General features: G+C 75.6%; 48 protein-coding genes and 1 pseudogene (2 of these 49 cut by a window edge). 22 read left to right on the top strand and 27 right to left on the bottom strand.

Features of this window, described 5'->3' with window-relative positions:
• On the bottom strand, positions 1 to 2533 hold the 5' portion of the coding sequence (locus ACFY4B_RS12285) for a S8 family serine peptidase (RefSeq protein WP_387967550.1). It extends 959 nt beyond the left edge of the window; only the first 2533 of its 3492 coding nucleotides appear in the window; the start codon lies at positions 2531 to 2533; the stop codon falls past the left edge of the window.
• 289 nt (positions 2534 to 2822) lie between these two features.
• Entirely contained in the window at positions 2823 to 3674 is an 852-nt protein-coding gene (locus tag ACFY4B_RS12280) for a siderophore-interacting protein (RefSeq protein ID WP_074003703.1), read from the bottom strand.
• An 81-nt stretch (positions 3675 to 3755) separates the two neighbouring features.
• Between ACFY4B_RS12280 and ACFY4B_RS12275 the strand changes: the two genes are divergently transcribed.
• On the top strand, positions 3756 to 4571 hold the full coding sequence (locus ACFY4B_RS12275) for a TetR/AcrR family transcriptional regulator (RefSeq protein WP_387967549.1): 816 nt from the start codon (positions 3756 to 3758) through the stop codon (positions 4569 to 4571).
• 36 nt (positions 4572 to 4607) lie between these two features.
• On the opposite strand, the gene ACFY4B_RS12270 is transcribed toward ACFY4B_RS12275, so the two are convergent.
• Positions 4608 to 4805, bottom strand: a complete 198-nt coding sequence (locus ACFY4B_RS12270; protein WP_049660802.1) for a hypothetical protein — start codon at positions 4803 to 4805, stop codon at positions 4608 to 4610.
• A gap of 203 nt (positions 4806 to 5008) precedes the next feature.
• Here ACFY4B_RS12270 and ACFY4B_RS12265 point away from each other — a divergent pair, with 203 nt between their 5' ends.
• Genes ACFY4B_RS12265 through ACFY4B_RS12255 form a run of 3 tightly spaced genes read left to right on the top strand, consistent with a single transcriptional unit; the run spans position 5009 to position 7657 of the window.
• A complete protein-coding gene (locus ACFY4B_RS12265; protein WP_387967547.1) occupies positions 5009 to 6385 on the top strand; it encodes a D-alanyl-D-alanine carboxypeptidase family protein in 1377 nt (458 codons plus the stop codon).
• 19 nt (positions 6386 to 6404) lie between these two features.
• The gene (locus ACFY4B_RS12260) at positions 6405 to 7190 is read left to right on the top strand and encodes a DUF4239 domain-containing protein (protein ID WP_387967546.1); all 786 of its coding nucleotides are present in this window, start codon (positions 6405 to 6407) and stop codon (positions 7188 to 7190) included.
• Positions 7191 to 7243: 53 nt separating this feature from the next.
• Complete coding sequence (locus ACFY4B_RS12255) at positions 7244 to 7657, top strand: PPOX class F420-dependent oxidoreductase (protein ID WP_387967544.1); 414 nt, start codon at positions 7244 to 7246, stop codon at positions 7655 to 7657.
• Between the two features lie 31 nt (positions 7658 to 7688).
• Here ACFY4B_RS12255 and ACFY4B_RS12250 read toward each other — a convergent pair whose 3' ends face one another.
• Positions 7689 to 8468, bottom strand: a complete 780-nt coding sequence (locus ACFY4B_RS12250) for an MBL fold metallo-hydrolase (protein WP_375873666.1) — start codon at positions 8466 to 8468, stop codon at positions 7689 to 7691.
• Between the two features lie 142 nt (positions 8469 to 8610).
• Between ACFY4B_RS12250 and ACFY4B_RS12245 the strand changes: the two genes are divergently transcribed.
• The gene (locus ACFY4B_RS12245; protein WP_074003708.1) at positions 8611 to 9012 is read left to right on the top strand and encodes an NTP pyrophosphohydrolase; all 402 of its coding nucleotides are present in this window, start codon (positions 8611 to 8613) and stop codon (positions 9010 to 9012) included.
• Positions 9013 to 9025: 13 nt separating this feature from the next.
• On the opposite strand, the gene ACFY4B_RS12240 is transcribed toward ACFY4B_RS12245, so the two are convergent.
• Complete coding sequence (locus ACFY4B_RS12240) at positions 9026 to 9481, bottom strand: hypothetical protein (RefSeq protein WP_387967541.1); 456 nt, start codon at positions 9479 to 9481, stop codon at positions 9026 to 9028.
• 231 nt (positions 9482 to 9712) lie between these two features.
• Here ACFY4B_RS12240 and ACFY4B_RS12235 point away from each other — a divergent pair, with 231 nt between their 5' ends.
• From ACFY4B_RS12235 to ACFY4B_RS12225, 3 genes are read left to right on the top strand one after another with little or no spacing between them, the layout of a single operon-like run.
• Positions 9713 to 9874 carry a hypothetical protein gene (locus ACFY4B_RS12235; RefSeq protein ID WP_380781129.1) on the top strand — a complete coding sequence of 54 codons (162 nt, stop codon included), beginning with the start codon at positions 9713 to 9715 and terminating at the stop codon, positions 9872 to 9874.
• Positions 9871 to 12138 (top strand): heavy metal translocating P-type ATPase, encoded by a 2268-nt coding sequence (locus ACFY4B_RS12230; protein WP_387967539.1) that lies wholly within the window; start codon positions 9871 to 9873, stop codon positions 12136 to 12138. Before ACFY4B_RS12235 ends, ACFY4B_RS12230 begins: the two co-directional genes overlap by 4 nt.
• Positions 12135 to 12620, top strand: a complete 486-nt coding sequence (locus ACFY4B_RS12225; protein ID WP_380781124.1) for a copper chaperone PCu(A)C — start codon at positions 12135 to 12137, stop codon at positions 12618 to 12620. The genes ACFY4B_RS12230 and ACFY4B_RS12225 overlap by 4 nt, the downstream gene beginning before the upstream one ends.
• A gap of 88 nt (positions 12621 to 12708) precedes the next feature.
• Here the strand turns inward: ACFY4B_RS12225 and ACFY4B_RS12220 are convergent, their stop codons facing one another.
• Together ACFY4B_RS12220 and ACFY4B_RS12215 are read right to left on the bottom strand one after the other, a co-directional pair.
• On the bottom strand, positions 12709 to 13719 hold the full coding sequence (locus ACFY4B_RS12220) for an Acg family FMN-binding oxidoreductase (protein WP_380739589.1): 1011 nt from the start codon (positions 13717 to 13719) through the stop codon (positions 12709 to 12711).
• A 210-nt stretch (positions 13720 to 13929) separates the two neighbouring features.
• Positions 13930 to 14790: a universal stress protein gene (locus ACFY4B_RS12215; protein ID WP_375873659.1), complete on the bottom strand. Its 861-nt coding sequence runs from the start codon at positions 14788 to 14790 to the stop codon at positions 13930 to 13932.
• A 389-nt stretch (positions 14791 to 15179) separates the two neighbouring features.
• On the opposite strand from ACFY4B_RS12215, the gene ACFY4B_RS12210 reads away from it, so the two are divergent.
• Positions 15180 to 16877: a GAF domain-containing protein gene (locus tag ACFY4B_RS12210; RefSeq protein WP_074003842.1), complete on the top strand. Its 1698-nt coding sequence runs from the start codon at positions 15180 to 15182 to the stop codon at positions 16875 to 16877.
• A gap of 102 nt (positions 16878 to 16979) precedes the next feature.
• Here the strand turns inward: ACFY4B_RS12210 and ACFY4B_RS12205 are convergent, their stop codons facing one another.
• On the bottom strand, positions 16980 to 17819 hold the full coding sequence (locus tag ACFY4B_RS12205) for an alpha/beta fold hydrolase (RefSeq protein WP_117486647.1): 840 nt from the start codon (positions 17817 to 17819) through the stop codon (positions 16980 to 16982).
• A gap of 39 nt (positions 17820 to 17858) precedes the next feature.
• Here ACFY4B_RS12205 and ACFY4B_RS12200 point away from each other — a divergent pair, with 39 nt between their 5' ends.
• Both ACFY4B_RS12200 and ACFY4B_RS12195 read left to right on the top strand, forming a co-directional pair.
• A complete protein-coding gene (locus ACFY4B_RS12200; protein WP_387967536.1) occupies positions 17859 to 19004 on the top strand; it encodes a saccharopine dehydrogenase in 1146 nt (381 codons plus the stop codon).
• Complete coding sequence (locus ACFY4B_RS12195) at positions 19001 to 19582, top strand: TetR/AcrR family transcriptional regulator (protein WP_049659243.1); 582 nt, start codon at positions 19001 to 19003, stop codon at positions 19580 to 19582. The genes ACFY4B_RS12200 and ACFY4B_RS12195 overlap by 4 nt, the downstream gene beginning before the upstream one ends.
• 6 nt (positions 19583 to 19588) lie before the next feature.
• Here ACFY4B_RS12195 and ACFY4B_RS12190 read toward each other — a convergent pair whose 3' ends face one another.
• The 4 genes from ACFY4B_RS12190 to ctaD all read right to left on the bottom strand — a co-directional run bounded on the left by ACFY4B_RS12190 (position 19589) and on the right by ctaD (position 23559).
• Positions 19589 to 20053 carry a pyridoxamine 5'-phosphate oxidase family protein gene (locus tag ACFY4B_RS12190; protein ID WP_082346202.1) on the bottom strand — a complete coding sequence of 155 codons (465 nt, stop codon included), beginning with the start codon at positions 20051 to 20053 and terminating at the stop codon, positions 19589 to 19591.
• Positions 20054 to 20210: 157 nt separating this feature from the next.
• Positions 20211 to 20930 (bottom strand): response regulator transcription factor, encoded by a 720-nt coding sequence (locus ACFY4B_RS12185; RefSeq protein WP_074003716.1) that lies wholly within the window; start codon positions 20928 to 20930, stop codon positions 20211 to 20213.
• A gap of 168 nt (positions 20931 to 21098) precedes the next feature.
• On the bottom strand, positions 21099 to 21632 hold the full coding sequence (locus ACFY4B_RS12180) for a hypothetical protein (RefSeq protein WP_074003717.1): 534 nt from the start codon (positions 21630 to 21632) through the stop codon (positions 21099 to 21101).
• 121 nt (positions 21633 to 21753) lie between these two features.
• Entirely contained in the window at positions 21754 to 23559 is a 1806-nt protein-coding gene (gene ctaD / locus ACFY4B_RS12175; protein WP_387967533.1) for a cytochrome c oxidase subunit I, read from the bottom strand.
• A 597-nt stretch (positions 23560 to 24156) separates the two neighbouring features.
• On the opposite strand from ctaD, the gene ACFY4B_RS12170 reads away from it, so the two are divergent.
• A complete protein-coding gene (locus ACFY4B_RS12170; RefSeq protein ID WP_387967531.1) occupies positions 24157 to 26100 on the top strand; it encodes a BTAD domain-containing putative transcriptional regulator in 1944 nt (647 codons plus the stop codon).
• 16 nt (positions 26101 to 26116) lie between these two features.
• Here ACFY4B_RS12170 and lanKC read toward each other — a convergent pair whose 3' ends face one another.
• The 3 genes from lanKC to ACFY4B_RS12155 all read right to left on the bottom strand — a co-directional run bounded on the left by lanKC (position 26117) and on the right by ACFY4B_RS12155 (position 30414).
• Positions 26117 to 28663, bottom strand: a complete 2547-nt coding sequence (gene lanKC, locus ACFY4B_RS12165) for a class III lanthionine synthetase LanKC (protein WP_387967529.1) — start codon at positions 28661 to 28663, stop codon at positions 26117 to 26119.
• Between the two features lie 136 nt (positions 28664 to 28799).
• Entirely contained in the window at positions 28800 to 30020 is a 1221-nt protein-coding gene (locus ACFY4B_RS12160; protein WP_117486653.1) for an MFS transporter, read from the bottom strand.
• Between the two features lie 217 nt (positions 30021 to 30237).
• Positions 30238 to 30414 carry a hypothetical protein gene (locus ACFY4B_RS12155; RefSeq protein WP_158077737.1) on the bottom strand — a complete coding sequence of 59 codons (177 nt, stop codon included), beginning with the start codon at positions 30412 to 30414 and terminating at the stop codon, positions 30238 to 30240.
• Positions 30415 to 30835: 421 nt separating this feature from the next.
• Between ACFY4B_RS12155 and ACFY4B_RS12150 the strand changes: the two genes are divergently transcribed.
• Genes ACFY4B_RS12150 through ACFY4B_RS12140 form a run of 3 tightly spaced genes read left to right on the top strand, consistent with a single transcriptional unit; the run spans position 30836 to position 35347 of the window.
• On the top strand, positions 30836 to 33952 hold the full coding sequence (locus ACFY4B_RS12150) for an adenylate/guanylate cyclase domain-containing protein (RefSeq protein ID WP_387967526.1): 3117 nt from the start codon (positions 30836 to 30838) through the stop codon (positions 33950 to 33952).
• Entirely contained in the window at positions 33949 to 34806 is an 858-nt protein-coding gene (locus tag ACFY4B_RS12145) for a S8 family serine peptidase (protein WP_387967524.1), read from the top strand. The genes ACFY4B_RS12150 and ACFY4B_RS12145 overlap by 4 nt, the downstream gene beginning before the upstream one ends.
• The gene (locus ACFY4B_RS12140) at positions 34790 to 35347 is read left to right on the top strand and encodes a GAF domain-containing protein (protein WP_049661076.1); all 558 of its coding nucleotides are present in this window, start codon (positions 34790 to 34792) and stop codon (positions 35345 to 35347) included. Before ACFY4B_RS12145 ends, ACFY4B_RS12140 begins: the two co-directional genes overlap by 17 nt.
• Here ACFY4B_RS12140 and ACFY4B_RS12135 read toward each other — a convergent pair.
• The 6 genes from ACFY4B_RS12135 to ACFY4B_RS12110 form a co-directional block, all read right to left on the bottom strand.
• On the bottom strand, positions 35338 to 36240 hold the full coding sequence (locus ACFY4B_RS12135; protein WP_387967660.1) for a virginiamycin B lyase: 903 nt from the start codon (positions 36238 to 36240) through the stop codon (positions 35338 to 35340). The genes ACFY4B_RS12140 and ACFY4B_RS12135 overlap by 10 nt on opposite strands.
• Positions 36241 to 36284: 44 nt before the next feature.
• Positions 36285 to 37391 carry an AI-2E family transporter gene (locus ACFY4B_RS12130; RefSeq protein ID WP_234348675.1) on the bottom strand — a complete coding sequence of 369 codons (1107 nt, stop codon included), beginning with the start codon at positions 37389 to 37391 and terminating at the stop codon, positions 36285 to 36287.
• 135 nt (positions 37392 to 37526) lie between these two features.
• Entirely contained in the window at positions 37527 to 38261 is a 735-nt protein-coding gene (locus tag ACFY4B_RS12125) for a glycerophosphodiester phosphodiesterase (RefSeq protein ID WP_387967522.1), read from the bottom strand.
• Entirely contained in the window at positions 38258 to 38722 is a 465-nt protein-coding gene (locus ACFY4B_RS12120; protein WP_387967520.1) for a hypothetical protein, read from the bottom strand. Before ACFY4B_RS12120 ends, ACFY4B_RS12125 begins: the two co-directional genes overlap by 4 nt.
• 86 nt (positions 38723 to 38808) lie before the next feature.
• Positions 38809 to 39225: a molybdopterin-binding protein gene (locus ACFY4B_RS12115; protein ID WP_181970475.1), complete on the bottom strand. Its 417-nt coding sequence runs from the start codon at positions 39223 to 39225 to the stop codon at positions 38809 to 38811.
• A 105-nt stretch (positions 39226 to 39330) separates the two neighbouring features.
• Complete coding sequence (locus ACFY4B_RS12110; RefSeq protein ID WP_387967517.1) at positions 39331 to 40515, bottom strand: ROK family transcriptional regulator; 1185 nt, start codon at positions 40513 to 40515, stop codon at positions 39331 to 39333.
• 109 nt (positions 40516 to 40624) lie between these two features.
• Here ACFY4B_RS12110 and ACFY4B_RS12105 point away from each other — a divergent pair, with 109 nt between their 5' ends.
• The 7 genes and pseudogenes from ACFY4B_RS12105 (at position 40625) to ACFY4B_RS12075 (ending at position 47293) form a co-directional block, all read left to right on the top strand.
• Positions 40625 to 41875 (top strand): MFS transporter, encoded by a 1251-nt coding sequence (locus tag ACFY4B_RS12105; RefSeq protein ID WP_387967516.1) that lies wholly within the window; start codon positions 40625 to 40627, stop codon positions 41873 to 41875.
• A 92-nt stretch (positions 41876 to 41967) separates the two neighbouring features.
• A complete protein-coding gene (locus ACFY4B_RS12100; protein ID WP_387967514.1) occupies positions 41968 to 42738 on the top strand; it encodes a dienelactone hydrolase family protein in 771 nt (256 codons plus the stop codon).
• Positions 42739 to 42824: 86 nt separating this feature from the next.
• Positions 42825 to 43541, top strand: coding sequence for a TVP38/TMEM64 family protein (locus ACFY4B_RS12095; RefSeq protein ID WP_259316442.1), 717 nt, complete (start codon positions 42825 to 42827; stop codon positions 43539 to 43541).
• Between the two features lie 71 nt (positions 43542 to 43612).
• Positions 43613 to 44137 (top strand): DinB family protein, encoded by a 525-nt coding sequence (locus tag ACFY4B_RS12090; protein WP_380739564.1) that lies wholly within the window; start codon positions 43613 to 43615, stop codon positions 44135 to 44137.
• A gap of 294 nt (positions 44138 to 44431) precedes the next feature.
• A complete protein-coding gene (locus tag ACFY4B_RS12085) occupies positions 44432 to 44824 on the top strand; it encodes a cell division protein SepF (protein WP_053112231.1) in 393 nt (130 codons plus the stop codon).
• 164 nt (positions 44825 to 44988) lie between these two features.
• Positions 44989 to 45525, top strand: a pseudogene (locus tag ACFY4B_RS12080) (TetR/AcrR family transcriptional regulator); the annotation flags it as partial.
• 184 nt (positions 45526 to 45709) lie between these two features.
• Entirely contained in the window at positions 45710 to 47293 is a 1584-nt protein-coding gene (locus ACFY4B_RS12075) for an MFS transporter (RefSeq protein WP_387967511.1), read from the top strand.
• 75 nt (positions 47294 to 47368) lie between these two features.
• Here ACFY4B_RS12075 and ACFY4B_RS12070 read toward each other — a convergent pair whose 3' ends face one another.
• From ACFY4B_RS12070 to ACFY4B_RS12045, 6 genes are all read right to left on the bottom strand, one after another.
• A complete protein-coding gene (locus ACFY4B_RS12070; protein ID WP_074003730.1) occupies positions 47369 to 49846 on the bottom strand; it encodes a SpoIIE family protein phosphatase in 2478 nt (825 codons plus the stop codon).
• Positions 49847 to 49995: 149 nt separating this feature from the next.
• Positions 49996 to 50616 carry a TetR/AcrR family transcriptional regulator gene (locus tag ACFY4B_RS12065; RefSeq protein ID WP_049655195.1) on the bottom strand — a complete coding sequence of 207 codons (621 nt, stop codon included), beginning with the start codon at positions 50614 to 50616 and terminating at the stop codon, positions 49996 to 49998.
• Between the two features lie 113 nt (positions 50617 to 50729).
• Complete coding sequence (locus tag ACFY4B_RS12060; protein WP_049659698.1) at positions 50730 to 52328, bottom strand: 4-coumarate--CoA ligase family protein; 1599 nt, start codon at positions 52326 to 52328, stop codon at positions 50730 to 50732.
• 393 nt (positions 52329 to 52721) lie between these two features.
• Positions 52722 to 53891 carry an acyl-CoA dehydrogenase family protein gene (locus ACFY4B_RS12055; protein WP_049659699.1) on the bottom strand — a complete coding sequence of 390 codons (1170 nt, stop codon included), beginning with the start codon at positions 53889 to 53891 and terminating at the stop codon, positions 52722 to 52724.
• Between the two features lie 13 nt (positions 53892 to 53904).
• Positions 53905 to 55845, bottom strand: a complete 1941-nt coding sequence (locus ACFY4B_RS12050; RefSeq protein WP_387967509.1) for an acetyl/propionyl/methylcrotonyl-CoA carboxylase subunit alpha — start codon at positions 55843 to 55845, stop codon at positions 53905 to 53907.
• Positions 55846 to 55858: 13 nt separating this feature from the next.
• On the bottom strand, positions 55859 to 56289 hold the final stretch of the coding sequence (locus ACFY4B_RS12045; protein ID WP_380778345.1) for an acyl-CoA carboxylase subunit beta. The gene runs 1168 nt beyond the window's last position; the window shows 431 of its 1599 coding nt (coding positions 1169-1599); its start codon lies beyond the right edge, outside the window; its stop codon occupies positions 55859 to 55861.

Raw genomic sequence — 56289 nt, 5'->3', positions numbered from 1 at the left:
CGTTCGGGCTGATCAGCGCGCCCTGCATGAGCAGCTTCGGGTCCTTGCCGACGGTCAGGCCGACCCGCAGGTCCTTCTGGCCCTTCGGGACGTCGAAGGCGTACGAGAAGCTCTGCGTCGGCGAGGCGCTGCGGCCGTTGCCGCCGGTGATGGTGCCGGTGAAGGTGCCCTTGCCCTGGTTGACCGGGACGAGGCTGCGCAGCACGACCGGGACGCTGGTGGTGTTGCCGTTGGAGCCGGAGACCAGGACGGCCTCGCTGGAGTCGCCGCTGGTGGCCGGGGTGGTGAGCTGGACCTTGAGGGTCTTGGTCTGGCCCGGCTTCAGGTCGGTGGTGCCGGGGCTCACGGCGCCGGCCGGCACCGCGCGCTGGGTGGCGGTGCCGAGCTGGACGGCGCCGTTGTAGCCGGCCTGGCCGGCCGGGGTGTAGAGGACGGCGGTCCACTCGCCGGCCACCGGGTGCGGGACGTCCACCAGGCCGAAGTTCGCCGGGGTGGCGCCGCCCTGCGGACGGGTGTTGGTCTCGAAGCGGCCCGAGGGGTCGAGCAGCGTCATCCGGACCACCGGCCCGTTGGTGACCGGGTTGGGCGCGCCCTGCCAGGCGATCGAGGCCGCGAGGCGGTCGGCGCCGGCCGGGACGGTGAACTTGACCTGCTTCTGCACCCAGTCCGCGCCGTTGGTCGCGTACTTGAAGGTGTCCTTCGAGGACGGGTCCAGCTGGACGGTCTGCCGGTTGCTCGACTGCGGCGCGAAGCTGCGCGTCGTGGCGCTCACCGTCTGGGTGCTGTCACTGGTGTTGGTGACGGACACGTCGGCGGTGTGGGTCGAGCCGGGGGCGCCGGCGATGTCGACCTGGCCGGTGTTGACCACGACGGTCTTCGCACCGTCGGTGCCGTCCCCGTCGTCGTAGCCGCGGGCGGCCTCGACGGCGGCGCGGACGTTCAGCAGGCCGGCGCCCTGCTCCTCGGCCGGCACGCCGAGGTCGGTGGCGGTGCCGGTGAGGAACTTCTTCACCAGCGCCGGGGCGGGCGAGTCGCCGCCGTGGGTGTCGCGGTAGGCCTGGATGACCAGGGCCGCGGCGCCGGTGACGAACGGGGCCGACTGGCTGGTGCCGCCGAACGGCTGGATCGGCGAGGGCTGCCCGTTGTAGCCCGTGCAGTCCGTGTACTTGCTGGTGTCGGGCGTGCACAGCGCCCAGTCCGACTCGCCCGGCGCGACCAGGTCGACGGTCCGGCCGGCCTGGGTGAAGCCGCCCGAGGAGAGCGCGGAGATGCGGCTGTTGCTCCAGGTCTTGTTGGAGAACTGGGAGGCCGCGTAACCGGTCTGCTGGTAGTTCTGGTTGTCCGTCGAGGCGCCGACCGCGATCACGGACGGGTCGGTGGCCGGGGTGCCGATCGTGCCGCTGAGGCCGGCGTCACCGGTGGAGACCGCCACGGTGACACCGGCCTTGACGGCCTGCTCGTTGAAGAGCGAGATGGTGTCGTGCGCGCCGCTGTCCGGGGTGACGTTTCCGCCGAAGGACTCGTTCAGCACGTCCACGTGGGCGACCCGCACCGCGTAGTCGATCGACTGGAGGATCGACGAGTTGGACATCATCTCGCCGCCGGCCTTCAGCGCGACCAGGTCGGCGTCCGGGGCGAGGCCGCGGATGCGGATGTTGCAGCCGGCCGGCAGCGGGTGCGAGGAGTTGACGAACTTGGAGACGTCGTAGACCTGGCGGCCCTGGGCGATGACCGCCGAGGCGTCGCCGAAGGCCTCGGCCGCGCCGGTCGGCGCGTCCCAGCCGTCGCCCGCGAAGTCCTGGTAGTCGACCACGGCGTGCGAGCCGTCGGCCCGGATGAAGTCCGGGTTGTTCGGGTCGAGGCCGTCCGCGATGTAGGCGACCTTGACGCCCTTGCCGGTGGCGAGGTCCTCAACGCCGGGCTTGCCGTTGCCGGTGACGGCCCGGGTCGAGTAGAGGCCCTCGGGCTCCAGCAGCGGCTTGGCCGGGTCGGCGGGGCAGACCGTGTTGGTCGCGTTCTCCTCCGCCCCCTGGCCGTTACTGCCCGAAACGGCCTGCGGAGCGGCGTCGGCCTTGGGCGCCTTGGCGGCGGCGGTGTCCTTGGCCGCCTTCGCCTTGGCGGCGGCCGGCGGGGCGACCTGGACCTGGGCGTCCGCCACCACGGAGGAGACGGCCGGGTCGGCCTGGAGCTGGGCCCGCAGGGCGGGGCTGACCGTGGCCGAGAAGGCGTTGCCGACCACGAAACTCTTGATATCGGTGCCGCCGCCGGCCTTGACCTTGTTCAGCAGCGGCGCCTGTGCGTCGGCGGTCTTCTGCTGCCGGGCGCCGAGGTGGCCGTGGTCGGCCGGGGCGTCCGCGATCTGGTCCTTCATGATGACGATCACCGGCACCGGGGACCCGTCCGTGGACGCCGCCTGGGCGTTCTGCGGTTCGGGGGCCGGGGCCGCGGTCGCGATGGTCCCGAGGCTCAGGACCATGGACGCGGCGGTCACCGTGACGGCGGCCGCTAGCTGGGTTTTCCGCCAGCCGATCATATAAATCCTCTCGTCAGATGGACAGCTGACGCATTCCAACGCACCTGAGAGGATCACGACAAGGGGGTAAATCCCCATCAGAAAGTAAAGTTGACCATCAATCAGTAAAATTCGGAGAGGAAATCGGGTCGAATCCGCATCTTTCAGCCGATCGGCCCTTGCCGGATCCGGACGGCCGGCACGGGAGAGCCCCGGCGGACTCCCTTCCCACGCCGCCGCCCGGCGAAACGGCCGCCACGGCGCCCGGACGTCCCGCGGCGGGAGCCGCGGCGGGACGCCCGGCCCGGTCTCAGGTGCCGGCCAGGCGCTCCTGAGCGTCCGCCAGGTCGTCGGCGGTGGGCGCGTCGTCCTGGGTCAGCCGGTGGCGCCAGTAGCCGGTGAAGTCGATGTCCTCCTTCGGCACCCCCTGCTCCTCGATCAGGAGCCGGCGGACCTCCCGGACCGCCCCCGCCTCCCCGGCCAGCCAGACGAAGGGCTCACCCCCGGGCAGCACGCCGTCCCGGAACGCCTCGGTCAGCACGGTGCCCGGGGCCGCGCCGTCGCGGTACAGCCACTCCACCTCCAGCTCGGCGCGGCTCTCCAGCTCCTGGCGTTCCGCCTGGTCCGCGACCTCGATCCACACGTACGCCCGGACCCCCTCGGGCAGCACCCCGAGCAGCGTCGCGAGCGCCGGCAGCGCGGTCTCGTCGCCCGCCAGCAGCACCCAGTCGGCCTCCGTGGCGGCCTCGACGAAGGGGACCCGCGGGGCGTACAGCGCGGAGGGGCCGACCATCCCGAGCCGGTCCCCCGGCGCGGCCCGCTCCGCCCAGGCGGCGGCCGGGCCGGAGTCCCCGTGCAGCACGAAGTCGATCTCGACCAGCCGGGTGCCGGGCCGCCGGCCGCGCAGGGTGAAGCTGCGCAGCAGCGGGCGCTCGGCCTCGGGGATCGCCAGGTAGGCCTGGTACCAGCCCATCGGGTCGTCCTGCCGGGCGGGCAGCACCGGCTCGCGCTGCCCGGGGCGCGGGAAGCAGAGCTTCAGCTGCTGGTCCGGGGCGGTCCCGACGGCGTCGGGGAGTTCCTCGGCGGCGAAGGTGATCCGGGCGGTGCGCGGTGTGATCCGGCGGACCTCGACGACCTCGACGAAGGTGACGGGCAATGTCATCGCGAAACCCCTTCGGTTGGTAACCTTACGGCATAAAGAGTTGCCGTCGGAGCGATACTTTACGCCATAAGGAGATGTCGGATGACCGTCTACGCCGGACAGGGCGACGCCCACCGCGCGCTCGCCCTGCTCTGGGGCGCGCCCGAGGAGCCGCGCGCCGGGCGCAGCGGCCCCAAGCCGGGTCTGAGCGTCGACGCGATCGTGTCCGCCGGAATCGCGGTGGCCGACGCCGAGGGCATGGCCGCGCTGTCGATGCGCGCCGTGGGCGAACGGCTCGGCCGCACCGCGATGGCGCTCTACACCTATGTGCCCGGCAAGGCCGAACTGCTCGACCTGATGCACGACCGGGCGCTCGCCGAACTCGCCACCGAACCCCCCTCGGGAGTTCCCGCCGAATTCCCCGGCGGACTCCCGGTGGCCGACGGCTGGCGGGAAGCCGTCACCGCCTGGGCCAAAGCCCTGTACGCCTGCTACCTGCGCCACCCCTGGGTGCTCCAGGTCTCGCAGGCCCGCCCGGTCCTCGGCCCCGCCGAACTCGCCGCGATGGAGGCGCTGTTGCGCGCACTGCGGCCGGTCGGCCTGGCGCCGGCGCGGCTGCGCGGGGCGGTCGCCGCGCTCTGGCAGTTCGTCCGCGGCCTGGCCGCCACCACCGCCGACGCGCGCGGCGCGGCCGCCGCCACCGGGATCGCCGACGAGGACTGGTGGGCCACCCGCTCCGCCCGACTCGCCGAGCTGGCACCGGACTTCGCGGAGCGCTTCCCCCTGCTCGTCGCCCTGCAGAGCACCGGCGGCGGCGCCCCCGAGGACGGCCACCGGGAGGCCTTCCGCGCCGGGCTCGCCGTCCTGCTCGACGGCATCGCGGCGGGGGCGCCCTCAGACGATCCGGGCGTGCGCTGACCGTGCCGGGCGCGTTCCAGCCCTGCCGCGCATCCCCTAACCGTGCCGGGCGGCGGGGAGCGCCAGCAGGACACCCAGCACCACCAGGGTGGAGTACCCGGCGATCTCGTGGCCGGCCGGCACCAGGACCCGGACGAAGCCGAACAGCCGGAAGCCCTCGATCCAGGTGGACAGCAGGCCGGAGGCGCCGCCGACGATCAACACGGAGCCGAGGTAGCCGAGCAGGGTCTTCATGCTCCCGAGCCTAGGAATCCGGCCCTCCGCCGGACATCCGACTTTCGGTGCGGGCCGGCGCCACCAAAGTCGTCCCTTCCACGCGGCTCCGACCCGGCTCCTCACCACCCGGCCCGACTCCGGACGGCTCCGGACGGCTCAGCCCGGCTCCGGACGGAGCAGCAGGCCCGGCGGCCCGGCGGCGGCGCGGGTACGTTCGCCGTGTGTTCCCCACCCGCACACCCCTGAAGTCGCCCTCCGCCGCCGTGACCGCGGCCGGAGCCGCCGCCTGCGCCGTCCTGGTCCTCGCCGTCACCGCCCCGGCCTCCCTCGCCCAGGACTCCGTCCCCGCCGTCGGCGGGGAGCGGCTCGGCCGCCCGGCCGTCCAGGTCGCGCCGCTGGCCGGGGCGCCCGCGCTGCCCTCCGACCTGACCGGCCGCTCCTGGCTGGTCGCCGACGCGGCCACCGGCGAGGTGCTCGCCGCCCGCGACGCCCACCTGCCGCTGCCCCCGGCCAGCACCCTCAAGATGCTGTTCGCGGACACCGTGCTGCCCAAGCTCGACCGCACCACCGAGCACAAGGTCACCACGACCGAGCTCGCCAGCCTCGGCGCCGGCAGCAGCCTGGTCGGCGTCAAGGAGAACCTGCCGTACCGGGTCGAGGACCTCTGGCGGGGCGTCTTCCTCAGCTCCGGCAACGACGCCGTCCACGTCCTCGCCCACATGAACGGCGGCATCCAGCAGACCGTCACCGAGATGCAGGAGCGCGCCCGGGCGCTCCAGGCCCGCGACACCAAGGTCGTCTCCCCGGACGGCTACGACATGGACGGCCAGGTCTCCTCCGCCTACGACCTCACGCTCTTCGCCCGGGCCGGGCTGCGCAACGCCGACTTCCGCTCCTACTGCGCCACCCGCACCGCGCGCTTCCCCGGCGGACTGGACAAGCTCACCGGCCAGCGCACCAGCTTCGACATCGCCAACACCGACCGGCTGCTCGGCAAGTACCCCGGCCTGATCGGCGTCAAGAACGGCTACACCACCAACGCGGGCGCCACTTTCACCGGCGCCGCCGAACGCGACGGCCGCACCCTGCTGGTGACGGTGATGCACCCGGACGCGCAGGGCAGGGTCTACGACGAGGCCGCCAGCCTGCTCGACTGGGGCTTCGCGGCCGCCGGGAAGGTCCAGCCGGTCGGCAAGCTGGTCGACGACACCGCCGCCCCCGCCCCCGCCGGGCCGTCCGCCGCCGCCGGCGGGGCCGAGGCCGGCGAGCAGCTGCCGCCCTGGTCCCGTCCGCCGCTGACCAGCGGCTCCGGCTCGGGCCTCGCCCCCGCCGTCTGGACCGCCGCCGTCCTCGCCACCGCCCTCGCCGCCTGGGCCACCGCCCGCGTCACCGCCCGCCGCCGCACCACGTCCGCCGCGTCCGCCCCGGCGTACGACGGGGGCGGGACGACCGCCGTCGGGGGCGCCACCGGCGCCACCGGCGTCGGCGGCCACGGCCGGCACCGCCTCACCCGCCGCGCCCGCACCCTGCTCCGCACCGCCCGTACCGGCGGGCCTCCCCGTACCACCCGCGGGCCCCGCGGGACCACACCCGACTGACCGGCGAGGACGGACGGCCGTGGAACTCTGGCTGCTGAACCACTTCTCCACCACCGAGCTCACGTTCCTGGTCGTCGGCGGCTTCGTCGTCCTGGCCGTGGCCTGCAGCCTCCTCACCACCCGCCGCTTCCCCGCCCTCACCGGTGGCGAGAACAACGACATGGTCGGCGTGGTGCTCGGCATGTTCGGGGCGATCTACGGCATCATCCTCGCCTTCGTCATCGTCAACCTGTGGACCGAGCTCCAGGACACCCAGAAGGTGGTCTCCACCGAGGCGACGTCGATCTCCCAGATCGCCCGCGACGCCAAGGCCTTCCCGCCCGACGTCCAGACCGCCGTGAACGCCGCGATCCACGACTACGTGCACGCCGTGGTCGAGCAGCAGTGGCCGCTGATGAGGGCCGGCCGCGGCGACTTCACAGTGACGGCCACCAAGGTGGACCGGATGTACCAGGTGCTGCGCGAGTACGAGCCCCAGTCCCAGTCCGAACAGGCCTTCTACACCGAGGCGTTGGGCAGCCTCAACGACGCGGTCGGGCAGCGCCGGGACCGGATCAACGAGAGCCGCAACGAACTGCCGGTCCTGCTCCAGGTGCTGATCGTGGGCGGCGCGCTGGTGATCCTCGCGCTGACCCTGCTGTACGGGCTGCGCAGCCCGAAGGTACGGCTGCTGTTCGTCGGCTCGGTGGCCGCGCTGATCGGGTTCAGCCTGCTGCTGGTCCTGGTACTGGACCGGCCCTTCGCCGGGGACCTCAGCGTGAGCCCGACGCCCTTCAAGGAGAGCGCGCTGGCGCAGTTCTGGTGACCGCCCGTCTCCGCTGCCCGGGATGGTGCCCGGGGCCCTCTAGACTTCCGGCCATGACCACGCCCGACCCCTCCGCCGCGGACCGGCTCGCCCGGATCGTCCAGCTCTCCTCCGGGAGCTACCTGCTCGTCACCACGTACAGGAAGGACGGCACCGCCGTGCCGACCCCGGTGTGGGTGGTGCGCGACGGGGAGGCGCTCGGGGTCTGGACCGTCGCGGAGTCCTGGAAGGTCAAGCGGATCCGCAACCGCGCCGACGTGCTGGTCGGCCCGTGCGACGTCAAGGGCCACCCGACCGGCGAGCAGTACCCCGCCACCGCCGAGCTCCTCGGCCCCGAGCGCACCGCCGCCTACCGCACCCTGCTGCGCCAGAAGTACGGCCTGCTCGGCGTGCTCACCCTGCTCGGCAGCCGGCTGCGCCGCGGCGAGCGCGGCACCGTCGGCATCCGGATCACGCTGACGGACTGAGCGCTGACGGACTGAGCGCCGACGGACCGGGCTACGGGTGCGGGCCCGCCAGTGCGCTGGGCAGCCCGACGAACCCCGACTCCGGTCCGAACCGCTCCTCCAGCCCGTCCGCCAGGGCGGTCAGCGCGGCCGCGCCGTCGCCGTGGAAGGACGAGCCGTGCATCACCGCCAGGGTGCGCGGGCGCAGCTCGGCGAGGGAGCGCAGCGCGGTCGCGGCGGCCGTCAGGCAGGAGGTCTGGCGGAACAGCCCCTCGGATTCCAGGGCCGATTCGACCAGGTCGGCGTCGGTGACGGCGGGCCCGTTGCCGAGGTGGGTGAACAGGTCGCCGCAGAACAGGGTGCGGGTCTGCTCCTCGAACAGCACCCGCGCCTCCCAGCCGTGCGGCACGTGCGCGGTGTTGATGTTGCGCACCCGGCGGCGTACCTGGCGCCCGCCGAGGTCCAGCACCTCGCCGTCGTCCATCGGCACCGGCGGGCGGTCGGCCAGGTCGTTCAGCGAGACCAGGCAGCCGAGCGTGTTGTGCGCGACCCGCGCGTGCGGGGCCGCGGCGAGGAACTCGTTCATCGCCCCGCACTCGTCCGCCTCGACGTGGCCGAAGGTCACCCACCGCAGCCGCTCCACCGGCAGCACCCGGCCGACCGCCTCGGACACCGCCGGGAACAGCGAGCGCATCCCGGTGTGGAAGATCAGCGGCTCCTCGGCGTCGACCAGGAACTGGTTGAAGGTGAACCCGGCGGGCGGGGCGATCTCCGGGACGAAGGTCGAGATCCGGTAGATGCGTTCGGCGATCTCGTCGATGCGTGTGTCCATGGGCCCGTTGCCTACCCGAGCCGCCCGGGGCCGGCGCTCAGGCGGCACCGGACATGCCGCCCGCGTCGCCGGTTCGGCCGAGCGGCGCGGCTCCGACCGGCCGCCGCGGAACCCGGCCTGGCGGCGTGGCAGGCTGGCGGCCATGGACGAGAACGAGGCCGGGCCGCTCCCGCTGCTGGTGGTGGACGGCGCGAACGTGGTCGGATCGGTGCCGGACGGCTGGTGGCGCGACCGGCGGGGCGCCGCCGAGCGGCTGCGGGACGCGCTGGTGGCCGTCGCCGAACGGGGCGTGCCGGAGCACCCCGGCCCGTTGGAGGTGGTGCTGGTCGTCGAGGGCGCGGCCCGGGGGGTGGACGGCGTGCCCGGAGTACGGGTGGTGGCGGCGAGCGGCAGCGGCGACGACCGGATCGTGGAGCTGGTCCGGGCCGAGAAGGCCCGGAACCCCGCCCGCACCTGTCTGGTCGCCACCGCCGACCGCGAACTGCGGGCCCGGGTCGGCGTGTCGGGTGCCACCGCCATCGGGCCGCGCAGCGTTCGGCCGTAGCCCTGCGATATGTCTAGTCGGCCTGGGTGGCGTACATGCCCCAGTGGATCGACGGGTCCGAGGTGTGCGCGGTGAACAGCAGGTCCCGGCCCGGGCGGGCGGGGACCTCCACCGAACCGACGCCGGTGGAGTCGACCGGGCACTGGACCGTGAAGTCGACCGGCGCCGCGCCGCCGATGTGCACGTCCACCGAGCCGCCGCCCCGACAGCCGAGCGTGAACGTGAACGGCTGCGACGGGTTCACCGAGGCCGTCACGGCGCCGCCGTCGCCGATCCAGTCCGGTATCCAGATCAGCCCCTCCGGCCCCGGGTGCGGCAGGATCTCGCCCGTCCCCGGCTGGCCGGGAACCGCGGCGGGCGCCTCGGCCCCGCTCCCGGCCGGCAGCGCCACCGCCGTCCCGGCGAGGGCGAGCACCGCCCCCACCGCCCCGGCCACCGCCGCGAAGCCGTGCTTCCCCGTACGCTTCATCGCTGGTTCCCCCTTCGGTGTTCCTCGGTCCGCACGCCCGGTGTTCGGCGTGCGGAGCAAACCTACGACGCCCCACTGACAAGGGACACCCGCCGGGGCGCCGCCCGGCGGAGCGGCTTGGCACCGCCGGTTCGGGAACGTACGGGAACCGGTTCCGGAACGTACGGGAACCAACCGCGTCGCCCGTCCGACTGCTGGGGGGTGAGTGCGAAGTCGCCGGGAGTCCGGCCGTTGAGTGTGCTGGCGGGGTTCGTCCTGCTGCTGGTGGTGGTGTTCGTGGTGGCCTACGGGGTGGGGCGCCAGGTCGGCCCGGTCGCGCCCGGGTTGCGGCCCAGTAGCGGGGGCGGCGGGTCGCCCGGGATGGACGGGCACGGCATGGGCGGGATGCGGTGAGCGCCGTCGCCGAGCCCGTGGTCGCCACCGATCTGGCGGTCGGCGGGATGACCTGCGCGGCGTGCGTGGGCCGGGTGGAGAAGCGGCTGGCCCGGATCGACGGGGTGACGGCCGGGGTGAACCTGGCGACCGGACGGGCCCGGGTGCTGCACCCGGCCGGGGTGCCGGTCGCGGAGCTGGTGGCGGCGGTCGAGCGGGCGGGCTACACCGCCGAGCCGCTGCCCGCGGGGGCGCCGGTCGGGGTGGCGGCGGAGGAGCCGGACGAGCGGTGGCGGCTGCTGGTCACCGCCCTGCTGGCCGTCCCGGTCCTGGTGCTGTCGATGGTGCCGTCGGCGCAGTTCACCGCCTGGCAGTGGGTCTGCTTCGCGCTCGCCGTCCCCGTGGTGACCTGGGGGTCGGCCGGGTTCCACCTCCGCGCCCTGCGGGGGCTGCGGCACGCGGCGGCGACCATGGACACCCTGGTCAGCCTGGGTGTGGTGGCCTCCTTCGGCTGGTCCGCGTACGCGCTGTTCCTCGGCGGGGCGGGCGATCCGGACATGCGGATGCCGTTCTCGCTGACCGCCGACGGCGGCGGCACCGCGCACGTGTACCTGGAGGCGGCGGTCGGCGTACCGCTGTTCGTGCTGGCCGGGCGGCTGCTGGAGGGCCGGGTGCGGCGGCGCAGCGGGTCCGCGTTGCGGGCGCTGGCCGAGCTGGGCGCCAAGCAGGTGTGCCTGCGGGGGGCGGACGGCGAGGAGCGCCTGGTGCCGATCGAACTGCTGCTGCCCGGGCAGGAGTTCGTGGTGCGGCCGGGCGAACGGGTGGCCACCGACGGGGTGGTGGTCGACGGGGGTTCGGCGCTCGACCTGAGCCTGCTGACCGGGGAGAGCGTGCCGGTCGAGGTCGGCCCCGGGGACCGGGTGGCGGGCGCGACGGTGAACGTGGGCGGCGCCCTGGTGGTGCGGGCCACGGCGGTCGGCGCGGACACCCAACTGGCCCGGATCACCGCGCTGGTGGCGGAGGCCCAGGCCGGCAAGGCGCGGGCGCAGCGGCTGGCGGACGCGGTGGCCGGGGTGTTCGTGCCCTGCGTGCTGGCGGTCGCGGCGAGCGTTCTGGGCTTCTGGCTGGGCGCGGGCGCGGCCCCGCAGGCGGCGGTGACGGCGGCGGTCGCGGTGCTGGTGGTGGCCTGCCCGTGCGCGCTCGGGCTGGCCACGCCGACGGCGCTGCTGGCGGCGACCGGGCGGGGCGCGGAGCTGGGCGTGCTGGTGCGCGGCCCGGAGGTGCTGGAGAGCCTGCGCCGGGTGGACACGGTGGTGATGGACAAGACCGGGACGCTGACCACCGGCCGGATGGAACTGGCCGCCGTCACCACCGCGGACGGTCCCACGCAGGACGAGGCCCTGCGGCTGGCCGGCGCGGTCGAGCACCGCTCCGAACACCCGATCGGCCGGGCCGTCGCGACGGCGGCCCGCGAGCGCTGCGGGCCGCTGCCGGCCGTGACCGGCTTCGCGGCCGCCACCGGGCTCGGGGTGTCCGGGACGGTCGAGGGCCGGGCCGTCCGAGTCGGGCGGCCGGACGACGCCGCGCTGCCGCCGGCCCTGGCCGAGGCGGTGGCGCAGGCCGGGGAGGCGGGCCGCACGGCCGTCGTGGTCGAGCTGGACGAGCGGCCGGCGGCCGTCCTGGCGGTCGGCGACACGGTGCGCTCGGGGAGCTGGCGGGCCCTGCACCGGCTGCGCGGACTGGGCCTGGAGACCGTACTGCTGACCGGGGACGGCCCCGGCGCCGCCCGGGCGGTGGCCGCCGAGCTGGGCATCGAGCGGGTGCACTCCTCGGCCTCCCCCGAGCGCAAGGCCGAGGTGGTGGCCGAACTGCGCGCCGCCGGACGGACGGTCGCGGTGGTCGGCGACGGCGTCAACGACGCCGTGGCACTGGCCTCGGCGGACCTCGGGGTGGCGCTGGCCTCCGGCAGCGACGCCGCGATCGGCGCGGCCGGGCTGACCCTGGTGCGCGGCGACATCGAGGCGGTGGTGGACGCCGTACGGCTGGCCCGGCAGACCCTGGCGACCATCCGGGCCAACCTGCTCTGGGCCTTCGGCTACAACCTGGTGCTGATCCCGCTGGCGGCGGTCGGACTGCTCAACCCGATGCTGGCGGCGGTCGCCATGTCGCTCAGCTCGCTGCTCGTGGTGGGCAACAGCCTGCGGCTGCGCACCTGGGAACCGGGGCGGGGACAGCGCAAGGGCCAGGGACAGGGACAGGGACAGCGCAAGGGAGGACGACGGTGAAGGCCTGGCAGCGTCTCGGGGCGGTCGGCCCGCCGGTCGGCGCGGCGGCGCTGGCCCTGGTCCTGCTCACCGGCTGGACGGCGTTCGGCGGGGCCGGCCGCGACCGCCCGGTGGAGGCTGGACCGGGCTGGGTGCTGCTGCCGACGGCCGGCGCGGCCTCCGCCACGGCGGCCTTCTTCACGATCCGCAACCCGGGCGACATACCGGACGAACTGACCGGTGCCAGCTGGGAGTTCGGCGGCCGGATCACCCTGAAGCGGCACCTGCACCAGGGCGCGGCGGGCCGCTGGGAGCCGGCCCCGGCGCTGCCGGTGCCGGGCCGCGGCGAGCTGCGGATGACCCCGGAGGACGCGGACCTGATGATCGCCGACCCGCCGCCGCTGCGGGCCGGCCAGTGGGTGGAGTTCACCCTCACCTTCCGGCACAGCCCGCCGCTGCGGCTCGCCGCCCAGGTGCTGCCGGCGGCCGAACGGCCGCGCTGAACGAGCGCGCTGAACGAGCGCGCTGAAAACGTCAGGGCGTGTCCCGCGGACCCTTCCGGTCCGCGGGACACGCCCTGACCTCATCGGTTCAGGAAGGCCGCTCCCCGAGCGTCTCCTCGACCGCCCGGCGCGGGGTGGCCGCCCCGGGCGGGCCGTACCCGGCCCGCAGGACCAGCTGGACGTGGCCCGGCCCGGCGGCCGGGTCGCGCAGCGCCCAGCGGGTGTCCGGCCACTCGATCGCCTGGTGCCAGACCGTGAGCCGGACGCCGTGCAGCGTGGCCAGCAGCCAGACCCGCTCCAGCGCCTGCCCGGTGCGCAGCCAGTCCGGCGGGCCGTCGCCGCGGGTGCTGAGGGTGCACAGCTGGGGCAGCGCCTCGAAGCGCTGCGAGGGCGGCTGCTCGGGGGCCTCCGGCGGGCGGCCGCCGAACTCGCGCATCGGCACCCGGGCGTCGTGGTCCTGCGGGCCGAGCGCCGACCGCGGGATGCCGTCCTCGGCGGTGCCGTCGTCGGGCCGCAGCCAGGCGCGGGACTCGGCGGCCCTGGCCGGGTCGGCGGCGTTGCGGCGCTCGGCGTCGGCGGTGAGCTCCTGCACCCGCCGTACGCCCTCCTCCTCCAGCGCGGCCAGGGTGACGCCCTCCTCCCGGGCGGCGGCCATCAGCTCGCCGATCACCGCCTCGGGCACGTCGCGCTGGGTGAAGGGCTCGCGGCTGGAGTGCCGGGCGGCGATGGCGGGGTAGAGGTCGCGGCCGAAGGGCGCCTCCGCGACGGCCGGGCGGGAGAGGTCCAGCACGGCGAGCAGCCCGGGCTCGGCGACGTCCGGGAGCAGCCGGACCAGCGGTTCCCGGTCCAGCCGCCCGGCCGCCACCCGCAGGTTGAACACGGCCGCGCCGACCGCGATGTGCACGGCGGCGCCGGCCGGGTCGGCCAGCGGTACGGAACGACCGGTGTCGGCGTACACGGCGAGCCCGCGCCCGTCCGGGGTCGGCACGAAGCGCCAGGGCTGGCTGTTGTGCAGCGACGGCGCCGCGCCGCCGGCGGCGGCGAGCAGGCGCAGGTCGGCCGCGCTGAGCATCTGGGTGAGAGCCGGGTCGAGCGTCATGGCGATCCACTCCTTCAGCCGCTGGGCTTCGGCATCAACCGCGGGGTCAGGACGGGCCCGGAGGTCCCGCTGCTTCCGAGCGTGCGCGCCCGGCCGCGCGGACGACAGGGCCCTTGGGCCCGTCCTCACGACGGCCGGGCCGGGGGCCTTGGCGGGCACAGGCCCGTCCGGTGGATCGGGACGGGGGCGGATCCACCGGACGGGCGTCCGTCACCCGTGCGGGACGACCGCGACGGGAGCCTCGGCGTGGTGCAGGACGGCGTGCGCGACCCGGCCGAGCCGGGGGCCGAACTCGATCGGGCGGCGGCCCCGGCCGACCACCACCAGGGCGGCGCCCGCGGAGGCCTCGACCAGGGCGCGGGCGGCCCCGAGCTGCACGTCCTCGACCACCTCGACGTCCGGGTACCGCTCGCGCGGTCCGGCCAGGGCGAGCGAGAGCAGCTCGGCCTCCAGCGCCTCCAACTGGCCGAGCTCGGCGGCCGGGACGGCCCCGCCCGCGTAGCCGAACACCGGCGGCAGGTCCCATCCGTGCACCGCCCGGACCCGGGCGCCGCGCAGGGCCGCCGCCCGGAAGGCGAAGTCCAGCACCTCCGGCTCCGGGGTGTGGGCGTCCACGCCGACCACCACCTCGCCCTTGCCGCTCTCGCCCGCCGTTCCGGCCTCGCGCACCACGACCAGCGGCACGGTGCTGCGCCCGGCCACCGAGATGCTGACCGAGCCCAGCAGCAGCCCGGTGAAGCCGCCGCGGCCGCGCGAGCCGAGCACCAGCAGCTCCGCCTCCGCGGCGGCGGCCAGCAGACCGTCCACCGGCGCGTCCAGGACGGCGTCGGTCTCCACGGTCAGGTCCGGGTGCAGGCCGCGGACGTCCTCGGCGGCCTCGGCCAGGGTGCGGCGGACGGCCTCGGGCAGGTCGTCCGACTCGGCGAAGGAGGACACCCCGTCGGTCAGCCACGGCCAGGCGTGCACCAGGCGCAGCGAGGCGCCCCGGCGCACCGCCTCGGCGGCGGCCCAGTGAACGGCCGCGGTGCTCTGCGGCGACCCGTCGACCCCGGCCAGCACGGTTGACGTCATGTCTCTTCCTCCACACTGTCGACACGCTGTCGACGCTCGGCGGTTCGGTGCGGGCCGCGGTGCGCTCTGACGCCCCGTCCGCTCCTCCCCCACCCTGGCACCCGCACACGGCCCGGCGGCAGAGGCCGCAGGACCCTCCGCGACGGGACGAAAGGCCCGCCCGACGGAGCCTACGGCCGACCCCGCCGTCCCGACCGCCGACACCGGGGCACTACCGTGAACACGGCAATCCCGCTGGTCGGACGGCACCCGAGTCGGGTCGGGCGGCGGGGGCCGTCCGGACGGTGGGCGGGGTGCGTCCGGACGGTGGACGGGCTGGTCAGGGCAGGACGACGAGGAGGACAGCGGTGGGCGGAGCGGACGGCGGCGCGGCGGGTGGCGGCGCGCGGATGCCACGGCTGCGCCTGGACGAGCTGCTGGAGGAGCTCCAGTGGCGGATCGACGCGGCGCGCGGCACGCAGAACCGGGTGCACAGCCTGTTGGAGGCGGTGCTGGCGGTCGGGCGTGAGCTGGACCTGGCGCAGGCGCTGCACCGGATCGTGGAGGCCGCCGCCGACCTGGTGGACGCCCGGTACGGGGCGCTCGGGGTGATCGGGCCGGACGGGCACACCCTGTCGCAGTTCCTGACGGTGGGCCTGAGCGAGGAGGAGATCGCCGAGATCGGCCCGCCGCCGTCGGGCCGGGGCATCCTGGGCGAGCTGATCCGCGAGCCGCGGCCGCTGCGCTGCCCGGTGCTGTCCGACCACCCGGCCTCGGCCGGCTTCCCGGCGAACCACCCGCCGATGCACACCTTCCTGGGGGTGCCGGTGCGGGTGCACGGCGAGGTGTTCGGCAACCTCTACCTGACCGACAAGCGCGGCGGGCTGGACTTCGACGAGGACGACGAGGCGGTGATCTCGACCCTGGCGGTCGCGGCCGGGGTGGCGATCGACAACGCCCGGCTGTACGAGGAGGCGCAGCTGCGCCAGCGCTGGCTGCGGGCGAGCACCGAGATCACCCGCAGCCTGCTGTCGGGGGCGCCGCGGCTGGAGGTGGTCGAGCTGATCGCCCGCCGGGCCCGGGAGATCTCCGGTGCCGAGCTGGCGGACGTCTCGGTGGCGCTGGCCGGCCCGGAGGAGCGGGCCGAGGAGCTGACGGTGGAGGTCGCGCTCGGCGCCGATCCCTCCGCGCGGCTGGGGGTGACGGTGCCGGTGGACGGCACGCTGTCCGGCGCCGCGTACGCCTCCGGTTCGCCGGCCACCAGTGACGAGCTGGCCTCCGACACCCGTTTCCCGGCCGGTCCGGCGGGCCGTTTCGACGGGCTGGGCGCGGCGGTGGCGGTGCCGCTGGGCACCGGTGCCGGGTACGGGCGGGGCGTGCTGCTGCTGGCCCGGGCGCAGGGGCAGCCGGCCTTCGGGCCGGAGGAGACGGGCCCGCTGCTGGGCTTCGCCGACCAGGCCGCGCTGGCCCTGGAGCTGGCCGAACGGCGGCGCGACGCCGAGCAGTTGAACCTGCTGGAGGACCGTGACCGAATCGCCAGGGACCTGCACGACCTGGCGATCCAGCGGCTGTTCGCGACCGGGATGACGCTGCAGAGCGCGGGCCGGCTGATCGAGAGCCAGGCCGCGGCGGACCGGGTGGCCCGGGCGGTGGCCGACCTGGACGAGACCATCAAGATCATCCGCTCGACCATCTTCGGCCTGCGCGCCCACAGCGAGCCTGACCGCGGCCTCCGCGCCCGGGCCACCCGGGTGGTCACCGAGGCCCAGGGGCCGCTCGGCTTCGCGCCCCGGCTGAGCATGGAGGGCCTGCTGGACACCGACGTGCCGCAGGAGCTGGCCGGGCACGTGGTCGCGGTCCTCGCCGAGGCGCTCAGCAACGCCGCCCGGCACGCCGGGGCGTCCCGGGTCGAGGTGACGCTGCGCGCGCTGGCCGGGCGGGTGGCCCTGACCGTGACGGACGACGGCGTCGGCGTGCCCGAGGGCGGGCGGCGCAGCGGGCTGCGCAACCTGGCCGAGCGCGCCGACCGGGTCGGCGGCTCGTTCACCGTCGACCCGGCCGAGGGCGGCGGCACCCGGCTGGCGTGGGAGGCCCCGGTCGGCTCCTGAGACCTGCTCGGGTCCTGGACCCCAGTCGGGCCCTGATCCCTGCTCGGACCGCGCGGCCTCCCTCGCCGCGCGGCGGCCGAGCCAGCGGCGGCCGCGGGGCGGTCAGCCCCGCAGGGCGCCCAGGAAGGCGAGCAGGTGGGCGTTGAACTCCGCCGGCCGCTCCATGTTCGGGTAGTGCCCGGTGCCCTCGACGGTCACCGCGCGGCCGTCGACGACGGTGCGGACGACCCGTTCGGCCAGGTTGACGTGGTCCGCCGAGTCGATGCCGCCGTTGATCGCCAGCAGCGGGACGGTGATCCCGGTCAGCCGCTTCCAGGTGTCGGTGACCGGCACCAGGTACTGGGGGTCGTCGGGGGTGTGCTTGGAAATGGTGTTCCGGGTCATCTCCTTGAGCCGGCGCACCACCTCCGGGTCGACCTCGTCCAGGCGGCGGTGCGGCCCTGAGGCGAGCCGGGTGAAGGAGTCGATCCAGCCCTCGCCGTCGCCCTCGGCGAGGGCCGCGGTCTGGTCGGCGGCGAGTTCGCCGAGCCACGGGTCGGTGAACTCGGACTCGCTGGTGCCGTTGCCGCTGATCACCAACGCGCGGACCAGCTCCGGGTGTTCGAGCGCCAGGTCGAGGGCGATCGTCCCGCCCATGGACAGCCCGATCACCGTCAGCGGGCCGAGGCCGAGGTGGCGCAGCAGGTCCGCCAGGTCGTCGGCGGGCCGGAACGGCCGGCTCGCGTTGTCGGAGGCGCCGTGGCCGCGGGTGTCCAACGCGATCACCCGGTACGCGGGCAGCAGGGCGGGGAGCTGGTCCGCCCAGCTCCGGTGGTCCAGCAGGCCGCCGTGCAGCAGCACCAGCGGCTCGCCCGTGCCGGCGTCGAGGTAGGCGAGGCGGCCGTGGCCGCTGTCGAAGAAGCACAGGTCATCGGTGGAACCGGTAACAGTGGATTCAGTCATGACGACAATTTTAGGTCGTGTGACCTATATTTGTCTCCCATGAGCACCGAACCCGTTTCCGGCGGCATCCCCGTGCACCCCACCTTCCCCTCCGACCGCCTCCGTCACAACCCCGACGGCCCCGTCCTGCTGGTCGGCGGCTACGGCACCGTCGGCACCGAACTCGCCCGGCTCGCCTCCCCCTCCTGGCCGCTGCTGCTCACCGGCCGCTCCGAGCAGCGCGGCGGCACCCTCGCCGCCGAACTGGACGACGCCACCGCCCGCCGCTGGGACCTCGCCGACCCCGAGCCGTTCACCGCCGCCGTACGGGCGGTGGTCGGGGTGGTCAACGACCCGGACGACCGGGTGCTGCGGGCCGCCGTCCGCGCGGGCGTCCCGTACGTGGACGTCACCCGCTGGACCGCCCGGCTCCAGCGGGCCGCCACGCTCGCCGCCCTGCTGCGCCCGACCGCCCCGGTGCTGCTCTCCTCGGCCTGGATGGGCGGGGTGACCAGCCTGGTCGCCGCCGCCCTGGCGGACCGGCTGGGCGGGGCCGAGCGGATCGAGACCGCCATCCGCTGGGATCTCGCGGACCGGGCCGGCGCCGACTCGGTGGAGTTCATGGACCGCCTGGGGCTCGACTACGAGGTGGTGCAGGACGGCCGGCGCCGCTCCGTCGTGCCGCTCAGCCGCCCGCGGACCGTCCGGATCGGCGACGCCCCGACGCTGGTCGCCGGGATCGACACGCCCGAGCAGTTCACCCTCCCGCTCACCCTGGGCACCACCACCGCCGCCACCCGGATCGGCTTCAGCTCGCGCTCCTCCACCACCGCCCTGCTCGCGGCCCGGCACGCCGGCTTCTTCCGCTGGGGCCGCGGCGACCGCTGGGAGCCGGCCCGCCGCGCCCTGCTCTACTCCCCCGGCGAGGGCGGCACCGCCCTGCTGCGCACCGACGTCACCTCCGGCGGACGCACCCTCACCGCCACCGTCGAGGACCGGGCCGGCCAGGCCAGACTCACCGCCGTCGGCGCCCTGCTGGCGCTGCGCCGGGCGCTCGGCACGGACGGCGCCCCGCCGCCCGCCGGGGTGGCCTTCCCGGAGCAGACCCCGCGCCCCGGGCGGGTGCTGGAGGACCTGGCGGCCCTCGGCGTCACCGTCACGGTCACCGCGGCGGACGGAGCGCGCGGCACGGAGGCGGCGGCATGAGCAGCGTCCGGGGCCTGAGCGGCAAGGGTGCCCAGAAGCGGGAGCAACTGCTGGACACCGCGGAGGAGTTGCTGGTCACGACGGGCAGCGGCGAGCTGTCCATGCGGGCGGTGGCCGCCGCCGCGGGCGTCCGTCTCGGGCACCTCCAGCACTACTTCCCGACCCACGCCGAGCTGGTGGCCGCCGTACTGGAGCGCGTCCTCGCCCGCTCGGTGGAACGGCTCGCGCCGCTGCTCGACCCGGGCCGCGACGAGGACGCCCTGCTCCGCGAACTGCTCGCCGAGCAGCAGGACATGCGCCTGGTCCGCCTGTTCGCCGAACTGTGGGCGCTGGCCGCCCGCGACCCCTCGGTGGCCGCCGCCGTCCGGGCCTTCTACGACCGCTACCAGGAGCTGGTCGCCTGCTTCCTCGCCGAACGCCGCCCGGCCCTGACGGAGGAGGAACGGCGGTCCCGCGCCCGGGTGTTCGTGATGCTGATCGAGGGCGCCTCGCTCTTCCGCTCCGGCCTGGCCGGCACCGCGGACGCGGCGGCGGACGCCGAACTCCTGCGCACCGCCGGGGCGTTGCTGGGCCCGTAGGCCCTTTCAGGCCAGGCGGCGGCCGATGACGAGTTCCGGGCGGATGCGGATGCGGACCGTGCCGCCCGGGTCGGCCGCCCTGGTGGCCGGGCGGACCTGGGCGCGGCCGAGGACGGTGACGAACCAGCCGGAGCCGTCCCGGCCGTCCACCTCGTCGGCCTCGAAGGCGATCACGGCGCCGTCCACCGCCCGGGCCAGTTCGGAGCCGGCCGGGGCCGAGAGCAGCACTCCGCCGGGGGCCAGCCGGAACGGCACCGGCAAGACGGCCGGGAGGGCGTCCACCGTGTAGACCACCCGGCCGACGTCGGCCCGGGCCAGCAGCTCCAGCGACCGCTTCCGGTCGAGTTCGCGCAGTTCCGGAAGGTCGGGACGGTCGGCCGGGACGGGGCGGTCGTGCGGGACGGGCCGAGGGGACGGAACAGGCCGGGGGGACGGGACGGGCCGAGGAGACGGGACGTGGTCGCGGTTCATGCGAGCGATGCTCGCCCGGGCCCGGGCCGGGCCGCGAGGGCCGATGGTCCCGGCGGGGCCCGGCGAGGGCCCCGCCCGGCGGGCCGTCGGCCCCGGGCCCCACGGCCCACGGCCCCGCCCGACAGGACCCGGAGGACCCGCCGGGCAGGGCCCGGGGTCAGTACCGGCCGGAGCGCAGCACGGAGGGCTGCGGGGCGGCGGAGGCCTGGCGCAGCTCGGTGGCGATCAGGGCGGCCTGCACCCGGCGCTCGACGCCGAGCTTGGCGAGCAGCCGCGAGACGTGGTTCTTGACGGTCTTCTCGGCGAGGTAGAGCCGCTCGCCGATCTGCCGGTTGGTCAGGCCCTCGCCGATGAGTTCGAGGACCTCCTGCTCGCGCACGGTCAGGCCCGGTCCGGTGGTGACCGGCTGGGCGGGCTCGGCGTCGCTGCGCAGACGGTTCAGCAGGCGGGTCGCGGCGCCGGGGTCGAGCATCGAGCGCCCGGAGGCGACGGTGCGGACGGCGGCGACCAGGTCGGTCCCGCTGATCTGCTTGAGCACGTACCCGGCGGCGCCCGCCATCACGGCGTCCAGCAGAGCCTCCTCGTCGTCGAAGGAGGTCAGCATCAGGCAGGCCAGCCCGGGCATCCGCGAGCGCAGCTCACGGCAGACCGAGACGCCGTCGCCGTCGCCCAGCCGGACGTCCAGCACTGCCACGTCGGGCCGCAGGGCCGGCACCCGGACGAGCGCCTGCTCGGCCGTCGCCGCCTCGCCGACCACCTCCAGGTCCGGCTCGCCGTCCAGCAGGTCGTGCACCCCGCGGCGCACCACCTCGTGGTCGTCCAGCAGGAACACCCGGACCGGTGCCGAGGCCTCGGCACCCTCCGTCTTGGTCGCCATCACGCGGCTCCACCTTCGTCACCCCCGCACACTCCCAGCGGGGCCCAGGGCATCATCCCCCCGCGACCGGCCGCGGGCCCAGGGCCCAACGGCCCCATTCGGACCGGGCCGCAGGACCCGTGCCGTACGGGCCGGGGCCGTACGGACCCGTGCCCGGTCCGGGCGCCCTCAGCGCCCCTGCCGCCGGACGTTCCCCAGCCCCATCAGCAGGAAGGCGAGCGCGACGCCCGCGCCGCTGACCGCCGCGAGCACCACCCGGGGCACGACCTCGCCGCCGCCGGACAGCAGGATGGCCGCCGCTCCGAGCAGGGCGACGGCCGCACCGACCACCAGCCAGCCCGCCAGGGCCAGCGCCGGCGGCCGGTTGGAGCGCGGGGCGGGCCCCGCGTCCAGGGCGGCCCAGCGGACCGCCGTCTCCCGTACCTCCCGGCGGCGGTCCACCAGGGCCCGCACCCGCAGCGCCGCGCCGCCCACCAGTCCGGCGAGCGCGATCTGGGCGGCGGGCCGCCAGTCCGACAGGACGAGCAGCAGCCCGCCCGCGAGCGCGAGCCCGGCCCACCAGAGCACGCAGGCCGCGGCGGCCGTACGGGTGGAGCGGGGCCGGTCGGCGCCGGCCTGGAGGTCGGCGATGGCGGGCAGGTACCAGACACAGCCGCTCGCGGTGAGGGCGGCGGTGCCGATGGCGAGAACGGTGTGGTTCACGACCCGGCCTTCCTGGTCACGAAGGGGTTGGTGAGGAGGGTGAGGAGCGGAGCGGACGGGGCCGTCCCCGCCCGCCCGGGGGCAGCGACGCGGGCGGGGACGGCGTTCGGGGGGAGCGGACTCAGCCGTCCGAGGAGGGCGAGTCGGTGGAGGCGGGCGCCACCCGCGCCCGGTCGGCCCGGCTCAGCGGCCGGTCGTACTTCGCCGGCTCCACGTCGCCCAGGTGCGTGGCGGGCTTGCCGCTGTGCTCCAGGACGTCCCGGGCCGCGATGTCCGGGTGGTGGAGGTCGAAGGCCGGGGATTCGGAGCGGATCCGCGGCAGCTTGACGAAGTTGTGCCGCGGCGGCGGGCAGGAGGTCGCCCACTCCAGCGAGCGGCCCCAGCCCCACGGGTCGTCCTCGGTGACCTTCTCGCCGTACTTGGCGGTCTTCCAGACGTTGTAGAGGAACGGCAGGATCGACAGGCCGAGCAGGAACGAGCCGATGGTGGAGACGGTGTTCAGGGTGGTGAAGCCGTCCGAGGCCAGGTAGTCGGCGTAGCGGCGCGGCATGCCCTGGGCGCCCAGCCAGTGCTGGACCAGGAAGGTCGCGTGGAAGCCGACGGTCAGGGTCCAGAAGGTGATCCGGCCGAGCCGCTCGTCGAGCTTCTTGCCGGTCATCTTCGGCCACCAGAAGTGGAAGCCGGCGAACATCGCGTAGACCACGGTGCCGAACAGCGTGTAGTGGAAGTGCGCGACCACGAAGTACGAGTCGGAGACGTGGAAGTCGATCGGCGGGGCCGCGAGCAGCACGCCGGTCAGGCCGCCGAAGAGGAAGGTGACCAGGAAGCCGACCGTCCAGAGCATCGGGGTCTCGAAACTCAGTGAGCCCCTCCACATGGTGCCGACCCAGTTGAAGAACTTCACCCCGGTCGGGACGGCGATCAGGAAGGTCATGAAGGAGAAGAACGGCAGCAGGACCTGTCCGGTGACGTACATGTGGTGCGCCCACACCGTCACCGACAGGCCGGCGATCGCGATGGTGGCCGCGATCAGGCCGGAGTAGCCGAACATCGGCTTGCGGCTGAACACCGGGATGACCTCCGAGACGATGCCGAAGAACGGCAGCGCCAGGATGTACACCTCGGGATGGCCGAAGAACCAGAACAGGTGTTGCCAGAGCATCGCCCCGCCGTTGGCCGGGTCGAAGACGTGCGAGCCGAACTTGCGGTCGCACTCCAGCGCCAGCAGCGCGGCGGCCAGCACCGGGAAGACCAGCAGCACCAGCACCGAGGTCAGCAGCACGTTCCAGCAGAAGATGGACATCCGGAACATGGTCATTCCGGGCGCGCGCATGCAGATGATGGTGGTGATGAAGTTGACGGCGCCGAAGATGCTGCCGAAGCCGGACAGCGTCACGCCCATGATCCACATGTCGGCGCCGACGCCGGGCGAGTGGATCGCGTCGGACAGCGGCGCGTAGAGGAACCAGCCGAAGTCGGCGGCGCCCTGCGGGGTCGCGAAGCCGGCCGCGGCGATCAGCGAGCCGAACATGAACAGCCAGTAGGACAGCATGTTCAGCCGCGGGAAGGCGACGTCCGGCGCGCCGAGCTGGAGCGGCATGATCCAGTTGGCGAAGCCGGTGAACAGCGGCATCGCGAACAGCAGCAGCATCACCGAGCCGTGCATGGTGAACGCCTGGTTGAACTGCTCGTTGGAGAGGATCTGCGTTCCGGGCCGGGCGAGTTCGGCGCGCATGACCAGGGCGAGGATGCCGCCGATCAGGAAGAACGCGAACGAGGACACCAGGTACATGGTGCCGATCGTCTTGTGGTCGGTGGTGGTCAGCAGTCTGACCAGGGCCGAACCGGGCCTCCTGGCCCTGACCGCCCCTGCGGGGAGGGTCGTCGGCGGTGAGGTGGGGTCGCCCTGTGCCTGGGTGGCGCTCAAGGACGCACTCCTTCGGAACGTCGTGCGAATGGGTGGCGCTCCATGATCCGAACAGGCCGCCTCCGCGCCCCAGGGCCCTTCGGCCCGCCCGTCCGGGGCCGCTGGGCCCGAGTTCCCGGCCCCCGACCGGGACCTCCCGACCGCGCGACCGGGACCTCCTGTCCGCTCGTCCACCGCCTGCCATCCGCTCGCCCGCAGCCTTCTGACCGGCCGTCGGGCCGCCGCCCGCGACCGCGCCGCCCGCTCGGGCCGCGCTCGCCGCGGCGCTGAGCCCGGGTCGAGAACCGCCGGAACGCGCCCCTCCCCACCGCCCCGCGCACCCGTCCGGCGGCGCCCCGCGCGCCCTCCGTCCGCCCGGTCCGGCCGGCCCCCGCCACCGCGCCCGACCTGCCGGAACGCCGTCCGCACAGCCGTACGAAACCCCCCGTCGATCCCACCTTCCGGCACCCCGGTTGTGCGGCCGCTGTGACCGAAGCCGGTCGATTCCGTGGTCTTCAGCGCCGATCGGCCGTCAAGTAGCCTGCGCCCACCACCGCACGGCCCCCACCACCTGCTACACCGCCGCACTGCCGCCGCCCACGCCCCGGAGGTACGCCGATGCCCCTGGCCCAGCCCGCCACCCCCACCCGGCTGCGCTTCGCCGTCCTCGGCCCGCTCACCGGCGAGGCCGGCGGCCGCCCGCTGGCCCTCGGCCCGCTGAAGCAGCGGCTGGTCCTGGCCGTCCTGCTGAGCCGCGCCAACACCGCCGTCCCGGTCGACCTGCTCACCGACGCGGTCTGGCCCGAGGAGCCGCCGCGCACCGCCCGGAAGAACCTCCAGGTCTACATCTGCACCCTGCGCACCCTGCTCGGCCGCGAGGAGGGGCCCGACCGGCTGTCGCACTCGGCGGCCGGCTACCTGCTGCGGGTCGCCGAGCCCGAGCTGGACCTGCTCCGGTTCCGGGCCCTCGCCCGGGCCGGCCGGGCCGCCGCCGACGGCGGGGCGCTCGCCCCCGCCGCCCGGCTGCTGCGCCAGGCCCTCGACCTCTGGCAGGGCCCGCCGCTCGCCGACCTGCGCCGCTCCCCCGCCGTCGCGGCGGAGGCGGACCGGCTGGAGGCCCGCTGCCTGGGCGTCCACGAGGACTGGGCGGAGACCGAGTTGGAGCTCGGCAACGCCGGCGCCGTCGCCGAGGACCTGGCCGAACTCGCCGAGCGCCACCCGCTGCGCGAGCGCCTCCAGGCCGCCCGGATGAACGCCCTCCACCTCTCCGGCCGGCAGGCCGAGGCGCTCGCCGTCTACGACACCCACCGCCAGTTGCTCGCCCGCGAGTTGGGCCTGGAGCCGAGCCCCGCGCTGACCGCCCGCTACCGCGAACTGCTGGCCCGCGGCCGCTCCCTGCCCACCGCCGCCCGCCCGGACCGCGGCACCGGCCCGGGCGGCTCCCTGCTGCCCGCCGACACCGCCGACTTCACCGGGAGAACCGACGAACTACGCCAGCTTGTCGACGAGTTGGGCTCCGGCGGCGGACGTGTCGCGGTGCTCACCGGCCCGGCCGGCAGCGGCAAGACCGCGCTCGCCGTACACGCCGGCCACCTGCTCGCCGACCGCTTCCCGGACGGCCGGGTACTGGTCCGGCTGCGCACCGAGGACGGCGCCGCCCGCCCGCTGCCCGAGGTGCTCGCCGAACTCGCCGCCCTCACCGGGCGCCCGAGCACCGCACCGGCCGGGGCCGACCGGACCGGTCCCGGCCCCGCCGACCCGGCCCACCCCGACACCGTACGGGCCGACACCGCCCCGGCCGACACCGCCCGGGCCGCCGCGCTCTGGCGCGCCTCGCTCGCCGGCCGCCGGCTGCTGCTGGTCCTGGACGACGCCCCCGGCGAGGCCGTGGTCCGCGAGCTGCTGCCGGGCTTCGGCCCGAGCGCCGTCCTGGTCACCTCCCGCGGCCAGCTGGCCGGCCTCGCCTCGGTGCGCCGCATCGCCGTCCCGCCGCTCGCCCCCGCCGAGGCCCTGGACCTGCTCGGCCGCATCGTCGGCACCGGCCGCACCGGCGCCGACCGCGCGGCCGCCGCCCGGATCGCGGCCGCCTGCGGGCTGCTGCCGCTCGCCGTACGGGTCGCGGGCACCCGGCTGGCCGTGCTGCGCCACCTCCCGCTTGCCGAGTACGCGGCCCGGCTGGAGGACCCGGCGGGCGCCCTGGACGAACTGGTCGCCGGGGACGTCACCGTCCGGGCCCGGCTGGACTCCGGCTGGCGCGACCTCACCGACCAGGGCCGGCTCGCCCTCGCCCGGCTCGCCGCCCTGCCGCTCGCCCTGCTCTTCACCCTCCCGGAGGCCGCCGCCGCCCTCGGCCGGCCCGAACGGCTCGCCCTGCGCACCCTGGAGGCGCTCACCGACACCGGGGCGGTCACCTCCCCCACCGGCGAGGTCACCGCCCACGCCGCGCTGTACGCCCTGCCCCGGCTCACCCATCTGCACGCCCGGGAGCGGGCGGTGCGGACCGCCGTCGGGGCACCGCAGACCGCCGTCGCGGCGCCCGCGCGGTCCCCGGAACCCGTGTGACAGCCCCGGGCCCCGCTCACCCCAGGGTCAGCAGGTCCAGCACGTCCGCCCGCTCCGCCCCGCGCCCCTCCGTCAGCCCGGACAGCGCCAGCAGCACCCCGGCCGCGCCCGTGTGCAGGTCCGCCGAGAAGCGGCGCAGCCGCATCCCGGGCACCAGCAGCCCCTCCGGCCGGGCCACCAGGTGCCACTGGAGCCTGCCCACCTGCCCGAGCACCGCCTCCCGGGCCGGCGCCCCGCCCAGCCGGTCCAGCGCCAGCGTCAGCCCGACCCGGCCCCGGAACAGCCCCGGCTCCCGGATGAACCCGGGCGCGCAGACCTTCCGCACGTCGGCCAGGAAGGCCTCCCCGCCCGGCAGTTCGCCGTGCTCCAGGTACTCCCGCAGCACCAGCGCGATCCCGCTGCTGCCCCGGTCCAGGTAGGCCAGCCTGCGCCCGGACTCCAGCACCTGCGCGGACCCGTCGGGCACCCGGACGCACCGCGCCACCGCCCGCTCCAGCGCCACCCGCCCGGAGTCCAGCAGCCACCGCTCCCCGGTCCGCCGGTACAGCCGCAGCTGGAGCAGCGCGACGCCCGCCAGCCCGTACAGCAGCCCGGCGGCCGCGGGCTCGTCCAGCCCGGGCACCGGCTCGCCGCGCAGCACTCCGGCCAACTCCCGTGCGTCGTCCAGCGCGTGGGCCAGCTCCCGGGGGCTGTCCAGCGCGTCCGCCAGCCGCAGCCGGGCCAGCGCCGCGCCGGCCCGGCCGCCGAACAGGCCCGCCGCGCGCGCCGGGAGGGCCGTACGGGCGCGCCCGGCCAGCTCCTCGGCCGCCTCCGTCCGGCCGATCCGGGCCAGCGCCAGCGCGATGCCGAGCGGGCCGTCGTACAGCCCGCCGGCGGCCGGGCGGTCGGCCCGCCGGCGCACCGCCGCGACCAGCCAGTCCGCGTACTCCTGCGGCCAGTCGGCCCCGGCGCGGTGCAGCGCGTACAGCACCCCGGCCGCGCCGTGCGACACGCCCGTCCCGCCGTCGGCGAAGCCGGCCACGTCCCCGGGGAAGAGCCGGTCCGGGCGGTCCGGGGTGGCGCCCGCGTGGATGCCCGCGACCAGCTCCCGGCACACCGGGTCGAGCGAGGGCCCGGCCAGCAGCTCCCGGCCGCGCCGCTCGCTCGCCGACTCCACCCGCGCCACCGCCGCGGGCCGCACCGGCCCCTCCTCCGGCCCCAGTCCGAACCACTCCCGCGCCCGCCGTTCCAGCGCCGGGAGCTTGCCCGGGTCGCAGTCGGCGAGCTCCATCACCGGCATCAGCAGCATCAGCCAGGTGGCCCACAGCAGGTAGCGGTCGGCCTCGGCGCCGCCCAGACCAGGCGGGACGTGCTGCCCGGCGGCGCCGGCCGTCGGCACCCGCCGGTCGTCCAGCTCGGCCGCGTACTCGAAGTCCACCAGCACCACCGACCCGTCCGGCCGGAGCACCACGTTGGCCGGGTGGAGGTCCCCGAACCGCACGCCCCGCGCGTGCAGGGCGTCGAGCGCCTCCGCCAGCCCGTCCACCACCCCGCCCACCCACCGCGCGTACGCGGCGCGCTGCTCGGCGGTGCAGTTCTGGTGCACCAGCGGGTAGCGCCGGATCGCCTCGGCGAACAGCTGGACGCCCTCGATGTGCTCCTGCACCAGGAAGGTGTGCTCCCACACCGTGCGCACCTCGTGCAGCCGGGGCACGCACGCCAGCCCGGCCAGCCGCTCCAGCGCCCACCGCTCGCGCCGCAGCCGGGTCAGGGCGTCCGCCCCGGTGCCGTCCAGCCCGGCGTACGGGCGGGCCTCGCGCAGCACCACCCGCTCGCCCGTGCCGTGCTTCTCGGCCAGGTAGATCCCGCCCGCGTTGGAGACCTGGAGCACCTCGACGATCCGGTACGGCAGGTCCCCGCCGGCCGCCTCCCGGGCGGCCAGGTGCGGGCGCAGCGCCGCCGGCGGCTCGACCCAGGCGGGCAGCCGGAAGGCCGGCTCGCGCGGGTCCGGCACCAGCGCGCCGGCGGGGTCCCGCAGGGCCGGGACGGTCCTGCCCTCCGCGTCCCGGCACCACAGCTCGACGAAGGCCCCGTAGCGGGCGTACACCGGGGCGTCGCCGATCCGCAGGTCGGTGAGCACGTACGGCCCGGGGAAGCCCGCCAGCGCCTCGGCCAACTCCTCGGCCAGGGAGAGGAACTCACCGTCCGTGGCCGGGTAGACGGTGACGAACTTGCCGCTGCCGCCGCGCCCCGCGTACTTGCCGTTGGCCACCCGCAGCGCCGCCGGGCTGCGCAGGAACTTGAACGCCACCCGGCGGGCGGTGCAGATCCCCGCGACGACGGCCAGCGTCCGCTCGGCGCCGTCCTGCGCCGCCGACACGTGCAGCTTCCAGCCCTGCTCGGGCAGGCGGCCGCCGTCGGGCCGCAGCACCGTCCACAGCCCGCGCTGCTCCCGCCGCCAGCCCTCGGGCGGCTCGCCGAGGCCCAGCGGGTAGCGGCTGTCCCCGTCCCGCAGCCGTCCGGGGGTGTCGTAGTACGTCGGGTCGGCGAGGCAGTAGAGCTGGGTCTCGTGGACGTCGGCCATCGTGGGCCTCCTGTTCCGAAGTCTTCCGGGGTCGTCCGGGAGCGGGCGGTGCCTCGGCGGGCGGTGCGTCGGCGGGCGGTGCGTCGGCGGGCGGTGCGTCGGCGCGGCGGCGGGCGGCGCCTCGGCGGGCGGTGCGTCAGACGGCGGGGCTGAGCACCGGTCCGCGCCGCACCGGCGGCGCCCAGGTGACCACGGCCGCGCAGAGCGCGATGGCGAGGGCCAGCAGGGCGAAGGTCCGGGTGCCGCCGAGCGAGCCGAGCAGGACGCCGCCGACCAGCGGGCCGAACGGCTGGACCAGGGTGGACAGGAAGCCGGCCGCGCTCTGCACCCGGCCGATCCGGTCGGGCGGCGCGGCGGTCAGCATGCCGGAGACGAAGCCGATGCTGGCGACGGTGGACAGGCACATGCAGACGGCGCAGAGCAGCCCGATCACCAGCGGGGCCCTGGTCAGCACCAGCACCCCGGCGGTGAGCGCGCAGGCCCAGCAGGCGAGCGCGACCAGGCTGCCGTCGCGGGCCCGGGCGGCGAGCCTCGGGGCGAGCAGCGCCCCGGCCAGGGCGCCGGCCGCGGTGCAGGAGACGACGGTGCCACCGCCGAGGCCGGAGCGGCCGCCGTCGGAGGCGACGGCCAGGGTGGTGAACATCAGCGCGCTGAACGCGAAGTTCATCCCGAGGCCGAAGACCAGCAGCAGGGTGCGCAGGTAGGGCCGGTGCCAGAGAAAGGCCAGTCCGGCGGTCAGTTCGGCCCGGCTGAACGCCGGTCCGCCCGTCGTGGCGGGCTTCGCGCGGGTCCGGATCAGCGCCACGCAGACGGTGGACAGCAGCAGGCCGACGCCCTCGGCGAGGAACGGCAGCACTGGGTGCCAGGCGAACAGCGCACCGCCGCCGAGCGGTCCGGCCAGCCGGGCGGCGGCGCCGCGCGCCTGCATCCGGGAGGAGGCCTCGCGGGCCTGCCCGGTGGGCACCACCGCGCGCAGCAGGGCGCCGGCGGCCGGCCCGTAGACGCTGGAGATCAGCGCCCCGGCGGCGGCGACCAGCAGCACCAGCGGCAGCGGGGTGTGCCCGCGCAGCACCGCGACGACCAGGGCGGCGACCGCGAGCAGGCTGAGGACGTCGCAGATCCGCATCAGCCGGCGCCGCTCGATCCGGTCGGCGAGCACCCCGCCGGGCAGCGTGGTGATCAGCAGCGCGCCGACCGAGACGGTGCCGATGGCGCCCGCCCGGGCCGCCGACCCGGTCTCCCGCAGGACCAGCAACGGAAGGGCGATCGAGGCGAGTTGGGAGCCGAGGGAGGCCAGCAGGCCGCCGGCCCAGAGCAGCCGGAAGTCCCGGTTGCGGGAGAGCGGGGTGGGGTCCATGGCCGTCCTCCGTGGTCGGCGGGGCACCCGGGGGTGCGGATCGGGCCGGGGCGGCCCCGTCTCGGCGGGACCGCCCCGGAAGCCTTGCGGTGACCGATTGCCGGTGACCAGTGACCGGTGAACCAGTGACCGGGAACCGGCGGCCGGCGACCGGGTGTCGGCGGCCGGGGGCGGCGGTGCGTCCGCCCCCGCGCACGGCCCGGTGTCCGGGCTCCGGTCAGACCGTGGTCTCGGCGCCGTGGACGTAGCTGATCAGGCTGAAGCAGAGGCCGTCCGAGGACTCGCTCAGGACCTTCATCGCCTGGAGGTCCAGGATGTTGGCGACGTGCGCCTCGACCTCCGGGGTCTCCTCGCCGCTCTCGCCGACGTTCTGCTGCTCCATGTTCTCGGCCATGGTCGAACTCCCTTCCGCACGGGGGTGGTTACGGCTCCGGCGGGCGGCTGCCCGCCGTTGCCGACCACCGTGGCCCGAGCCGCCTGCGCCCGGCTTCGGGGCCGGTTGGAAACCGGTATGGCCGCAGGTCGGAGCGGCCGCGCCGGCCCGCCGGGCCCCGGGCGGGCCCGCCCGGGAGGCTGCCGCACCCCGTCCCGCCTGCGGCCATACCGCCTACCAGGCGTTCCCGAACCGGGCCCGAAGCCGCGCCCGCGACCCTGGCCCGGAACGCTCGCGCCCCCGTACCACCGCCCCGCCGCGCACGCCCCGCACCACCGGCCGGCCCGCACCACCGGGCCGCGCCAACCGCCCCGCCGCGCACACCCGTTCCACTTCGCCGCGCACGCCCCGCACCGCGAAGGACGACCGAAGGACGGCCACCATGCCCTGCCCACTCTGCGCCCAACTCGTCGGCACCAACGACCAGTTCTGCCCCTCCTGCGGCACCCCCCGGGCCGCCGCCCTCGACCTGGCCGCCGAGGAGCGCAAGCTGGTCACGGTGGTCTTCTGCGACCTGGTCGACTCCACCGCCCTGTCCGGCGCGCTCGACCCGGAGACCCTGCGCGAGGTGGTCCTGCGCTACTTCGAGCGGATGCACCACCGGATCGAGGCGCACGGCGGCACCCTGGAGAAGTTCATCGGGGACGCCGTGATGGCCGTCTTCGGCGTCCCGGTGATCCGCGAGGACGACGCCCACCGGGCGCTGGCCGCCGCGCTCGCCATGCTGGAGGACGTGGAGGACCTCAACACCGAGCTGGACGCCACCCTCGGCGTCCGCCTGGACGTCCGGATCGGCGTCAATACCGGCCAGGTGGTGGCGGGTTCGGACGCCTCGGCGCGCCAGGCGCTGATCTCCGGCGAGACCGTGAACATCGCCGCCCGGCTGCAGACCCGGGCCGCCCCCGGCCAGGTGCTGATCGGCCCGCAGACGCTGCGCGCGGCCGGCCCGGCCGCCCAGGTGGACGAGGTCGGCCCGCTGCACCTCAAGGGCAAGGCCGAGCCGGTCACCGCCTACCGCCTGGTCGGCCTGGACGAGGACGACCCGGAGCTGCTGCGCCGCTTCGACGTCCCGCTGGTCGGCCGGGAGCGCGAACTGTCCCTGCTGGACGCCGCGTTGGCCCGGGTCGCGGGCGGCCAGGGGGCCGAGCTGCTGCTGGTGGCCGGCGAGGCGGGCATCGGCAAGACCCGGCTGGTGCGCGACTGGCGCGAGCGGGTCGGCCGGCGCACCGCGCGCTGCGGCACCGCCCGCTGCCGCAGCTTCGGCGGGCAGGGCGTGCTGGCGCCGCTCGCCGAGGCGGTCCGGACCCTGCTGGACGAGCCCGAGGGCGCCGCCCCCGCCGAAGCGCTGGCCCGGCTGGACGAGGCGACGGCGCCGGGCATCGACGCCGGCCGCTCGCTGGAGCTGCTGGCCGCGATCCTGCGCGGCCGCACCGTCGAGCGCCCGGCCGTCCTGGTCCTGGACGACTGCCAGTGGGCCGGCCCGGTGCTGCTGGACGCCGTCGAGCGGCTGGCCGCCGAACTCGGCGCGGCCCCCGTGCTGCTGCTCTGCCTGACCCGCCCCGAGCTCCCGGCCGCCCGCCCGGAGCTGCCGACGCTGCCGGTCGGCGGCCTGTCCTGGGACGAATCCGCCCTGCTGGCCGCCCAGTTGACCGAGCTGAGCGCCCACCAGGACGCGGTGCCCACCCGGCTGCTGGAGCGCGCCGAGGGCAACCCGCTGCACCTGGAGGAGCTGCTGGCCGCCCTCACCGAGACCGAGGGCCCCGCACTGACGGACGAACTGCCGCCCACCGGACGGGCGTTGCTCAGCGCCCAGATCGACGGGCTGGAGCGCGACGAGCGCGCCACCCTCGACCTCGCCGCCGTCCTCGGCCGCGCCTTCACCGCCGCCGAACTCGCCGAACTCGCCCACGGCGGCAGCGACCAGGACGCCTTCGCCGACCCGCAGGACGACGTCTTCACCGGCCCGATCGACGGCCTGCCGGCCGGCCCGTCCGCCTGGGTCGACGACACCCCGCCGCGGCTGCACGCCGCGCTGGCCCGACTGGCCGAGCTGCGGCTGGTCGAACCGACCGGCACCGGCTACCGGTTCAGCAGCGGCCTGGTCCAGGAGTCGGTCTACCAGTCCATGTCCAAGCGGGCCCGCGCCGAGCGCCACGAGCGCGCCGCCGACCTGCCGGCCGTCCGCTCCACCGGGGACGCCGCCGTCGGCGGCCACCTGGAGCGCGCCCACCGCTACCGGCTGGAACTCGGCCTGCTGGACACCCGCACCGACGTGCTGCGCACCCGCGCGGCCACCGCCCTCGGCGCCGCCGGGGCCGGTGCGCTGGCCCGCGCCGACCTGCCCGCCGCCACCGACCTGCTGGAGCGCGCGGTGCGGCTGCACTACCCGGGCGAGCGCGCCACCGGCCCGGTGCTGCGCCGCCTCGGCGAGGCCCGGCTGGCGCTCGGCCGCGCCGAGGAGGCGCTGCCCGTCCTCGCCCAGGTGCGGGACGCGGCCGCCGACCCGCTGGACGCCGCGCACGCCCGGCTCGCGCTGGCCGCCCGCGGCCTGCCGCCCGGCCAGGACCAGCCCGCCGCGACCGCCCGCGCCGTGCTGCCGCTGTTCACCGACACCGGGGACGACCTCGGCCAGGCCCGGGCCGGGCTGCGGCTGGCCGAGGAGCACCTGCTGGCCGGCCGCCACACCGAGGCCGAGCAGCTGCTGGACCGGGCGCTCGGCCAGGTCTCCCGCACCGACGCCGAGCTGGACCGGGCCGCCGTGCTGGCCGCGCTGGCCGCCTCGCTGCTGGCCGGCCCCGAGCCCGTCCCGAACGCGACCTTCCGGCTGCGCGCCCTGCTCGCCGAGCACGGCACCGGCCGGCGGACCGTCCGGGTCGCGCTGAACGGCCCGCTGGCCGTCCTGCTGGCGCTGCGCGACCGCCCCGAGGAGGCCGAGCTGCTGCTCGCCGAGGCCAACGGCCTGGCCGGGGAGCTGTCGCTGGCCGAGGCGATGATCGCGCTGCCCGCGCTGACCGCCCAGGCGGCGGCCGCGCTCGGGCAGGGCGGCCAGGCGCTGGACCTGCTCGCCGACGCCGCCGAGATCGCCCGCCACCAGGGCAGCGCCGCCCCGCTGCCGCGCCTCGCCCTGACCACCGCCCGGGTCCTGCTGGACACCGACCGCCCGGCCCAGGCCGCCCGGCACCTGGACGGCGCGGACGCCGTCGCCGCGCTGCCGCCGGTGCTCGCGATCGAGCTGGACGCGCTGCGCGGCCGGCTCGCCGCCGCCCGGGGCGAGGCCGCGCCGGCGCTGGACCTGACCGCCGCCGCCCTGTCCGCCGCCGAGGCCACCGAGTCGCTGCTGCTCCAGGCGCTGACCGCGCTCGACCGGGCGCACGCCCTGCTGCTGCTCGACCGCCCCGCCGAGGCCGCGGCGGCCGCCGCCACCGCCCGGGACCGGTTCGCCGCCAAGGGCCACCTGCCGGGCGTTCGGCGCGCCGAGCGGCTCGGGGGCACCCGGTGAGCGGCCCGGCCGGCCTCACCTGGAGCCTGCGCGACCGCAGGCCCGCCGACCTACCGGTGCTCGCCGACGCCGTCGCCTCCGACGCCGGGGCATCGGACGCCGGGGGCACCGGCAAGGGCGTCCGGGTCTGCGTGGTCGACTCCGGAATCGAGCCCGACCACCCGCTGGTCGGGCCGGTGCAGGGCTCCTGGGCGGTGGTCAAGGACCCGGTCACCCGGGAGCTGGCCGTCCGCCCCGACAGCGCCGGCGACACCTGCGGGCACGGCACCGCCTGCGCGGGCATCATCCGCCGCACCGCCCCGGACTGCGAGCTCTACAGCGTCCGGGTCCTCGGCGAGCGCTTCACCGGCACCGGCGACATGCTGATCGCCGGGCTGCGCTGGGCCGTCGGGCAGGGCTTCGACGTGGTCAACCTCAGCCTCTCCACCACCCGGACCCGCTTCCTGGAGCAGCTGCACGCGATCGCCGACGACGCCTTCTTCGCCCGCACCGCGATCGTCGCCTCCGCCCACAACACCCCGGTGGAGAGCTACCCGTGGCGCTTCTCCTCGGTCATCTCGGTGGGCAGCCACCAGGAGGAGGACCCGGAGCTGCACCTGTACAACCCGGCGCCGCCGGTGGAGTTCTTCGCCCCCGGCCAGAACGTCCGGGTGCCCTGGCTCGGCGGCGCCACCATCCGCACCACCGGCAACAGCTTCGCGACCCCGTACGTGGCCGGGCTCTGCGCCCGCATCCTGTCCCGGCGGCCGAGGCTGACCACCTTCCAGCTGAAGAGCGCGCTCTACCTCACCGCGGCCAACGTCCAGGTCCCTTCCACCCCCACCCCGGAGGCGCCCGATGACCCTCAGCACTGACCCCGCCGTCGACCCGCTGGCCCGCGAGCTGCTCCAGTCCGTGGTGGACGTCGCCCGGGCGATCTTCGGCGCCCAGGCCGGCTCGGTGTGCCTGCTCGACGAGGCGGCCGGGGAGCTGGTCTTCCAGGCCGTCTCCGGCCGGGGCGAGGAGTCGCTGGTGGGCCGCCGCTTCCCGGCCGGCCGGGGGATCGCCGGCTGGGTGGCCGCCTCGGGCGAGCCGATGGTGGTGGACGACCTGGGCGCCAACCGCACCTTCGACCGGGACTTCGCCGAGTCCACCGCGTACGTCCCGACCGCCCTGATGGCCGCCCCGCTCACCCACGGCAGCCGGGTGCTCGGCGTCCTGGAGGTGCTGGACCCGGCCCCGCAGGCCCGCGCCAGCCTGCCCGAGCTGGACCTGCTGGCCATGTTCGCCCGCCAGGCCGCCGCCGCCCTGCGGGTGATCGCCGAGCGCTCCCCCGCCCCGGAGCCGGCCCCCGACCGGGCCGCCGCCCTCGGCCTGCTCGCCGACCTGGAGGAGCTGCTGCGCCGTCAGCCCTGACCGGGCGCGCCGTCCAGCCGGGCGAGCTGCCCGCGCTCCAGCGCCGCGTACACCCCGCCGTCCGGGGCGACGGCGATGCCGTGCGGCTCGGCGCCCCCGCCCGGGAGGGGGTGGCCGCCGAGCCGCCCGTCCGGGCCGAGCACCCCGATCCGGCCGGCGCCCCACTCGGTGAACCAGAGCCGGCCGTCCGGCCCGGCCGCGATCGCGTGCGGGCGGGCCGCGCGGTCGGCCAGCGGGTACTCGGTCACCTCGCCGTCCACGGTGATCCGCCCGACCAGCCCGCCGCCGATGCCGACGTACCAGAGCGCGCCGTCCGTCCCGGCGGTGATGCCGACCGGCGCGGTGCCCCCGGTGGGCAGCCCGTGGACGGTCACCCGGCCGTCGACGGTGATCCGGGCGACGGCGTCGGCCTGGTTGAGCGTGCACCACAGCGCCCCGTCCGACCCGGCCGTGACCAGCGACGGGAAGGCCCCGGCGAGCGGCAGCGGGAACTCCGTGACCTCACCCGCCACGGTGATCCGCCCGATCCGGCCGGCGTTCAGCTCGGTGAACCAGAGCGCCCCGTCGGGCCCGGCGGCGATCCCGTACGGCCCGGCCTCCTCCGTCGGCAGCGCGAAGGACGTCGCCGTCCCGTCCGCCGTGATCCGTCCGATCCGGTGGTCCCGCATCCGGCTGAACCAGAGCGCCCCGTCCGGCCCCGCCGTGATCACCGCGGGCCCGCACTCCGGCGCGCCGAGGCCGAAGCGCTCGACCGTCCCGTCCGCGGCCAGCCGCCCGATCTCCCCGGTGTGCACCAGGGTGAACCACACGCCCCCGTCGGGCCCCACGGCCACCCCGTACGGCCCGGCCCCCGCCTCGGCCACCTCGAACAGTTCCACGCAACCCCTCCGCATCACTATCGCGACTCAAATCGCATTAGCGATGCTCGCACAACGGGTCACGGCCCGGCAACCGACTTCTCCCGCGCGTCCGGGTCCCCCCGCAGCACCGAGATGACGCCCATCACGGCGGCGCAGACCGGCACCGCGAGCAGGGCGCCGATGATCCCGGCGATGCCCGAGCCGGCCACCACGGCGACCATGATGGTGGCCGGATGCAGCTCCACCGTCCGGCTCTGGATGACCGGCTGGAGGACGTTGCCCTCGATCATCTGCACCGCGAGCACCACGCCCAGCGCCCAGAGCGCCGTACCGAGCCCGCCGTCGGCGAGCGCCACCAGCACGGCCACCGTGCCGGACAGGAAGGCCCCGACGAAGGGGATGTAGGCGCCCATGAAGACCAGCGCGCCGAGCCCGGGCGCGCCCGGCACCCCGAGGGCGATCAGGCCGATGGTGATGAAGCCCGCGTCGATCAGCGCGATCAGGGTGGTGCCCCGCATGAACCCGGCCATCGCGTCGAAGGCCCGCTCCGCGCAGGCGATCACCGTCGTGGCGCTGCGCTCGGGCAGGTAGGAGCGGATGGCGTCGCCGGTGCGGTGGCCGTCCCGGAGGAAGAAGAACACCAGGGCCAGCGCCAGCACCCCGCCCGTGATCAGCTGGGTGAGCAGGCCGAGCCCGGAGAGCACGCCGTTGGTGAGGGTGGAGACCAGCGAGTTGGTCTCGCCCTTGGCGTTGTCCAGGCCGTGCCGGATCTTCGCCCCCAGCGGGCCCAGCCAGTCGGCCAGCCGCTGCCCGGCCTCCTGGAGCGAGGAGGCGATCTGCGGGGCGCTGTGCACCAGCGAGTTGACCAGCAGCGCGATCACCCCGCTGACCGCGACCACCAGCACCACACAGGTCAGCCCGGCCGCCAGGCTCCGGCTCACGCCCCGGCCCACCAGCCACGGCACCACCGGGTAGAGCAGCGAGGCCCCGAGCAGCGCCAGGACGAACGGCACGGTCGCGGCCCGCAGTTCGACCAGCGCGAAGACCACCAGCGAGGCGACGGCGATCAGCAGGATCACCGCCACCGACCAGGCCGCCGCCTGCCGCAGCCCGGGCGGCAGCATCAGGTACGGCCTGCGGTCGTCCGGCTGCCGCTGCTCGCCGGGCGCGCGCTCCACGGACACGGCCACCTCCGCCGGGGGTCGTCGACGATTCCGAACCGCCCCAGCTCAGCAGAGGTTCCGACGGGCCGCGCGGCGGATCGGCCGGGAGCACCCGAACGGGCGACCCGGGCGCCCTCCGGCCGAGCACCGCTCCGGTCAGCGGCGGCCGTCCAGCACCGAGCGCAGGACGCCGATCCGGTTGGAGGTGATGGACGCGACCCCGGTGTCGCGCAGCCGGCGCATGGTGCGGCGCAGGTCGGCGGTCCAGGTGGAGACGGCGAGCCCCCGCTCCGCCGCGGCGGCCGTGAACTCGGGGGTGACCAGGCCGAACGGCGGGTTGAGGTAGCGCGGGCGCAGGTCGTCCAGCAGGGCGCGCACCGGCATCCGGGGCTGCTTCCAGGTGAGCGCGATCTCGGCGTCCGGGCTCAGTTCGCGCACCGCGAGCATGGCGGTGGTGGGGCCGCAGAAGGCGACCGCCGCCTCGGCGCCGAGCCCGGTGACGACCGACCAGGCGGCGGCGGCCGGGCCCGCGTCGTCCAGGTCGATCAGCAGCCGGCGGCCCTCGACGGCCGTCACCGCCTTGACCGCCTCGGCCAGGGTGGGGACGGCGAGCGGCCCCTGCCGCAGCTCCTCCAGCTGTTCGGCGGTGACCCGGTCGATCGACCGCGCGTCGCCCCAGAGCCGCTCCAGGGTGCGGTCGTGCAGCAGGACGGGCATCCGGTCGCGGGTGAGCTGGACGTCCACCTCGACGGCGTCGGCCCCGGCGGCGAGCGCGGACTCGACGGAGGGCAGGGTGTTCTCGCGGAAGCGGTACGGGTCGCCCCGGTGGGCGACGGCCAGCGGCTTGGCGGCGAGCGTTCTGGCGGCGAGCGGCTTGGCGGCGGCGTTCATCGGATCCTTCCCGAGAGCCAGGGGGTGAGGCTGTGGACGCCGATGCCCTCGCGGTGGCTCGGCTCCCCGGGGACGGTGACGATCAGCGTGGTGGACGGCGGGAAGGTGCGCGCCTTGACGTGCACCAGGTCGGACCAGACGGCGTTCAGGAAGCCGGGGACGCGGTCGCGGTCGACGTCGAAGGCGATGCCCTCGACGGTCACGGCGACCTCGTCGTGGGTGAACAGCCGGACGGTGACGGCGGGGCGGCCGTCGAACTCCAGCAGCGCCTCGTGCGGGATGGCGTCCAGTTCCCCGAGCGAGCCGCCCGAGCCGCCCGGACCGTCCGGGCCGACCAGCCCGGCGAAGGTCCGGTCGCGGCCGATGTCGTGCTGGGCGCGGACGGTGCGGCCGTGCCGGGCGGCCACGGCCTCGATCGCGAGCACGGCGCTCTGGGTGGTCGGCAGGTGCGGGGGTGGCATCCGGGCGCCTCTCGGTTCGTTCCGGGACTCGTACGAAGGGGGTTGCAGGGGGCTGCGGAGGGATCCGCGGGGATCCACCGGGCCGGCTAGCGGCGTTCGATCATCACATTGGTGGACTTGATGACCGCCGTGGCGGGCGCACCGGGGACCAGGTTGAGCTCCACCGCCGAGTCCCGGCTGATCAGGGACACCACCCGGAACGGCCCGGCCTGGATCTCCACCTGCGCGGCCACGTCGCCCAGCACCACGTCGGTGACGATCCCCGGGAAGCGGTTGCGCGCCGAGGACGGCCGGCCCTCCGCCTCGGCGTTCTCCGGCCGGGCCAACTCCCGGGCGAAGGCGGCGAGTTCGGCCCCCGGGATGATCCGGTGCCCGTGCTCGTCCCGCGCGGCGGCGACCCGCCCGGCGTCCACCCAGCGCCGCATGGTGTCGGCGCTGACGCCGAGCAGCGCCGCGGCCTCGCCGATGCGGTACGGGTTGGCCGGCACCTCGGGCTGGCCCATGTGCGTCTCCTGACGGTGGTTCGGGTTCTCGGGGCGGGCGCCCCCGCGCCATCCTGCCGTACCGGCGGTACGGACGATCATGTGAGGGCCGCCCCACGGCATACCTTATGGCTCGCCGAAGAGGTCGCGCCGTGCCGCGTCCCCGGCGGTGAGCACCGCCCCGGCGAGCACCGCGCCGCCGCCCGCCGTACCGGCCCGCACCTCGGTGCTCAGCGGGGAGAGCAGCGCCAGCCGCCGCTCGACCCGGCCGGCCAGCTCCGGCCCGCCGGCCCGGCCTATCTCGCCGCCGAGCACCACGCAGCCGGGGTCCAGCACCACGCAGACGCCCGCCGCGCCGATCGCGATCCGCTCGGCCAGCTCGTCCAGGAAGCCCCCGCCCGCCTCGCCGGCCGCGAGGGCGGCCCGGACGGCGGCCTCGGCGGCGGGGGCGTCCCCGGCCGGGTCGGCGGGCAGCCCGTGGGCGCGGGCCAGCGCGCAGATCGCGGCGCTGCCGACCAGGCCGTGGAAGCCGCCCTCGCAGCTGTCGGCGCTGGGCAGGCCGACAGTGCCGGGGACGGGCAGGAAGCAGATCTCGCCGGTGCCGCCGGAGAAGCCCCGGCGCAGCCGCCCGTCCAGGATCACGGCGGCGCCGACGCTGTGGCCCAGCCAGAGCAGGACGAAGGTGTCGCGGTCGCGCGCGGCGCCGACCCGGTACTCGGCCCGCCCGGCGAGGTTGACCTCGTTCTCCAGGATCACCTCGGTGCCGGGCAGCCGCCGCAGCTCGGCGAGGAGTTCGGCGTGCCAGGCGGGGAGCTTGCCGGTGCTCTGCAGCCGCCCGGTGGCCGGGTCGACCAGCCCGGGGGCGCCGACCGCGACGGTGTGCAGCCGGTCGACGCCGGCGCCGCGCGCGGTCTCCAACAGGGTGGCGACGATCTCCCCGGCGGTGTCCGGCCCGCCGTCCCCCTCGACCGGGACCTCGGCGGTGGCCAGGCTGCGCCCGGCCAGGTCGGCGACGACCAGGCTGACGCCGCCGGAGCGGACGTCGAAGGCGGCGAGGTGGGCCCGGGAGGCGACCAGCGCGTAGAGCCGGGCGTTGGGGCCGCGCCGCTGTTCCCCGCGCTCGCCGACGACGGCCACCAGGCCGGTGCGCTGGAGCCGTTCGAGCAGGTCGGCGACGGTCGGCCGGGACAGGCCGGTGAGGCCGCGCAGCTCGGTCGCGGTCAGCGGACCCTGTTCGAGCAGGAGGTTGAGTGCCAGCCGGTCGTTGATCGCCCGGGCGGTGCTCGGCGTGGCCGTACGCGCGATGGTCATGGCGGATCATCCTTCCAGAGTGTTTCTATCAGGGTCCCTTCCTGATAGTTTATCGACCGTCACAGGGCACTGTCGCGCCCCACACCGCGCGACCGGGAGGGAACACCCCATGAACGGGACCACCGCGCCACCACCGCCACCACCGGAACCGCTGAGCGCACCCCGCCGGGCCCGGGCCGGCATCGCCCTGGTCTTCTGCGTGCACGGGGCCGTCAGCGGCAGCTTCGTCACCCGCATCCCGTGGCTCCAGGACCGCCTCGACCTCTCCACCGGCCAGCTCGGCCTGGCCCTGGTCATGCCCGCCATCGGCTCCTCCCTCGCCATGCCGCTGGCCGGCCGCTTCGTACACCGCTACGGCGGCCGGGCCGCGGTGCGCGGGCTGATCTCGCTCTGGTGCCTGGCCCTCGCCCTGCCCGCGCTCGCCCCCTCGCTGCCGGTGCTGTGCGCGGCCCTGCTGGTGTACGGCGCCGCGGCCGGGATGGCGGACGTCGCGATGAACGCCCAGGGCGTGGAGATCGAGGAGCGGCTCGGCCGCTCGATCATGTCCGGACTGCACGGGATGTGGAGCGCGGGCGGCCTGCTGGCCTCCGCCTTCGGCATCCTCGCCGCCCACCTGGACCTCGACGCCAGGCTCCAACTGGCCGTCACCGCGCTGGTCCTGCTCGCCCTCGCCCAGCCGGTCTGCCGCGGCCTGCCCGACATCCGGGCGCACGAGGGCGCGGAGGAGCCGCCGCGGTTCGCGCTGCCGCCGCGCAGCTCGCTGGTGATCGGGCTGGTCGGCTTCTGCGCGGTCTTCGCCGAGGGCGCCTCGATGGACTGGAGCGGCGTCTACCTGCGGGACGTCACCGGCGCCTCGGCCACCGTCGCCGCCGCCTCGTACACCGCCTTCTCGCTCACCATGGCGGTCAGCCGGCTCGCCGGGGACGCGGCGATCCGCCGGCTCGGCGCCGTCCGCACCACCCGCGTCGGCGGCGCCGTGGCCACCGTCGGCGGCCTGCTGGTGGTCGCCGCCGACAGCCCGGCGCTGGCCATCCCCGGGTTCGCGCTCATCGGCATCGGCATCGCGGTGATCGTCCCGCTCGCCTTCGCCGCGGCCGGCCGGATCGGCAGCAACCCCAGCCAGGCCATCGCGGGCGTCGCCACCGTCACCTACACCTCCGGCCTGATCGCCCCCGCGGTCATCGGCGCCCTCGCCCAGGCCACCTCGCTGACCGTCTCCTTCGGACTGGTCACCGCGCTCGCCTTCGCCCTGCTGCTGAGCGCCGGGGCGCTGCGGCTGGCCGAACGGAATTCCGGCGGCGAGAACGTGACCGCAACGTCATCGGAAAAGCCTTCCGGAAAAGATCTCTCCACGATATGATGGTGAATTCCTAAGGGAATTCCCCGCTAAAGTCTCGAACCGCCGGGCGCGCCGCGTCCGGCGGTTTTCGTGCTCCGCGAGAGGGATTCCCCGTGTGCTACGACCCGGACGCCGCCCCGCCCGCCCCCGGTCCCGCCCCGTGGCCGCCGGCCGAGGCCGCCCCACTGACCCTGACCTCGGCCGACGGCACCCGGTTCGGCGCCTTCCTGGCCCGCCCGGAGGTCGCCACCGGAGTCGGCGTGCTCGTCCTGCCGGACAACAGGGGCCTTTCCCCGTTCTACCGGCAGACCGCCGCCCGGCTCGCCGAACAGGGCCACCCGGCGCTCGTCCTCGACTATTACGGCCGCACCGCCGGGGCCTTCCCGGAAAAGCGCCCGGCGGAATTCGGCGAACTGCCGGACCTGCTCCCCCACCTGCTCGCGCTCACCCCCGAGGGATTGGACGCCGACATCACCGCCGCGCTGGAACGGCTGCGCGCCGCCGGGCCCGCCGAGGTGGTCGCGCTCGGCTTCTGCTTCGGCGGCCGGCAGGCCTTCCGGACCGCCGCGCCGCGCTTCGGCCTGGCCGGCGCGGTCGGCTTCTACGGCTACCCGGACACCCTCCACGGCGCTCCCGGGCCGACCCAGCTCGCGGCGGAGCTGACCGCCCCGGTCCTCGCCCTCTGGGGCGGCGCGGACGAGCACATCCCGGCCGCCGCCGTCGAGGCCTTCGACGCCGCGCTCACCGCGGCCGGCTGCCCGCACACCTTCGTCACCTATCCGGGGGCGCCGCACAACTTCTTCGAGCTCGCCGCGGTCGACCACGCCGACGCGGCCCGGGACGCGTGGCAGCGCCTGCTGGGCTTCCTCCCCCGGCCGCGCTGAACCCGGATCCCGGCCCCCGCCCCAGGCCTTGGACCGGGGCGTGGACGGCGGCGGGGCCGGGGCCCGGGACCGGTTAGGCTCGGGCGGTGTTCGAGCCCGATGCCGTTCCCGTCCCGCCCCTCGCACCGCAGGTGCCCGCCGTCGCGCCGCGTTCCCCGTGGTGGCGGTTCGCCCTGCTGGTCGCGGTGCTCGCGGCGGCGGCCGGCTCGCTCCTGTTGTGGAGCCCGACGGAGCTGCTGTCCGGCGGGCTGGCGGACCGGATGCCGGGCTACTGGTTCGGTCCGCTGTTCGCCCTGGTCTACGCGGTGGGGACGCTCGCCTTCGTGCCCCGGCCGGCCCTGAACGCCGCGGCCGGGCTGCTGCTCGGCATCCAGCAGGGCGTGCTGCTGGCGGTGCTCGGCACCACGGTCGGCGCCGCCCTGGCCTTCGTGCTCGGCCGGGGCCTCGGCCGCGAGGCGCTCCGCCCGTACCTGCGCGGGAAGGTGCTCGGGGCGCTGGACCGGCGGTTCACCGAACAGGGCTTCCGCAGCGTGCTGGTGCTGCGGCTGCTGCCCGGCATGCCGTTCCAGGCGGCCAACTACGGCGCGGCCTTCTCCGGGGTCCGCTTCCTGCCCTTCGTGCTCGCCACCGCGATCGGCGTGGTGCCGACCACGGCGGTGTACGTCACGGCGGCGGCCAGCGCGGGCCGGCCGGGCTCGGCGGCCTTCCTGCTGTCGGCGGGGGTGATCGCGCTGCTGGTGCTGGGCAGCGTGGTGGGCCTCTGGCGGGCGGCCCGGACCCGCCGCCGGGCGACGGCCGGCTGAACCAAGCCCGTCCGTCCGCGGCCGCCCACCAGGACAAAATCGTTCGCGCCGGTGCGCCGCCGGAGGCCAGGATGGCGCGCATGACTGCACCGGACCCGCGGGTGGACCCGCCGATGACGGCCGACGAGGCCGCCACCCTGCACGCCTTCCTCGACTACCACCGCCACACCCTCGCGCTGAAGACCGAGGGCCTGACGGACGACCAGCTGCGGCTGCGCTCCGTCCCGCCGTCCAACCTCTCGCTGCTGGGCCTGGTCCGGCACATGGCCGAGGTGGAGCAGTACTGGTTCCAGTCCGTCCTGCTCGGCCAGGAGATCCCCGAGGGGCACTTCTGGACCAAGGAGAACGAGGACGGCGACTTCGACGACGTCGACACCGCCGACGTCGCGGCCGACTTCGCCGTCTGGCGCGCCGAGGTCGAGGCCGCCCGCAGCGCCGCCGCCGGCCTGCCGCTGGAGACCGTCGGCAAGAAGCCGCGCCGCGGTCAGCCCGTGACGCTGCGCTGGATCCTCACCCACATGATCGAGGAGTACGCCCGACACAACGGCCACGCGGATCTTCTGCGCGAATTGATCGACGGATCGACCGGCGAGTGACCCTGCGGGTGACACCGCGGGTGAAATCGTTTCCGCATTGTTGACAGAAGGTCAATTACGCCGTGACCGCGACCGATAAGGTCAACGCGCGCAACCGTACGGCGCTGCGCCGCGTCAGTGGGAGTGCCCGGGTTCGCCCGGGTTTCCGGCGCGGCACGACTCGTACGGGGGTTGCGAGCGGGCACGGGACCGGTGAACAGTGCGATACTCGGACAGTTCCGACGAGTGGATGACGTGTCAAGAACGGCACGCACCCCCGGGGGACCAGGACGGGACGAGGCAGGGAGGCGCGGCATGGGAGCACTTCGCGACGAGCACCACAACGGGTGGCTGATGCCCTCGGGGAACTACCCGGCCGCGGTGTACGACGACGAGTGGGTCGATCAGGAGACGGTTCCGGCCGCCCCCGCGCCCACGAAGATCGTCTCCCTGCGGCCGACGGGCTTCGAGGCGGCCCGGACGGTCGGTGAGCACATCCGGGCGAGCATCCCGGTGGTCATGGACCTCACCGAGATGTCGGAGGCCGAGGCCAAGCGCATGGTCGACTTCGCCTCCGGGCTGATCTTCGGCACCCGAGGCGGCATCGAGCGGATCGCCCGGAGGGTCTTCCTGCTCACCCCGGCCGACGTCGAGGTCATGGTGATCGACCGCCCGATGGACGACACCGGCTTCTACAACCAGAGCTGAGCCGCCGCCCCGCGAGGGCTCACCGCACAGGCACCCCGGAACCGGGGACGGTACACCCACCGTCCCCGGTTTTTTGCTGTCCGAGCACCAAGGGTCTGCGCCTCACCTGAGAGCTCGAACAAAAGAATGAGACATCGGTGTCTCATGTGAACTAGACTCGGTCCATGGCCACCGACCGCGACACCGTCCTCGAAGCCGCCGTCGGCGTGCTCTCCCGCCGCCCGACCGCCCACCTGGACGAGATCGCGCGCGCCGCCGGCATCAGCCGCGCCACGCTGCACCGGCTCTTCCCGGGGCGCGACGCGCTGATCCGCGAGGTCGGCCTGCTCGGGCTGCGCCGGTTCGCCGCCGCACTGGACACCGCCGAGGTCGAAGAGGGCGACGCCGAGGCCGCGCTGCGCCGCCTGGTGGACGCCTCCGTGCCGGACGCCATGCTCTGCGCCTTCCTGGCCGGAGAGAACCAGCTCTACGAGAACGACGACATCAACGACCTCTGGGAGGTCCAGATCGCCCGGCTGCACGCGCTCTTCCTGCGCGGCCAGCAGCAGGGCGTGTTCCGCATCGAGCTGAGCGCCGCCTGGCTGAGCGAGGCCTTCTTCGACCTGGTGGCCGGCGTCGGCTGGTCCATCCAGGACGGCCGGCTCGCCCCGCGCGACGCCGCCTTCTCGCTCGCCGAGCTGTTCCTCGGCGGCGCGCTGCGCAGACCGGACGCGCGGACGCCCGTCCCCGCCGCCGCCAACGTCGGCACCGCCGACCGCAACACTCCCATCCACAGCACCGCCGACCACAGGCCGGACACCGATACACCATGAACGAGCGAAGCGAGCGAATCATCAAGAGGCGCGCATTGTGCGAAGCGCCTGCCGAGCGGAGCGAGGTGGGAGCGTGAGCACCCTGACCGCCCGCCAGCGCTGGACCGGCCTCGCCGTCCTCGTCCTGGCCGTGACCGTGGTCGCCCTGGACGCGACCGTCCTCTCCCTCGCCATCCCGTCCATCAGCGAGACGCTGCGCCCCAGCGGCACCCAGCTGCTCTGGATCGGCGACTCCTACTCCTTCGTGCTGGCCGGCCTGCTGGTCAGCATGGGCGCCCTGAGCGACCGGATCGGCCGCAAGAAGCTGCTGCTGGCCGGCTCCGCCGCGTTCGGCGCCGCCTCGCTGCTGGCCGCCTACGCGCCGAGCGCCGGCTGGCTGATCGTGGCCCGCGCCCTGCTCGGCGTGGCCGGGGCGACGATCATGCCCTCCACGCTCTCGCTGATCCGCGGCCTCTTCCCGGACGACCGGGAGCGGGCCACCGCGATCGGCATCTGGGGCGCGGCCGCCACCGCCGGGGCCGCCCTCGGGCCGGTGGTCGGCGGGGTGCTGCTGGAGCACTTCTGGTGGGGTTCGGTGTTCCTGCTGAACATCCCGGTGCTGATCCTGCTGCTGGTGTTCGGCGCCTGGCTGCTGCCGGAGTCCAAGGACCCGCAGCCGGGCCGCTGGGACGTGCTGAGCGTCGTCCTGTCGATGGCCGGCGTGATCGGCGCGGTGTACGCGGTCAAGGAGGCCGCCGCGCACGGCGTGGACCGCTGGGACGTGCCGGTCGCCTTCGTGCTGGGCACCGCCGCGCTGTTCGTGTTCGTCCGCCGCCAGCTGCGGCTGGAGACCCCGCTGCTCGACGTCCGGCTGTTCCGCGACCGGCGGTTCACCGCGGCCGTGTCGGCCTCGCTGATCTCCCTGATCGGGCTCTCCGGCGTGATCTTCGTGGTCTCGCAGTACCTCCAGCTGGTCCGCGGCTACCAGCCGCTCCAGGCGGGCCTGGCCGAACTGCCGGCCTTCGCGGGATCGGTGGTCGGCGGCCTGCTGACCGCCCTGATCGCCCGCCGCTACGGTGCCCGCAAGGCGCTGACGGCCTGTCTGCTGGCGATGGGTCTGGGCGTGGGCGCGCTCGGCTGGCTGGAGCAGGACACCACCTACCTGCTGCTGGCCGCCTCCTTCCTGCTGGTCGGGACGGCCGAGGGCGTGGTCTACACGCTCGGCGCCGACCTGGTGCTGAACGCCGCGCCCGCCGACAAGGCCGGCGCCGCCTCGGCGGTCTCGGAGACGGCGTACGAGCTGGGCACCGCGCTCGGCATCGCGCTGGTGGGCTCGGTGGTCGGCTCGATCTACGCGAACGGGCTGGCGGTCCCGGCCGGGACGGACCCGGCGGCCGCCGCCCGGGCCGGCGAATCGCTGGGCTCGGCCGTCGAGACGGCGCAGGGCCTCTCCCCGGAGCTCGCCCAGCCGCTGCTGGCGAGCGCCCGGGAGTCCTTCGTCCACGGCATGAACAGCGCCGGGCTGCTGGCCGCCGCGCTGCTGGTCGGCGCGGCCGTGATGGCCTGGCGGCTGCTGCGCGGGCTGTCCGAGCCGACGGCCGGGGCGGAGGCGGGCGCCGGGACCGGCCCGGAGGGCGCCGTCGACGTGTCGGCCGCGCAACCGAGCGTCAAGGCGTAACAGCGCACCGAGAACGGCCGTTCCCCCGGGGGGAACGGCCGTTCTCGTGTACGGAACCACCGTTCCTTACGGGACCTACGAGACCCCGAAGGGCAGCTCCAGCTCGGCCCAGACCACCTTGCCGTCCCGGGTGAGCCGGCTGCCCCAGCGCTGGGCCAGCTCGCTGACCAGGAACATCCCGCGCCCGCCCTCGTCCTGCTCGGCGAACGGGCGCAGCTGCGGGGTCTGGCCGCCGGCGTCGGCGACCTCCAGGGTGAGCACCCGGTCGCGGAACAGCCGCAGCCGGCGCGGGGCGTCGGCGTGCAGCAGGGCGTTCGTGACCAGCTCGCTGACCAGCAGTTCGGCGTAGTCGGTGAGCGCGGCCAGGCCCCAGGCCTCCAGGGTGGCGCGGGTGAAGCGGCGGGCCCTGCCGGGCAGCCGGCCGCCGCCGGACAGCGGCAGGGTGGCGACCCGGTCGGCGGGCAGCGGCAGCACCCGGGCCATGATCATCGCGATGTCGTCCTCGGTGCCGTCGGTGACCAGCGCCGCGAGGACGGCGTCGCAGTTCTCCTCCAGGGTCCGGCCGGGGCCGGAGAGGGTGCTGGCGAGCCGGTCGATCCCGGTGTCCAGGTCCTCGCCGCGCCGCTCGACCAGGCCGTCGGTGTAGAGCGTGACCATGCCGCCCTCGGGGATGGTGAACTCGATCGACTCGAAGGCCACCCCGCCGACGCCCAGCGGCACCCCGGGCGGCACGTCCACCCTGGCGGCGGTGCCGTCGGGGGCGACCCGGACCGGCGGCAGGTGTCCGGCCGAGGCGACCTGGACGGTGCGCTCCAGCGGGTCGTACACCGCGCAGATGCAGGTGGCGAACTGGCCCTCGCCGATTCCCGAGGCGGTCTCGTCCAGCCGGGTGAGGACCTGCTCCGGCGGCATGTCGAGGGTGGCGAGGGTCCGGGCGACGGTGCGCAGCTGGCCCATCGTGGCGGCGGCCCGGATGCCGTGGCCCATCACGTCGCCGACCACCAGGGCGACTCTCCCGCAGGACAGCGGCACCACGTCGAACCAGTCGCCGCCGACCTCGCTGACCACGCTGCTGGGCAGGTAGCGGTAGGCGATCTCCAGGCCGAGGGTGCGGTGCACCTCCTGCGGCAGCAGGCTGCGCTGGAGGGTGAGGGCGGTCTCCCGCTCGCGGCGGTAGAGCCGGGCGTTGTCGAGGGCCAGCGCGGTGCGGGCGACCAGTTCCTCGGCGAGGGCGACGTCGGCGGCGGTGAACGGCTCGGGGTTGCGCATCCGGATGAACTCGGAGCCGCCGAGCACCATGCCGCGGGCGGTGATCGGCACCATCAGGTACGAGTGGATGCCCGCCGCCATCCCGGGGGCCACCCGGTCCTCGCTGGAGACCAGCCCGCGCAGCACGTCCTCGTCCACGTGGGTGCGCAGCAGCGGCTTCCCGGCGCGCAGGCACTGGGTGTAGCTGCGGTCGGGGGCGTACTCGGAGGTCTCGCCGACCACGTCCACGGCGTGCGCGAGGCCGCTCTCGTAGGACTCCCCGACGGCGACGGCGCGGAGCGTGACGTTCCGGTCGGAGGGGATCGCGGTGGGCTCGGCGCCGCGCAGCACCGGCTCCAGGAGGTCGACGGTGGCGAAGTCGGCGAACCGGGGGACGACGGCCTCGATCAGTTCCTCGGCGGTGCGCTGGAGGTCGAGGGTGGTGCCGATCCGGGCGGTCGCCTCGGCGATGGTGGCGAGCCGTTCCTGGGCCCGGGCGGCGCGGGCCTCGGCCTGGAAGCGCTCGGTGACGTCGATGATCGAGGAACAGACCCCGAAGATCCGGCCGGTGGAGTCCTCGAGCCGGAAGTAGGAGGCGGACCAGGCGCGGTCCCGGCGGGGGTCGCCGGGGACCCGGCCGTGCGAGCGGGCGTCGACCACGGGCTTGCCGGTCTTGAGCACCTGGCGCATGATCTGCTCGATCTCGGCGCTGTTGATGCCGGGCAGGACGGCGGATATCCGGCGGCCGAGGTGGGCGGCGACGGGCACCCCGTTCATCCGGGCGAGTGCCTCGTTGATCCGGATGTAGCGCAGTCCGGTGTCGTAGACGGCCATGCCGATCGGCGAGCGGCCGAAGATGCCGTCCAGGACCGCGAGGTCGGCCTCGACGGCGTGCAGGGCGCGGGTGTCGGAGGCGGTGGCGAGCAGCAGCAGGGTGCCGGCCGGGCCGGCTATCGGGTAGGTGCGGAACTCCAGCTCGACCTTGTGGCCGTCGCGGTGGCGCACCGGGAAGACGCCGGACCAGCCGCTGCCGGTCATGATCCGCTGGAAGAGGCCGAGCACCTCGGAGCGGTCGGACCCGTCGGTGAGCAGCTGGGCGGCGTAGCTGCCGACGGCCTCCTCGGCGGAGTAGCCGAGCAGGGCCTCGGCGTCCTCGCTCCAGTGCAGGATCAGTCCGTCGTCCTGGAGCAGCGCCGTCGCGAGCGGGACGAGCCGGTGGCCTTCGGGGTTCGCGCCCTCGGGACGTACCGGGGCACGGCCCGGTGCCGGGTCGGCGGCGGTCGCGTCCCACTCGTGTCCGTGCATGATCAGGCAGCACCCCGGTTCGGCTCGTGCCCGGCCGGGTGGGCCTCGCGGTCGGTGCCGGCCGGGATTCTTCTCCAGACTGCACGGACATCGGCCGCCCGGCGACCCCTTTGGTCAGGGGGCGTCCGGTCGCTCCGGGTGTACGGGCGTCATGGGCGTACCGGCCGCAGCGTACTCTCCAGAACGCCCGCCCACTGCCGGATCACGCCGGAACGTCGGTGGCTGTCGTCGGTGAGCAGGTTGGCGAGGCCCAGTCCGCGGGCGAGGTCCAGCGTGGCCTGCACGGATTCGCGCACCCCGGGGCGGCTCTCGTCGGCGTCCAGGAACTCGACGGCGGCCCGGTGGGCCTCCCGGCCGACGTGGCCCTCCAGCGCGATGATCCGCTCGCGTAGCGCCTCTTCGGTGGCGGCGGCGGTCCACAGGTGCAGGGCGGCGCGGAACAGCGGGCCGGTGTAGAGCCGCACGATCATGTCGACCACGGCCCCGGTGCGGTCGGGGCCGGCGGTCGGCAGCTCGTCCGCGTGGGCGCGGACGGCTGCCAGCCGCTCGGCGGTGACGTGCTCGACGGCCGCGGTGAAGAGGTCCTCGCGGGTCGGGAAGTGGTGCTGGGCCGCGCCCCGGGAGACCCCGGCCCGTTCGGCGACGACGGTGACGGTGGAGCCGTGCCAGCCGAGTTCGGCCAGGCAGTCCACGGCCGCCGCGAGCAGCCGGGCCCTGGTCGCTCGGCTGCGGTCCTGCTGCGGGGTGCGGGCGGCGGGGTGGCTGGTCATGGCGGCGGGCGGTTCCTGTTCCGGTCGGGGCGCGGCGGGTGCCGGTCGGGGCGCGGCGGGACGATCCTCACAGACGCGCCCCGGTCCCCGGCCGCCGGGGCGGCCCTGGCCGGTCAGCGGGCGGCGGCGCGCCCGGCCTCGCGGGCGCGCAGTTCGCGGCGCAGGATCTTGCCGGCCGCGGACTTGGGGACGGTGTCGACGAACTCCACCAGGCGGACCTTCTTGTACGGGGCGACCTGTCCGGCGACGTACCCGGTGACCTCCTCGGCGGTCAGGGTGCTGCCCGGGGCGCGGACCACGAAGGCCTTGGGGCACTCGGTGCCCTCGGCGTCCGGGACGCCGATCACGGCGGCGTCGGTGATCTGCGGGTGGCCGAGCAGGACGGCCTCCAGTTCGGCGGGGGCGACCTGGTAGCCCTTGTACTTGATCAGCTCCTTGACCCGGTCGACGATGTACAGGTAGCCGCGCTCGTCCACGAAGCCGACGTCGCCGGTGTGCAGCCAGCCCTCGGCGTCGACCACCGCGGCGGTCTCGGAGGGGCGACCGAAGTAGCCCTTCATCACCTGCGGGCCGCGGATCAGCAGCTCGCCGGGCTCGCCGGGCCCGAGGTCGCCGTCGGAGCCGTCCAGGGCGGTGATCCGCAGCTCGGTGGAGGGGACCATCCGGCCGACCGAGCCGGGCGAGGGGTCGCCCTCGCGCGGGGAGACGACGTGGGTGACCGGGGAGAGCTCGGTCATGCCGTAGCCCTGGAGCAGGTGCGGCAGGCCCAGGCGCCGGGCGCAGGCGTCGGCGAGTTCGTGGTCGAGCGGGGCGGCGGCGCACAGCAGGTACTCGACCGAGGAGAGGTCGTACTGCTCGACGACGGGGTGCCGGGCCAGCGCGAGGGCGATCGGCGGGGCCACCACCAGGGCCTGCACCCGGTGCTCCTGGACGGTGCGGCAGAACTGCTCCAGGTCGAAGCGGGGCAGCACGACCACGGTGGCGCCGCAGCGCAGCGGCTGGTTGAGCAGCGCGGCCAGTCCGTAGATGTGGAAGAACGGCAGGACGGCGAGCACCCGTTCGCCCTCGGCGGGGCGGTAGAGGGCGTCGCACTGGGAGAGGTTGGTGGCGATCGAGCGGTGGGTGAGCATCACGCCCTTGGGCAGGCCGGTGGTGCCGCTGGAGTAGGGCAGTACGGCGATGTCCTCGCCCGGGTCGATGGCGACCTCGGGGGCGGGGCCGGTGGCGGCCAGCAGGTCGGCGAGCGAGCGGTGGCCCTCGGCGCCGTCCAGGACGACGGTCTCGGCCAGCGGGCGGCCCTGTTCGGCGAGGAGTTCGGCGGCCGCACGGGCGGTCGGCAGGAAGCGGGAGACGGTGACGAGCCAGCGGGCGCCGCTGTCGCGCAGCTGGCCGGCGAGGTCGGCGGGGGTGGCGAAGGACGAGACGGTGGTGACGGTGGCGCCGGCCCTGGTCGCGCCGTAGTAGGCCATCGGGTAGGCGGTCGAGTTGGGGCTGAAGAGGGCGACGACGTCGCCGCGGCGGACGCCTGTCTCGGCCAGTCCGGCGGCCACCCGCTCGACGGCGTCGGCGAGTTGGGCGTAGCTGGTGGTCTCGCCGGTGACGCCGTCGATCAGGGCCGGGCGGTCGCCGTACTTCGCCGCGGCGCCGAGCACCGCCTCGTGGATCGGCAGGTCGACCACGGCAACGTCGGGGAACTCGCTTCGGAACACCAAGGTGGGCCTCCAGTATGGAAGTTGACGTAGCAACAAAACCGGCTAGCAGTTCCGTGCGGGGCGCGTTCAGGAGCATACGGACAGTAGGGGGCCTGGCTCGGCCATTGTGGGGAACCCGTAATGGACCATCCGTGGCATGGTCGCTCCCGGGGGGCGCCCGACCGGAGGGCGCGCACCACGGCCGCCCGCCTCCGGGAGCGGCCCCGCCCGCGGAACTCCCCGCTGTGGGGCCCCTGTCCGGCCCCGTCCCGCTCCTGCCGCTCCGGCCGCGCCCGGCGCCGACGGCTACGTCAAGGCCTGCGCCGGCACCACCCTGGCGGGCGACACCGAACGGGTGGCCGACCGGGGTGGCGGGTACGGCGGCGGCTGCTCAGGACCACCGGCGGCGGCCGCTCAGTACGACTTCGGCAGCCCGAGGGTGTGCTGGGCGACGTAGTTGAGCACCATCTCGCGGCTGACCGGGGCGACCCGGCCGACCCGGGTGGCGGTCAGCAGCGCGCCCAGCCCGTACTCCTGGGTCAGGCCGTTGCCGCCGAGGGTCTGCACCGCCTGGTCCACCGTCCGGGCGGCGGCCTCCCCCGCCGCGTACTTGGCCATGTTGGCGGCCTCCCCGGCGGCGAGGTCCTCGCCCGCGTCGTAGAGCAGCCCGGCCTTCTGGGTCATCAGCCGGGCCAGTTCGATCTCCACCGCGCACTGGGCCAGCGGGTGGGCCAGGCCCTGGTGGGCGCCGATCGGGGTGGACCAGACGGTGCGGGTCTTCGCGTACTCGACGGCCTTGCCGAGGGCCTGGCGGGCGAGGCCGAGCGAGAAGGCGGCGGTGAGGACCCGCTCGGGGTTGAGACCGGCGAACAGCTGGAGCAGACCCGCGTTCTCGTCGCCGACCAGGGCGTCGGCGGGCAGCCGGACGTCGTCCAGGAAGACCTGGAACTGCTTCTCCGGGGCGACGAGTTCCATCGGGATCGCCCGGTACTCGAAGCCGGGGGTGTCGCGCGGGACGACGAACAGGCAGGGCTTCAGCTTCCCCGTCCGTGCGTCCTCGGTGCGGGCCACGAACAGCACCGCGTCGGAGTGGTCGATGCCGGAGACGAAGACCTTGCGGCCGGTCAGCAGCCAGTCCTCGCCGTCCCGGCGGGCGACGGTGGATATCCGGTGCGAGTTCGAGCCGGCGTCCGGTTCGGTGATGCCGAAGGCCATCCTGCGGCTGCCGTCGGCCAGGCCGGGCAGCCAGCGCCGCTGCTGCTCCGCGGTGCCGTAGCGGGCGATCACGGTGCCGCAGATCGCCGGGGAGACGATCAGCATCAGCAGCGGGCAGCCGGCGGCGCCGAGCTCCTCCAGGACGATGGCGAGGTCGGTGATGCCGCCGCCCCCGCCGCCGTACTCGGCGGGCAGGTTGACGCCGAGGTAGCCGGCCTTGCCGGCCTCCGCCCACAGTTCGTCGGCGGGCTCGCCGGCCCGGGCCTTGGCGAGGTAGTAGGCGGAGCCGTAGCGGCGGCCGAGGTCGCCGACGGCCCGGCGCAGGGTCTGGCGTTCGGGGGTCTCCAGGAGCTGACTGCCGATGGACATGCGGGGTCCTTCCTCAGGCTTCGGTGGGCCGGACGACGGCCAGCAGGGTGCCGGTTTCGACCTGCCGGCCGGGGGTGGCGCGCAGTTCGACGAGGGTGCCGTCGACCGGGGCGACGACGCGGTGCTCCATCTTCATCGCCTCCAGCACCAGCAGCGGCCGGCCGGCGGTGACGGCGTCCCCGACGGCGGCGGCGACCCGGACGACGGTGCCGGGCATCGGGGCGAGCAGCGCGCCGGGGTCGGTGCGGACGACGGGTTCGGGGAAGCGCGGCAGGGCGGTGAGCGCGGTGCCGCCGGCCGGGGTGTCGACGTGCACCCGATCGCCGTACCGGGCGACGCGGTAGGTGCGGCGCAGCCCGCCCTCGGACAGCACGACCCGGTCCGGCGCGGCCTCGACGAGCTCGACGTCCGGGTGGTCCTCGGCCAGCAGGCCGGTGCGGGTGAGCCGGTAGCGGACGGCCGCCTCGGTGCCGTCCTCGGCCCGGTAGCGCTTGAGCTGCGGCTGGGAGGGCAGGTTGCGCCAGCCGGAGGGCAGCGCGCCGCGGCGGCCGGCGGCGTCGGCGAGGGCGGCGGCCAGCGCGGCGCGGTCGACGCCCTTGGTGTCCGGGGCGGTGAGGTCGGCCGCGTGCTCGGCCAGGAAGCCGGTGTGCAGGTCCGCGGCCAGGAAGGCCGGGTGGCGCAGCGCCCGGACCAGCAGCTCCCGGTTGGTGGCCGGGCCGTGGACGCGGGCGCGGGCGAGCGCGTCGGCGAGCCGGCGGGCGGCGGCCGCGCGGGTGGGCCCCCAGGCGATCACCTTGGCGAGCATCGCGTCGTAGTGCGGGGTGATCTCGCTGCCGGACTCCACGCCGGAGTCCAGCCGGAGGCCGGTGCCGGAGCCCGCTCCGGCACACGTGAACTCCTGGTACGGGAGCGTCAGTTCGAACCGGTGCAGGGTGCCGGTGGCCGGCTGCCAGTCCTTGGCCGGGTCCTCGGCGTAGAGCCGGGCCTCGATCGCGTGGCCGGCGGGGGCCGGGGGGTCGGGCGGCAGCTCCGCGCCCTCGGCGACGGCGAGTTGCAGGGCCACCAGGTCCAGGCCGGTGACGGCCTCGGTGACCGGGTGTTCGACCTGGAGGCGGGTGTTCATCTCCAGGAAGAAGAACCGGCCGTCCCCGGCGAGCAGGAACTCGGCGGTGCCGGCGCCCGTGTAGCCGATCGCCCGGGCCGCGGCGCGGGCCGCCGCGTGCAGCTCGGCGCGGACCTCCGGCGGCAGGCCGGGGGCCGGGGCCTCCTCGATCACCTTCTGGTGCCGCCGCTGCAGCGAGCAGTCCCGGTCGCCGACCGCCCAGACGGTGCCGTGGGCGTCGGCCAGCAGCTGGACCTCGACGTGCCGCCCGGCGGGCAGGTAGCGCTCGCAGAACACCTCGTCCGAGCCGAAGGCCTTGGCCGCCTCCGCGCGGGCGGCGGCCAGTTCGCCGGGGAGGTTGGCCAGGCTCCGGACGACCCGCATGCCGCGCCCGCCGCCGCCCGCCGCGGCCTTGACCAGCAGCGGCAGGTCGGCCTCGACGGGCTCGGTGAGCGCGCCCAGCACCGGCACCCCGGCCTCGGCCATCAGCCGTTTGGCGGCGGTCTTGGAGCCCATCGCGGCGATCGCGGCGGGCGGCGGGCCGACCCAGACCAGGCCCGCGTCCAGCACGGCCCGCGCGAAGTCGGCGCTCTCGGAGAGGAATCCGTACCCGGGGTGGACGGCGTCGGCCCCGGCGGCGAGCGCGGCGCGGACGAGCAGGTCGGCGCGGAGGTAGGTGTCGGCGGGCGCGGCGCCGGGCAGCCGGACGGCGGCGTCGGCCTCGCGCACGTGCGGGGCGCCGGCGTCCGGGTCGGAGTGGACGGCGGTGGTCGCGATGCCGAGTTCCCGGCAGGTCCGGAAGACCCGGCGGGCGATCTCGCCCCGGTTGGCGACCAGCAGGTTGGTGATCATCGTCTGGGGTCCCTCACATCCGGAAGACGCCGTAGCCACGGGCGCCCTCGACCGGGGCGTTGTGGATCGCGGACAGGCAGAGGCCGAGCACCGTACGGGTGTCGCGCGGGTCGATGACGCCGTCGTCGTAGAGCCGGCCGGACAGGAACACCGGCAGGGACTCGGCCTCGATCTGCTGCTCGACCATCGCCCGGATCGCCGCGTCCGCGTCCTCGTCGTACGGCCGGCCCTTCGCCGCGGCCGACTGCCGGGCGACGATCGACAGCACCCCGGCGAGCTGCTGCGGGCCCATCACGGCGGACTTGGCGCTCGGCCAGGAGAAGAGGAAGCGCGGTTCGTACGCCCGGCCGCACATGCCGTAGTGGCCGGCCCCGTAGGAGGCGCCCATCAGCACGGACAGGTGCGGGACGGTGGAGTTGGCGACGGCGTTGATCATCATCGCGC

This window comes from Kitasatospora sp. NPDC001261 (assembly GCF_042896795.1).
In the GTDB taxonomy this organism is placed as follows: domain Bacteria; phylum Actinomycetota; class Actinomycetes; order Streptomycetales; family Streptomycetaceae; genus Kitasatospora.
Note: the sequence above shows the minus strand (reverse complement) of the source record. Positions and strands in the feature narration are given on the sequence as shown.

What these genes read in the sequence shown, in the direction of transcription:
- ACFY4B_RS12150 (WP_387967526.1), top strand. Translation starts at nt 30,836, where the DNA reads ATGCCCTGCCCACTCTGCGCCCAACTCGTCGGCACCAACGACCAGTTC.
- ACFY4B_RS12240 (WP_387967541.1), bottom strand. Translation starts at nt 9,481, where the DNA reads ATGAAGCGTACGGGGAAGCACGGCTTCGCGGCGGTGGCCGGGGCGGTG.
- ACFY4B_RS12195 (WP_049659243.1), top strand. Translation starts at nt 19,001, where the DNA reads ATGAGCAGCGTCCGGGGCCTGAGCGGCAAGGGTGCCCAGAAGCGGGAG.
- ACFY4B_RS12215 (WP_375873659.1), bottom strand. Translation starts at nt 14,790, where the DNA reads ATGACGTCAACCGTGCTGGCCGGGGTCGACGGGTCGCCGCAGAGCACC.
- ACFY4B_RS12275 (WP_387967549.1), top strand. Translation starts at nt 3,756, where the DNA reads ATGACCGTCTACGCCGGACAGGGCGACGCCCACCGCGCGCTCGCCCTG.
- ACFY4B_RS12090 (WP_380739564.1), top strand. Translation starts at nt 43,613, where the DNA reads ATGGCGCGCATGACTGCACCGGACCCGCGGGTGGACCCGCCGATGACG.
- ACFY4B_RS12245 (WP_074003708.1), top strand. Translation starts at nt 8,611, where the DNA reads ATGGACGAGAACGAGGCCGGGCCGCTCCCGCTGCTGGTGGTGGACGGC.
- ACFY4B_RS12055 (WP_049659699.1), bottom strand. Translation starts at nt 53,891, where the DNA reads ATGTCCATCGGCAGTCAGCTCCTGGAGACCCCCGAACGCCAGACCCTG.
- ACFY4B_RS12135 (WP_387967660.1), bottom strand. Translation starts at nt 36,240, where the DNA reads ATGCGGAGGGGTTGCGTGGAACTGTTCGAGGTGGCCGAGGCGGGGGCC.
- ACFY4B_RS12110 (WP_387967517.1), bottom strand. Translation starts at nt 40,515, where the DNA reads ATGACCATCGCGCGTACGGCCACGCCGAGCACCGCCCGGGCGATCAAC.
- ACFY4B_RS12270 (WP_049660802.1), bottom strand. Translation starts at nt 4,805, where the DNA reads ATGAAGACCCTGCTCGGCTACCTCGGCTCCGTGTTGATCGTCGGCGGC.
- ACFY4B_RS12220 (WP_380739589.1), bottom strand. Translation starts at nt 13,719, where the DNA reads ATGACGCTCGACCCGGCTCTCACCCAGATGCTCAGCGCGGCCGACCTG.
- ACFY4B_RS12125 (WP_387967522.1), bottom strand. Translation starts at nt 38,261, where the DNA reads ATGAACGCCGCCGCCAAGCCGCTCGCCGCCAGAACGCTCGCCGCCAAG.
- ACFY4B_RS12105 (WP_387967516.1), top strand. Translation starts at nt 40,625, where the DNA reads ATGAACGGGACCACCGCGCCACCACCGCCACCACCGGAACCGCTGAGC.
- ACFY4B_RS12085 (WP_053112231.1), top strand. Translation starts at nt 44,432, where the DNA reads ATGGGAGCACTTCGCGACGAGCACCACAACGGGTGGCTGATGCCCTCG.
- ACFY4B_RS12190 (WP_082346202.1), bottom strand. Translation starts at nt 20,053, where the DNA reads ATGAACCGCGACCACGTCCCGTCTCCTCGGCCCGTCCCGTCCCCCCGG.
- ACFY4B_RS12070 (WP_074003730.1), bottom strand. Translation starts at nt 49,846, where the DNA reads ATGCACGGACACGAGTGGGACGCGACCGCCGCCGACCCGGCACCGGGC.
- ACFY4B_RS12200 (WP_387967536.1), top strand. Translation starts at nt 17,859, where the DNA reads ATGAGCACCGAACCCGTTTCCGGCGGCATCCCCGTGCACCCCACCTTC.
- ACFY4B_RS12255 (WP_387967544.1), top strand. Translation starts at nt 7,244, where the DNA reads ATGACCACGCCCGACCCCTCCGCCGCGGACCGGCTCGCCCGGATCGTC.
- ACFY4B_RS12250 (WP_375873666.1), bottom strand. Translation starts at nt 8,468, where the DNA reads ATGGACACACGCATCGACGAGATCGCCGAACGCATCTACCGGATCTCG.
- ACFY4B_RS12205 (WP_117486647.1), bottom strand. Translation starts at nt 17,819, where the DNA reads ATGACTGAATCCACTGTTACCGGTTCCACCGATGACCTGTGCTTCTTC.
- ACFY4B_RS12160 (WP_117486653.1), bottom strand. Translation starts at nt 30,020, where the DNA reads ATGGACCCCACCCCGCTCTCCCGCAACCGGGACTTCCGGCTGCTCTGG.
- ACFY4B_RS12210 (WP_074003842.1), top strand. Translation starts at nt 15,180, where the DNA reads ATGCCACGGCTGCGCCTGGACGAGCTGCTGGAGGAGCTCCAGTGGCGG.
- ACFY4B_RS12115 (WP_181970475.1), bottom strand. Translation starts at nt 39,225, where the DNA reads ATGGGCCAGCCCGAGGTGCCGGCCAACCCGTACCGCATCGGCGAGGCC.
- ACFY4B_RS12170 (WP_387967531.1), top strand. Translation starts at nt 24,157, where the DNA reads ATGCCCCTGGCCCAGCCCGCCACCCCCACCCGGCTGCGCTTCGCCGTC.
- ACFY4B_RS12050 (WP_387967509.1), bottom strand. Translation starts at nt 55,845, where the DNA reads ATGATCACCAACCTGCTGGTCGCCAACCGGGGCGAGATCGCCCGCCGG.
- ACFY4B_RS12140 (WP_049661076.1), top strand. Translation starts at nt 34,790, where the DNA reads ATGACCCTCAGCACTGACCCCGCCGTCGACCCGCTGGCCCGCGAGCTG.
- ACFY4B_RS12120 (WP_387967520.1), bottom strand. Translation starts at nt 38,722, where the DNA reads ATGCCACCCCCGCACCTGCCGACCACCCAGAGCGCCGTGCTCGCGATC.
- lanKC (WP_387967529.1), bottom strand. Translation starts at nt 28,663, where the DNA reads ATGGCCGACGTCCACGAGACCCAGCTCTACTGCCTCGCCGACCCGACG.
- ACFY4B_RS12155 (WP_158077737.1), bottom strand. Translation starts at nt 30,414, where the DNA reads ATGGCCGAGAACATGGAGCAGCAGAACGTCGGCGAGAGCGGCGAGGAG.
- ACFY4B_RS12065 (WP_049655195.1), bottom strand. Translation starts at nt 50,616, where the DNA reads ATGACCAGCCACCCCGCCGCCCGCACCCCGCAGCAGGACCGCAGCCGA.
- ACFY4B_RS12280 (WP_074003703.1), bottom strand. Translation starts at nt 3,674, where the DNA reads ATGACATTGCCCGTCACCTTCGTCGAGGTCGTCGAGGTCCGCCGGATC.
- ACFY4B_RS12185 (WP_074003716.1), bottom strand. Translation starts at nt 20,930, where the DNA reads ATGGCGACCAAGACGGAGGGTGCCGAGGCCTCGGCACCGGTCCGGGTG.